Here is a 57,443-nt window from a genome sequence, read left to right on the forward strand (position 1 = left end):
GCCCGTCGCGGCGGCCGCAGGCGCTGGCGCGCTGCAGGCGCCGGCGCTCGCCGTGCCTGGCGCGGCGCAGCCGAGCGGCGGCGACGCCAGTGCCGCGAGTGCGGGCACGGCCGCCGCGGCTGCGGCTGCCGCGCCGCCGGTGCAAGCGGTTAGCGCGGCGAAGCATGCGCCGCTGGTGTGCGTCGACCCCGGACACCAGCGTAAGGCCAACAATGAGCATGAGCCTGATGGGCCTGGCTCGGAGGTGACCAAAGCGAAAGTGGCAGGGGGGACGGTCGGCGTCTCCACCAAGAAGCCGGAGTATAAGCTGACGCTCGAAGTATCCTTGAAGCTGCGTGACAAGCTGAAGGAAGCGGGTTATGGTGTCGTGATGGTCCGGGAAACCGACGACGTGGACATCAGCAACAAGGAGCGCTCGCTTCTGTGCAACGAAGCAGGGGCCGATATTTCCATCCGTATCCATGCCGATGGTTCTGACTTGGCCTACGTGAAGGGGATAACAGTTCTCTACCCATCCTCGGGTGATTTATTGGCGTCGAGTAAAAGCATGGCTGTGACGATGCTACGGGAACTGATCGCGGAGACTGGGGCCAAATCAAGAGGGATCGTGCCGCGCAACGACTTGTCGGGCTTCAATTGGTCGACGGTGCCATCACTTCTGGTGGAGATGGGATTCATGACCAATGCCGAAGAGGATAAGCTGCTGGCGACAGAAGAGTATCAGGATAAGCTGGTGGCGGGGATGGTAAGCTTCACGAAGAAGACGTTCCCCTTGTCCTAGTAGTGCGATGATCATAAGCTTTTTTGCGAATATTAAGTCCAGATTCGAATGCCGAATCTGGACTTTTTCACATTTTTAGAAAATATAAGTTTTCGGGGGGCCTCGGTTCCACCTCTTGGGGGCAGTCGCGATTCGGGAAACTCATTTCGCTCGAATCCTGCAATTGCGTTAGTACAGAATTTTGATCCGTTTGCATCCAAATGTTCCAGATTACTGCGAAAGTGCAACATTTTCGGCTGTGGTTCTTGCGAAATCGAGATCTTGTCGATACAATCCTGCACATTTGCAGGATTTCACTAGCCTTGGACAGGGTGTGGCGAAAAAAACTGCACTATTGCAGCATTTCGGAATTCGAAGACGCCACATAGAAGATCTAACTCTTTGAAGGAAAGAAGAACAAGGGAGAAACAAAACTCATCCACCAAGGACCGTCCGGTGATTAGACAAAGATAAGGACTTCCTCTATACCCTACTGGGAACTAACCTCAAAGTGAGGTATCACTGAACACGTAAACTCAGGCTTAACCCGAACGGACACAGAAGCTCTTATTTGTTGATTTTAGAGTCGAATCGCTTTCTATCGGACCCAGGATCCTTTATTTCCTGTAATTAAGCCCTGACGCATGGAATTGTGTGAAATAAGGGCTGCTGGGTCCGCAAGGATCATACACAAGAGGCGTAAACAGCTATTAAGGTCTCTGGTGTCCGTTCAATTGCCCTCACAGGAATCCTGCTGTGGTTTCATCCGAGCAGTTGCTCTCTTCGTACTCATGCGATGCGATAACCCGAATACGAGCAGCAGCACGATCATGACGAGGGCCGAGCAGCGATACATCAAGGCGTAGCTAGAGCTGGAGGCGATGAAGCCGAGCAGCATGGAGCCACAGGCGATACCGAGATCAGTTGCATTATAGTATAGGCTATTCGCCGTACCATGGCGCTCGGGCGGCAAGTCTCGCAGCATCCACGCCTGCAACGTAGGCTGCATCGCTCCGAAGCCAAGTCCATACAGCAGCGCGGCTACGATCAAGAGCGGCAAACTGCTGGCGAACGACAAGACGCTCAACCCGGCGAAGAGAACTACCGCACTTGGGATGATGACGGCCGCATGCCCCTTACGATCGAAGATTCGGCCAGAGATCGGACGAATGATCAGGATGCTGACCGCATTGAACAGGAAGAATAGTCCGATGTTCTCGATGTGCACTTCTTTGCCGAACAGCGCAAGGAAACTGAGCAGCCCGCCATACGTGATTCCGATGAACATGTTCATGAGCGCAGGGAGGACCAGCTTGGCGTTGCTGCTTTTGCCGAAAGATCTTCTATTGCGGTCGAAGTTGACACGGCTAGTGCCGCTAGCTTGTCCAACACTAGCAACCTGGGACTTTACCTGAACCGCGGGTTTAGGTGGAATAGAGCGAGTACCGAGCAGCAGCGGAACCATAAGTGCAATGACAACGGCCCCTACAATCGTAAGCGGGGTGAAGCCATATTCGTCCATCACCGACAAGCCGATAATCGGCCCGAACGACATGGCGAGACTTGTAGATAAGCCGAAGTAGCCGATTCCCTCACCAATTCTCGTACGAGGGATTATCTGCGACACAAGCGTAGGCATAATCGTGCTAGTCATCCCAAACCCTACACCGAATCCAACACGGATTAGCAAAAGGACATTTACCGAATGGGCAAATGGGTAAGCGAACGTAGCTACTGTTGCAATCAGAATGCCAACCATCAATAGGATGTTTCGGTGCACCTTCTTCATCAGAGCTGCCGTCATGAAGCGGGAAGCAATGGCTGCCAAGGCGAATAGGCTAGTGACCAATCCGACGGTTACGTCACCAGCCTGAAACTGATCTTTTACATAGCTTGGGAAAGGCGACAGCAGCATTTGCACACTAAGAAACAGCAAAAAATAACACAAAGTAAGGACTACAAACGTCTTAGTCCATAGTTTCGATGAGGGATGTTGCTCTAGTTGTTCAGACACCTCGTGGTTCATCTCCTTATTCTCTCTCGTTCAATCGGTCCGTATTCGCTCCGATTCGACGCAATAGCTCAAGCAGATGCTCGTATTCATCCTCCGAAATGCCAGCAGTAGCATCTTGAACTGCTTGGTGTTCAATTGTCTCTGTTTGAGCAGCCACGTCCCTGCCCTTATCGGTCAAATAGACTAGGAATGATCGGCGGTCTGCTTCGCCCGCTTTTTTATAAATCAGGCCTTTGGCCTCCAGAACATCCAGAATGCGAGTCGTTGTCGGCTTGTCTTTGCTGGCCAACTCCGCAATTTCCTTCTGAATCATCCCATCCTTCACACGGATACAATATAGAACAGTCCACTGTTCGGGTGTGATGTCATACGGCTTCAATCTGTTGGTGAATAGCTGCGACATTTTGCGGTAAGTCAAACCTAGATTGAACCCGGCGGAATGCTCGAACACATTCGATCTGTTCTCTTTCATAGACACGGCCAAACACTCCCTGAATAATAGTTAGTATGACAATTATATTTATAACAACTAATTTTGTCAAAGCACTTAACTGGGTACCCGCACATATGATAGAAAAATTAAATGAAGAAGAGGATGCTAGGATGATGAGATACTTGCCTTATTACGCCCCTTACCCACCGACTGTTTGTTACTCCCGTGGAGCCGTCTGCATTAGTCCCAAGCAACTGCAGCTGAGCAACACACTGCGCATGTTGTGGGAAGAACATGTCGCTTGGACGAGGATGACGATTATTAGTATTGCGGAGGGTTTACCCGACGAAGAAGTGGTGACGAAGCGACTGCTGCGCAATGCTACAGATATGGCTGCGGYCTTCAGGCCAATCTATGGAGATGCGATCGCTACTAAGCTCGGAGACTTGCTCACAGAGCATCTGATGCTTGCTTACCAATTGGTCAAAGCCGCCAAAGCGGGAGATTCTGCAACAGCAGCCAAGGTGGAGAAGCAATGGTACCGCAATGCCAATGACATCGCCGCCTTCCTGGCGAGCATCAACCCATACTGGTCGAAGGCCCAATGGGAAACTATGTTGCACGATCACTTGAAGCTGACTAAGCAGCAAGCCGTACTGAGGCTATCCAAGGATTATGTCGCCGATGTCGCCATATACGATCAGATTGAAAGGCAAGCACTTGAGATGGCCGATATGATGACGGCTGGGATTATTAAGCAGTTTCCGGCTATGTTTGCTTGAGCCCATCCGCGCCTGCTGCTTTACTAACAAACGGACTTCTTGGCTGCAGCCAAGAAGTCCGTTTGTTAATGGAAGAGAAAAGCTCTTTACGAGATCTTTACCCCCAGTTGATACAACTCTAATATTTACCATTTATAATAAACCCGGTGGGGCAACCCGCACATTCCAAATATGGAAAGGGTGGATGCATTGGAAACGGTTAATAAGAAGCTTCTGTTGCTGCAGAAAGCCGGCTCGGCCGTGCCTAGTCGAAGTCGCGCAGGAATCTTGCTGCGATGGAAGGAAGCGGGGTTAGGTCTGCTGTTCTTGTTCCCGTCGATTGCGATCTTCGCCATCTTCCTATTCTATCCGATGCTGCAGTCGATCAACCTCAGTGTTCACTCAACCGATCCGCGCGGGCGGATTGCCCATTATGTCGGACTAGACAATTTCACAGATCTGTTCCTGTCCGAACGATTCTATAACAGCCTGAAGGTGACGGGGTTGTTCACCTTGTACACCGTCCCAACAGGCATCCTACTTGCGTTGCTGTTAGCCGCCCTTACATATAGGCCTTTACCTGGCATTCGGCTGTTCCGCTTCGTCTTCTCCATGCCGATCGCTTTGTCTGTAGGAACTTCGGCTGTGATCTGGATGCTATTGTTTCACCCCACGGTAGGCATGCTTAATTACGTCCTTAGTTTGGTTGGTGTTGACCCTGTGTTCTGGCTATCCAATCCGAATTGGGCACTTATCTCTGTATCGCTCATGACGGTGTGGATGAACTTGGGCTTTACCTACATCATCCTGCTAAGCGGGCTGCAACAAATCTCGTCCGAAATCCATGACAGCGCGAAGATCGATGGAGCGGGGCTTATCCGGACATTCTGGAGCATCATGGTGCCGCTTGTATCGCCAACATTGTTCTTCGCTGTGATTGTCTCGATCATTAGTGCCCTGCAATCGTTCGGCCAGATCCACATCTTGACCAAGGGCGGTCCGATGAACACGACGGATGTTGTGGTGTACTCGATCTATCAGGAGGCGTTCGTCAATTTCCGCTTCGGGTCAGGTAGCGCCCAAGCGCTTGTGCTGTTCGTTCTGATCTTGCTGCTTACGTGGGTTCAATTCCGCGTGTTCGAGAGGAAGGTGCACTACCAGTGAAGTTGGCCTCGTTGAATCGACGTATCCCGCTCTATATGGTGCTGATCGTCCTGTCTGTCCTAATTGTGTATCCGTTATATTTTACGTTCGCCTCTGTCTTTATGACCGAGCAGGAGACAAGTGTATTTCCACCACCTTGGATTCCAAGCCAACTGTACATGGGCAATGTTGTAAAAGTGCTGGAGCTTGTCCCGATCGTCGCTTTTCTCCGCAACAGCTTGGTCGTCTCCGCCCTCATCATGCTAGGTCAGCTTGTCACAGCCAGCATGGCGGCGTATGCTTTCGCTTTTCTGCGCTTCAAGGGCAAGGCGTTCCTATTCTCCTTGTTCATGGCTACAATGATGATCCCTTGGGAAGTGACGATTATTCCCAACTACTTGACCATGAAGCGCTGGGGCTGGCTCGATACATATGAAGGCTTGACCGTCCCCTTTCTCGCGACCGCGTTCGGCACGTTTCTGCTTCGTCAGTTTTTCCTGCAGCTTCCTAAGGAGCTGTTCGAGGCGGCGCGTATTGATGGCTGCGGCCATCTGAGGAGCTTCGCCCTGCTTGTATTGCCGCTGTCGCGCCCAGCGCTCTCGACGCTTGCCGTCTATTCATTCCTCTCGGCCTGGAACATGTACCTGTGGCCGCTCCTGATGACGAACAGCGAGAAGATGCGCACCGTCCAGATTGGCATCTCGATGTTGCAATTCGAGGAGATGACGTCCTGGAATCTAGTATTGACTGGGGTAACGTTAGTGCTGCTGCCTTCACTCTTGCTCTTGGCGTTAGGATTGAAGCAACTCGTGTCCGGCTTAACGGCTGGAGCTGTAAAAGGCTGATTGGCATGGTGTTCCGCGTCTGTGTGAACAGGCGCTCCAAATACACGTACCATATAAAAGGAGAGATACGAAGCTATGAATCCGTTCCGTACGAAATCGTTGGCTGCCCTGCTAGTCCTACTGATGGTATTCCTGACCGCATGTGCCGGAGGGGGCAAAGAACCTTCCAACGCTTCCACCCCTAGCAGCACACCATCGCCAAAAGTTTCGGCTGAGCCGAAAACCGTCAAAGTCGTCTGGTGGCACTCGATGAGCGGGGAATTGGGCAAGGCGGCGGACAAGCTTGTCGACAATTTCAACAAGAGCCGCAAGGATGTGCAAGTCGAAGCTGTTTTCCAAGGTACATACGATGAGAGCTTAAATAAAATGAAAGCTTCGATGGATTCCAAGAGCGGTCCATCGCTTATCCAAGTGTTCGAAATCGGTAGCCGATTCATGATCGACTCCAAGGCGATTACCCCGGTACAGAAGTTTATTGATGCCGACAAGTTCGACTTGTCCCAGCTCGAAGATAACATCGTGAACTATTACAAGATGGACGGCAAGCTGAACTCGATGCCATTCAATACGTCGAACCCGATCTTGTACTACAACAAAGACATGTTCAAAGCGGCCGGCCTAGATCCAAACGTATCACTCAAGACATACGACGATATTGCCAAGGCAGCCAAGGCGTTGACCAAGGATGGTAAAGCTGGAGCCTCCTTCGCGATCTATGGCTGGTTCATGGAGCAGTTCTTCGCCAATCAAGGTGCGGAATACCTCAATAATGGCAATGGTCGGAGCGGACTAGCAACGGAATCTCAGGTGAATTCCGAGGCAGGTGTGAAGACGTTAACGTGGTGGAAAGAGATGGTCGACAACAAAACCGCGACCAACCTGGGTCGCAAAACCGACGATACCAAAAAAGCGTTCGCCGCCGGACAAATCGCTATGACGCTCGATTCCACCGCATCGCTTCGCGGCATTGTGAGCACGGCTGAAGGAAAGTTCGAAGTCGGGACCGCCTTTCTGCCGAAGCCCGCAGATGGCAAAGATGGAGGAGTCGTCGTAGGAGGGGCGAGTCTGTATATATTGAACAACAAGCCGGAAGAGGAGCAGAAGGCGGCTTGGGAGTTTATCAAATATTTGGCCAGCCCCGAAGTGCAGGCACAATGGCATATCGATACCGGCTATTTCCCAATTACGAAGAAAGCGTACGATCAGCAGATCGTTAAGGATAACATGACGAAGTATCCACAGTTCAAGACCGCTGTCGACCAGCTTCATGCGACAAAGCCGAACACGGCTACGCAAGGCGCCGTGATGGGCGTATTCCCGGAAGCTCGTCAAATCGTCGAAGGGGCTATCGAGGAAGTGTTGAACACGAAGAAATCCCCGAAGGAAGCGCTGGACGCTGCCGCGAAGAGCATCAATGAGAAGCTGGTACAGTATAACAAGAGCGTGAAGTAATGGCGTAGAGAAGCAGCCCCCGGCATGGATGTGCCGGGGGCTGCTTTCGTGTAAGACAACAATCATTCGAACTCATGGGAAATCGGCATAACTCGGACGTAATCCTCTTACCGTACCGCCTTCTGCAATTAAGAGTGTATATTGCGAAGCACGTAGGGCAAACAGGGGTTCATTCCCGATGGTGTACAAATTGACTTGTTTGAAATCTTTTATTTCCTTTCTGGCGTTGAATGCTTGCATCAAACCGACTTGCGGAAGCTTGAGCACGTCGTTCATATTAAATCTCGCGTTTGGTCCGGAATCGAGTGCGTAGCGAATACCGAACTTTTTCTCTACCATAGCAAAATCCTGCTTGTTATAGAGATCAGCAAATTCCTGGCCGATCGTGTAGAGGTCGGATGGTAGTTCACTATATTTATAGTCCGTCCTTACATTATATATTTTGCCGATACGTCCCACTTTCCAATTGCCTTTTTCCTGGACAATATGAAGGTAGAGATAATTGTGCCCTATTTCATTACTATTATAATAGGCGGCATACACAATGGCTTCTTTCCCGTCTGCTCGAACGTCGACATTCCAAATCGAGAGTGGATATTTTGCATTTACCGTATTGTCTTTCAATCTGCTTACCACGTCAGCGCGAGTAGGGTGATCCGGGAAAACAATCCATGTATTTTCTTGAATGCTCCAGAATGGTTTATTCCCTGGTCCGACGATCCGACTGAGGTCTTTACTTACTTTTCCTTCATAGAAAGCTTTTGCGAAATAATCCGGTAACGCCTCATATTGCTTATTATTCACATTTTGCACAAAGCCAAGAGCGAACGTGCGAATGTTCTGTAATCGTTCAACTGGAGTTGCGCCTTTACTGAACACTTTGGAATTCGCTGGCTGCGAAGCACTTGTTGTGGTCGATTGGGGCGAACGTTCATCATTGTCCACTTTCGCGCGGCTATTCCATATCATAGCGCCTCCAACCACAAGGACTGCCGCTAATAATCCGACAACTAGCTTCCTGCGATTGCCGGGAAGTGCTGTGGTCGGTTGCTCAAATGAATGTCCACAATCGTTGCAAAACTTGGACCCCTCATCATTCTCGCGCTTACATGCTGTACAAATCATCGTGTCTACTCCTCTGCATCTATAAATCGTTCACCACATTGCTTGCAATAAAGGTTACGGATTTCATTCTTCGTCCCGCATTTCGTACAAAACTTGTGCGTTCGATTCGGATGCACGGTTGGCACGATTGCCCCGCTTGCACCTTGTTGCTCCTCTGCTTCGATTCGGAAAGTCTCACGTACGGCAGCTTGTTCAGACTGCGCTACCTGCGCCTGTTGCGGGAGATGAGTATGTAACGGCATGGCACCTATCGGCTTCCGCTTGATCCCCAGCATCACAATACCAGCAATCGCTGCGATCGAACCGAATACGATATAAGTAACGCCCGGATTCCCCGCATCCTTCTTTGTAAACTGTGAAATCATGTTTTTGATCTGCTGTTCGTCCGTGTTCATCTGCACGATCCCATAAACCACAAGCAGGATACCGCCAACAAGGAGGATGCCGCCGATAATGTAACGAATGGAGTCGTTCGTTTGGAATGATCCGGCTGTCGATGGTTTCGCTGCTCCGGCTCCTGACCACGGTGTTGCTGCAGACACAGTAGATCTTGTCCCCGACTGAATACCCGATTTGTTTCTCTCGCGAATCCATAGAACAAGTGCGACAACCGCAAGCACAACTAATACGATCAGAATGGCTAAGCGGAATACACTGAATGATGTTTTGGCCAGGATGACATATAGACCGACAAGTATGTATGGTGAAAATTTCACAGAGTTTTCAAGCTTCAGCCATAAGTACATAAGAACCAGCGATACAGCGTAATATAGCGCTAAGAATATCACTACTGGACTAGAATCAGATACATATAGCTGAGTATAGTACGCAACATCCCCTATCATTCGGGTGGAGAGACCCATCACATCGTAGATGAAGCCAATCAGTAACAATATCCACATCGCATTTTTAATAGAAGCCGACGATCGGATGATGTTGTTCTGTTCCAGCAGTTGTTTTACGAATACCGACGCACATCCAATTATCAATAGCAGCCACCATGAAAAGCTAATCATTCTCTCTTATCCTCCTTCTTGATGTCACAACCTACGCAATTGATGCACAGCAAAAAAACGAAGTTGTATAAAGCAACCCGGCTGTCATCGCTTCTGAAGGGAAGCATTAGACCCGTGGCTTTGCGTCTCCGCCTTTCGTACGGATTTGCCTTTGGTTCATTCGACTTCGTTATCGGCTCACTGGTTCTTAATAACCATAATATGCATCTTGCTGCTCATTAAATTCGACATACGATAGGAAAATCCTGCAATTAATGTCGAATAAATGAGTAGACTTAAAAACGTAACAAAACACAACCGAGCGAAAGTTAGGACATAGAGCAGCGGGTCTGGAAGGTGTACGATTAAGATTAGAAAACAATTACATCTGACTTGGTGACGGAATAGCGGGAGGGATCGCATGAAAGCGGTGTTGGTTGGCTTGGGCGGATTCGGATCAGGGTGGTACCGGAGACTACGGAACCTGCACAGCGACATCCAATTGATCGTGGTGGATGTCGACCCTGGCAAGAATGAGGAAGTGAACGTGGACCGTGTGCCCTTCTATACATCAGTGGGGGAAGCGATCGAACGAGAAAAGCCGGATATGCTGGTGAATGTGACGCCAAGGCAGGCGCATACCGCGATTAACCATTTGGCCTTCGACCACAAGCTTCCGGTGTTCTGCGAGAAGCCGATTGCCGATAATTATAAGGATGCTATCGCGGTCGTGGAAAGGGCGGAGCGAGAAGGCATTCCGTTCATGATCGCTGAGAATTATCGCGCTTTCCCAATTGTTCGCAAGTTGAAGCAGTTGCTGCATGACCGGTCCATTGGTGATGTCCGGACGATTCATTGCGATTTTTATCGCCTTAGGGAGAAGGTCACGGTGGAGCCGACCGAGGTGCTGGAGGAATTGTACGTGCATCATTTCGACTTGCTTCGCTATTTGACGGGTCGCGAGGTCGGGAGCATCATGGCCGTACAGCGTCATGAGTTGCATCTTGTAATGGACATGCAGGCAGGTATTCAAGCAACGTTTCGCGGCTCCACGATAACGAGAGGTAAGCAGACAGAGTGGTCCGGCGATTGGCGAATCGAAGGGACAGCAGGCAGCTTGGTCCTGGAGGATAAACATATAGAGCTCACCACAGCAGAAGGAACTGTACGTTTCGATGATTTCAGCGATGTGGATGCTTCAGGCCCGTTCAGCGAATTCCTGGCATCCCTTCGGGAGAATAGGGAAGCCGAAACGAGTGGGAAGAGTTACTTGAAGAACCAGGCGTTGGCGCATTATGCCAAGGTATCGTTGGGAACGAACCGGATGGTGGACACTTCCAGCAGTTGGGGATACGGGCCTATGGTTATTCGCAACTTCCTTGAAGCGGATCTGAAGGAAACGGTGAGTCATCGTGGAAAAGGGACGATCCAGGGAATCCGATTGTACGGCGATAACGATTTCGATACACCGGTCAAGTTTCTGGGATACAGCGTTATCCCGCCGGGTAATTCGATTGGCTATCATGGTCACCGAGACGATGAGGAAATGTATATCATCCTGGAGGGGACCGGTGTTATGACAGTCAACGGGGAAGCAAGACCGGTCAAGGCTGGTGATGTGGTGCTGAATAAACCTTGGTGGAAGCACGGATTGGAAAATGACGGAAGCCAGCCGCTGAAGCTCATTATCTTTGAAGTGGGGCGATCATGCGCTCCTTCTTGGACAAACAACAGGACTGATTAATCATCTGGTCAACGTGTTGCCAACCGGCGTGCAATTGGCAGTCATTGCGGTGTCGGTGCTCCCGATCATGCTCATTGCGTCATTTCATTGCAAGCCGGGAATCCCTATAAGATCGAAAGGCAGGCGAGTATCGAATGGACCCATTAGCATGGCAATCTGTACCACCAGGCGTATGGACGATGACAGTAGGCAGCCCAGAGGGGCTGTCTCCACCGTCGTATATGGATCGGCAGCTGAGGAAGGTAGCAATGTCTCGGCTGCCGAATGCTCCTTTTCCGTTCGAGTCGGTGGAGATGACTGAGGAGCCTTTGACAGGCGGAGGAAGCCTGCTCTCTAGCGATCCGAAGCAGGATACCGGGGAAACGCATGCGCCCGTTCCGCTGGTGATCAGCGATCGGGGATACGGGATAGCGGCTGGACGAACAGGGTGGCGATTCGGACAGAAGAAGCTTCCTATATAAGTGCGTGACATATATCTGAAGTGGGGGAACGAAGTTCTAATAAGATGGGAGCGAATATAGATGAAAGACGAACGAATGGGAGGGCAAGTCGAATTGCTTTGGGATGTCGAGCGGCTCGGGAATCCCCCCCAACCATTATTATGCGCAGGGGTTTGAAACCGACGGCTTGCAGGCTGTCTATTACGAGGCGATGCCGTATCAAGGGAAAGCAACGCGTGTGTTTGCGTACTATGGTTTTCCGAAGGAAGCAGTAGGGGAGCGGGTGCCAGCGGTCGTTCTAGTCCACGGCGGCGGCGGTACGGCTTTCGCCGAATGGGTGCGGATCTGGAACGAGCGGGGCTACGCCGCCATCGCCATGGATCTGGAGGGGCATACGCCCGCCGACAAAGGCGAAGACGGGACCCGCCCGCAGCATGCCTGGAGCGGGCCATCGCGGCAAGGTGAATTCAGCGATTACCAACTGCCGCTGATCGACCAATGGATGTACCATGCGGTGGCTGACGTCCTGTTGGCGCATTCGCTCATCCTTTCGTTCCCGCAAGTGGACCCGAATCGAATTGGCGTAACCGGTATCTCGTGGGGCGGAATCTTGACAAGTCTTGTTGCCGGATTGGACGACCGATTCAAGTTCGCCATTCCCGTATACGGCTGCGGGTATTTGTTCGAGGCGGGCAACCAATATGAGCGAGCATTCGCCTCGATGGGAGAGGAAGAGCAGCGGGTTAGAGCTTATGGGATCCTTCTGCATACTTGCCTCAGGCGAGATTACCTATGTTGTGGGTGAACGGAACGAACGACTCCCATTTCCCGCTCACTATATTCGGCAAGTCGTACGAAACAGCGAAACGCAATCAGCCGCTCACGACGTTGTCCGTCATCCAAGGGATGAGGCATGGGCATATAGCGGGCTGGGAGCGGGAGGAAATATATGCTTTCGCCGCCTCCATTGTGAAGAGCGCGCCGGCTCTTGCGCGGTTCGAGAGTCAAGCTCGCGTAGGCCGATCCGCCTCAGCTGAATTGATGGACGCTGAGCATGGAGATCAGGTACGGCTCATGTACGCGGAGGAAGCGAAGAATTGGCCAAGCGTGATGTGGGCGGAGGCTCCGGCGATCTATGACGCTGCCTCGGGCCGGGTTACCGCTGAACTTCCCGAATCTGCACAAGCTTATTTCTTTCAAGCTGAGCAGCGTAATGGCATGATTGTGTGTACGGCGATTCAAATCTTGGGGTGAGAGTTATATCCTATTGTAAACAGCCCCTCATTGACCCTCCATACGATTGGTGCTAATGTTGATCTGATGCGAATCTCAAGAATGCTGGGAGTTTGAATGATGAGTCGTGAACAACAATTAATTGAAATCACGGAAATGCTGCGCCTGATGTCGAAGAAGTGGATGCTGGAGTGGAACAAAACCAAGTTAAGCGGCATTTCACCTACGCATGCGGCCATATTGAGAATCTTAGAGACGAAAGGCCCGCAGAAACCGACCAGTCTGGCAGCTGAGCTGTTTGTGACGACTGGAGGGATCACGGGTTTGACGGATAAATTGGTTGAAGCAGGATATGTTCAGAGAAGCAGAGACGAGGAAGATCGCCGCTTGGTGTTCCTCGAAATTACCGAGCAAGGCAAGGAGCTCTTGCAGGAAGTCATTAAGCTGAAGCGGGAGCAGGAGAATCGGATCTTCTCGGTGTTGAGCGACGAAGAGATTGACACGCTGCATGGTCTATACCGCAGGCTGGCGGATGGCGATATGGGTAGCAGGTAATGCACTGGAGAGCAGAATGAAGGAGTCAGAATCATGTTGAAGAAGTGGAGTCTGCTGACCCGGTTGTTTGCGATTTATTCGCTGATTGTGTTTCTGGTCATTCCGCTCTCGTATATAGGCTTTTATAAATACTACCAGTCTCTGGCCAATCGAACGCTGTCCGAGTCGTTCCGGTGGGAGGTAACGACCTTAGCCGAGCAGCTTGACAACGCTATCGTGTCGGCAGACAGATTGGCCGTGAACACGCTTACAAACCCTTCGATTGAGAACTGGATGAAGGAGACGCCCGACGCAAATTCCAATAATAAAGTAATCAATGTGTTTAATAAGATGCGGATGGACTTGGACATTGAGCCGGATAGCTTCAATCGTATCTCGATTATTAAGGACAACGGCACCTTCCTCTCATTCGGGTCGACATACAATAGAGAACAGGCACGGAAAAATATTGCCAGCTTGTCCTGGTTCAGCGAGCTTCAGACGAAGCCCTTGCTTGTACTTCCTCCGCATCGGGACGACTGGGACTCCAAGGGGAAAATGGTCGTTTCCGTCATTCGTAGCGCTGTGCCCGGAACGGTTATTGAAGTCCAGATTCCATCCTCCTATCTCGAAGCCATGTTATCCCAAGGAAAGCCTGCGACCAATGGCAAACAAGTCATCCTCTATGACAACAACAATCAGATCTTGTATCCGGCTACTCCGTCGCAGCTGTCCGCAACCGAAGCAGTCACCGCCGAGCATAAGCTATCCCGCTCCGGTTGGCGGCTGGTCGTATCCCAGCCTATGGACCTGTTGCTCAAGTCTGTGCGCAATACCGGCTATTGGATGGCTGTGATTGCCGGGGGGGTGTCGCTAGTTTCGCTAGTCTTGTTCTTCTTCTTCACATCCAGAACGACCCGGCCGCTTGTTCAGCTCAGCCATGCGATGGCCCAGGTTCCCGGTGATGCCCGGACGAAGGAGCAATTGGAACGGCTGTTCGCCGGAATGGATGCCAAAGGAACCCATAATGAAATCGTTCATCTTTATCATGCCTTTACCAGTATGCTGCAACGAATGGAGGAATCCAAGCAGCATGCCGTTGAAGCGCATTCCCGCGAGCTTCAAGCACAGTTTATTGCCTTGCAGGCCCGAATGAATCCCCACTTTCTATACAATACGCTGACCTTGATCGGCATGCTGGGGATGGAGGACGGTAACGAAGAGATTCCCAAGATTACTAGCGAGCTGGTTCGGATGCTTCGTTACATTACTTATGACAGTAGGGAGCTCGTATCTCTGCAGGAAGAAGTCGACCATACGCTTCATTATCTCGATATTATGAAGACCCGTTACCGGGAACATCTGGTCGTAGATGTGGAGTTGGAAGGGGATCTGGCCTTGGTCCGCGTACCCAAGCTTTCTGTGCAGCCCTTTGTGGAGAATTGCATGAAGCACGGCTTTGTCGGGAAAAAGTACCCTTGGCGCATTGAACTTCGCGTATCGGTCTCGAGATCAAGCTGGAACGTACAAATTCATGATGACGGAGACGGATTCCGAACCGATTATTTGGAGCAATTCGCAAGCAAACAGGGACAGGGACAGCCCGGACGGTTCGGCCTTCAAGCAGATGAAGGGGGGCTCGGGATGTTGAATACGTACAATCGGCTGTTTCATACGTTTGGTCATTCGCTGCGATTTGAACTTTCCAACAACAAGACGGGCGGCGCCTCTGTAACATTAGGGTGTGAACTAGGAGAACAGACGGATGTTAAAAATATTATTGGTTGATGACGAAGTGGCGATATGCCGTGGGATGAAAGCACTTATTATGAGAGATGAACCCGAAGGTGTCATTGTGGCGGAGGCCTATGACGGGGTTGAGGCTCTGGACATGATGGGAGATTTCGATCCGGACGTACTTCTTACCGATATAAGGATGCCGAGAATGGACGGGCTGCAGCTGCTTCGTGAAGCAAAGAAGAGAAAGCCCGAGCTTCTAACGGCTGTAATAAGCGCCTATTCGGATTATGGATATGTTCGGGAAGCCATCCTGACACATGCATCAGATGATTATTTGCTCAAGCCTGCGACGGCTCAAGAAATTCAGGAACTGCTGCGGAAGCTGAAGCTGAAACGCCAGCAGCTTAAGATAAGTCAGGAGCAGGAGGCATTGGGATTGCTACTGCAAGGCATGAATTTAGACCATTGTCCTCCCACACTTCAATATTCTCAATATGCACTGATTCTCGTGTGCGCAGGGCCTTATTGCAACGGAGTGATGGACTTGCACCCTGGAGAGGCATGGTGGCCATCTTCGCTGCTTGCTGAGTACTTGAAGCGCTGCGAGGAGCTTGGCCTTCGACATTGGTTATTGAACGGCGAGAGACCGAATGAGCGGCTGCTTCTACTGGCTTCCCACGCATACGATGATGAAGACCGTATTCGGGCCAGCCTTGACCCTGTGCTATTAAGCTTGCTGAATCAACCGATGCCGGTTGCGTGGATCATGGAATCGGACTTGTCGCTTCACCAACTGCACGCGACGAGCAAGCAGCTCCGGAGAGAACTTGTACACTCGCATGTTTTTGCGAAGTCGCACGTGCGGATTCTAAGAGACCCCGGCATTAAGGAGACAGATACGGATCGTAAGTTCATAGTAGAGACGGCTAAGGTAATCGAGGCGGTTGGACGGAAACGGGAAAAGCCATTCACAGAGGCGCTGCATGCCTTAATAGCGAGCTGGGAAAGTAGCGATGCCACCCAGTACAGTATGCTACAGACTCTCTTTCGCATCTTGACCGAGTTTGGAGATCTTGGTCTCGAGCGGCAATTCGACTTGGAAGTGGCGGTCTCCCATTCGCTCACCTATGTGGAGCTAGAACAACATGTAACGGCCTTGTTTCATAATTTGTTCGAATCGATGCCTCATTCGGCTGATCAAGCGGCCCCGTTCCATACGATCGTCAGCCAAGTCGAACAATACTTGAAGATGAACTTTCGTAAGACCGTTACACTGCAGAGTTTGTCCGAGGAGTTTAGGCTTGTCCCCAATTATTTGAGCGTTTTATTTAAAAGGGAAATCGGGATAACGCCTATCGAATATTTGATGGATTATCGGATCAAGGAGGCTAAGCGCATCATGGATGAACGGCCCCACTTGCTGCTGAAGCAGGTAGCAAGTGAGGTAGGGTACGCGGATCAGCTTTATTTCAGCCGTGTATTCAAGAAGCTGACGGGCCAATCTCCTTCCGAGTACGTTCATTCTCGGCAGTGATTAGGGAATCCATCTATTCGTCCATAAACAACTGCGATTCGTGCATTTGCCCCAAGTCTTTCGCTGGGTATAATGGTTGAAACATTATCACAGCGTATGCAACCGGGGTGTAAGCATGTATCGATTTTATGAACCGTTCAAACGTTCTGTTATCCAACTACTCCGCAAATGCAAAGAATGGGACCTTCTTTTTATCATTCCGTTTGTCCTGCTATCGCTGAAGGTGAGATTGCAGTATTTCTTCTTTCTGAAATCGCCCGGACAAAGCTTTCCTAAGTCTGCCGACTCTGAGTGGTATCTGGGCTATGCCTATTCGTTGTTGGCCAACAAGCGAATCGGGTTGCATATGGACGATATCCTATATATGGGATACAACCTCCTTCTAACCTCGCTGATCGCGGTATTGAAGGACCCGGTTGCCATTCTATTCGTACAATCGGTGACTGCAGGACTCGCCGTCATCCTTGTCTATAAAATCGCCCGCATGCTGTTTAACCGAACAACTGCTATCATAGCTTCCTATTTGTATTGCTTTCATACATGGCCCATTACGCTATGGTCCGTGTATATTCTGTCCGACAGTTTCTTTATCAGCCTGCTGCTTCTATGCGTCTACTTTCTTCTCAAGGCCATGGACTCTGGCAGACGTATATACCAGATTTTATTCACCTGTTCTGCCTTCTATTTGATGATATTCAGACCGACCGGCATCATAGTGCTAAGTTTCATCCTGGTATTTATCGTAATGAATGTTCATAGAAAAACGTTCGTTCGTTTTTTTCTTCAACATAGGTTGGCCCTTGGAGGCGTTCTGGCAACAGCAGTGCTAGTCTTGATTTATCTCCTGACGAGCGGCAAGCTGGATCTATTGGTGACTTCCATTCAGTTCAACGCCAAGATGGTTTTGTACAACATATACGCCAAGGGTTGGATCTACGACAGCCCAACGTCTGCGGACCATTTTTTCAAGCCGGATTATAACATCGATGTCATGAATAGTCTGATCATCAGCTTCCTAGTCAACAATTGGGATCATATCTCCATCCTATATGTCAAACGAATTGCGGCTTTTCTCGGCAAATGGGTCTGGGAAACGGATCTGACATCGAAAAGAGGCATTCTCAGATTTGCCGAGCATATACTCCCTACATTCCTGTTTCTGCTAGGGACTGTTGCAACCCTATGGAACGGTCTGTTTAGAAGAGCCTCTATCGTGTGGTTGATCGTTCTCTCCATTTATATGTTTTGTATCATTATCTTCATTGACGGAATGTACAGGTACAAGGCGCCAAGCATACCATTTATTCTCATTATGGTTGCATATGGGGCGGATAGAAGCATTCACCTCGTCCTTCTCTTTGTCAAAGCAGTAACGGGCATGTGGATTCAATTCTGGAAAAGAAAACGGACAACGTATAGTTCCGACATGTAAAGGAAAGCACAAACAACCCTCAGCTTCGGGCACTGATCCCGAACGGGGGTTGTTATTGTTGTTGTTGTTGTTGTTGCTGTTCCTCAACCCAACAGGTGCTTATAAGGGGTGTAATCGATTTGTTCTTTCTCCAGAAACCGCATGAGGCTCGGATAATCGCGCTTAGGTGTGGCGAGAATGTACCCCTCAATGCAGTGCTGCTGTGTCACTTCGGATGCGTTTTGTTCCAAGGCAACCTGACCGATTCGGGCTGCGATGGAGTGGCGGGCAATGTCGCGAAAAGGACCAGGTACCGGCGATACGAGTGTTTCCAGGAACGATTTGGAAGAATCAGTCCACAGGTGGCGGGACGTATCGACATAATGATTTTGCCAATCAAGTTTGGACATGCCGTCTGCCTTGGGCAGCACTTTCATAAATTTACGGAACATGAAGAATCCACCTACAGACATGAAGAACAACAATATACAGGCCCAGAATATGAGGGCGATCATGAACGTTTGGGAAGGCAATGCAATCACCTCGTGGCGTATTGTGTAAGAATGCTTCTTGTAGAATTATACCCCATTCCTAGATTTATTTATAGTTTCGTTTTACCCGATTACTTTGCGGGGGCCTCGGGACTTATTAAATCTTATATGTTAAAATAGGATAAAAGCTAAGTTAGAGGGAGTGAACGAAAAATGTTGAAAATCGGTTCTCATGTTTCTTTTTCGGATAAAGGGCTGTTGAACGCGGCCGAAGAAGCGGTTTCCTACGGCTCCAGTACATTCATGATATACACCGGCGCCCCGCAAAATACGCGGAGAAAGCCAATAGAGGAGCAATTTATCGACGAGGGCAGAGCAGTGATGGACAAGCATGGCATGGGTGAGATTGTCGTGCATGCCCCCTACATTATTAACCTCGGTTCTTATAAGGAAGACACGTTCGAATTAGCAGTCAGGTTCCTGCAAGAAGAGATTCGCCGGACGGATTATCTAGGCGTCCGCAATATCGTGCTGCATCCCGGCGCCTATACGGAGAAGGATGTTGAATACGGAATTGCTAGAATCGCAGAAGGCTTGAATGAAGTGTTGAAGGGGACGAAGGACACGCAAGTGAACGTCGCGCTCGAGACGATGGCAGGCAAGGGCACAGAGATTGGCCGAAGCTTCGAGGAGCTGGCCGCGATTATGGAGAAGGTCGAAGATAATGGTCGTCTTACGGTGTGTATGGATACATGCCATATTCACGACGCAGGTTATGATATAGTAGAAGACTTTGATGGCGTGTTGGAATCGTTCGACCGAATTGTCGGTTTGAACCGACTTGGTGTCATTCACTTGAACGACAGCAAGAACTTCCGTGGTGCAGGCAAAGACCGCCACTCTCCGGTAGGTTCCGGCTTGATCGGCTTCAAGGCGATGAATTATATTGTGCATCACCCTAGTCTGCAGCATTTGCCGATGATCTTGGAGACGCCATGGATTGGCAAGGACGATAAGACACAGCGCCCGATGTATGAAGCCGAGATCGCTCTGTTCCGCGGTGATGCGGCTACTCGATTCGGCGGCGAGTTCTTCGAGCAATTGGAGAAGCTGCACCACTACTTCGGCAAGGAATCGATCGATTCCCGCGAATATGTGCTGCAAGTGTGGGATGCCCTCAAGAATGATGCGAAGGCCAAGAAAGCGGACGCTCGCGAGCCGCTGGAGCGGCTGTATGATATGGTGTTCGAGAACCGACTATTCCCGGAACTGTCGGAAGAGCAGATCAATCAACGATTGACTGCCTGGCTGGCGGGTAAGGAAGTATTCCAGACTGCATAAGAAAAAGTAAGCGAGAATCAGAGGAGCTTAGAATAGCATGAGTGTAACCAATCGATCGTTGCCGGTCAGGTCCGAGCGTAATCGCGACCGTGCCCGGATGCTTATTTCCTGCCCCGACCGTCCGGGCATCGTAGCGGCGGTATCGGCTTTTCTGGCTAAGCACGAGGCCAATATCGTTCAGTCCGACCAATATACGATGCATCCTGCAGGCGGGCTATTCTTCATCCGCATTGAATTCGACTTGTATCAGCTTGAGAGCAAGCTGACCGAGTTGGAGCGGGACTTCGCGGCCGTAGCGGAACCATTCTCGATGACTTGGCGCATCACGGAAGCTAGCCTCCGCAAGCGACTGGCGATCTTCGTCTCCAAAGAAGATCATTGTCTGTTAGAGCTGCTATGGCAGTGGAGATCCGGCGACTTGGATGCGGATATCGAGCTTGTGGTAAGCAACCATCCGGATATGAGAGAGACCGTAGAGTCGTTCGGGATTCCGTACCACCATGTGCCGGTTACGGCCGATACGAAGTCCGAAGCCGAGCGCCGTCAGCTGGAGCTAGTGGACGGCAAGGTCGATGCAATCGTGCTGGCACGTTACATGCAGATCGTGTCCCCCTACTTCATCAAGCATTATGCGGACCGGATTATTAACATCCACCACTCGTTCCTTCCTGCCTTCGTGGGAGGCAAGCCATACGCCCAGGCGTATGACCGGGGCGTGAAGATCATCGGGGCCACAGCTCACTATGTGACTGCTGAGCTCGACGGCGGCCCGATTATCGAGCAGGACGTCCAACGCGTCAGCCACCGCCACAGCGTGGACGACCTGAAGCGAATCGGCCGCCATATCGAGCGGACGGTGCTGGCTCGTGCCGTCTCCTGGCACGTCGAAGACCGTGTACTCGTGCACGAGAACAAGACTGTGGTGTTTCATTCGTAAATGATCCCCACAAAGTGAAGTGAGCCTTCGAAGCTTAATCCTGTTACTTTGCGGGGACCAGGGACTTATACGATCTCGCGTGAAAGAAAGCCGCTCGTCCTCTTGAATCATGATGAGGATTAGCGGCTTTTTCGACGATTCAGAATGATCAACTTCGCTGATTGTTCATCGTCTCGGCAAACGCACGACGTCAAAGGACGTATCCTTAACATATAAGGAAGTTTAAGTTCTTCACCGTACTTAAAGCATTGATGCTCTAGGGAAGTCCGAAGCTATCCCCTTAATTGCTTGCCTTGAAGGATGCAGTAAAGCTCGAATGAGTCGAATAAATGGGGTTCAGTCGAGATTCGCGAATTTGGTACTATGCAGAAAGTGATTGTTGTGGAGCTCATTCGCAAGAATCCTGTAAAAAGTACAGGATTTTTGACCCGTTTGCATCCGAATGTTCCATATTGCTGCGAAAGTGCAGCATTTTAGCTGTAGTTCGGGCGAAATCGAGATCTTGCCGATATATCCGGAAAAACCGCTTTACAGCTCTTCGAGGGGAGCCTCCGGGCACGAGCATTGAGGAAGCCCGGCAGGAATCGAGTTGCAGAGCAATAAAGTTGCTCTGCATTGGACGCGTTCGCGTTGGAGACGGCGAACGCCCTCGTCGGCAACGCACCCGGCGCCGCCGCGCTGGAGATCACGCTCATCGGCCCGGAACTGGAGTTCCGGGCCGATGCGCTGATCTCCATCTGCGGCGCCGACCWGTCGCCCAGCCTGAACGGCGAAGCCGTTCCGCCATGGCGCCCGGTCTTCGTGCGGAGCGGCAGCGCCTTGGCTGTCGGCGCGCCGGCCAGCGGCTGCCGCGCCTACCTTGCCGCCGCAGGCGGCATAGCGGTGCCAGCGGCGCTCGGCAGCCGCAGCACGCTCGCGCGCGCCGGGCTCGGCGGCTGCCGAGCGCGGCAGGCCCGTCCGCKCCGTTCGCAGCGGCGCGCTGGAGCGCGAGCGCACGAGCGCTGCCGCCGCACGCGACGCAACCGGCGGTGCGCGTCACACGCGGTGCGGAGCACGAGCGCTTCGACGCGGCGAGCCGGCTCACGCTGACGGCAGCACCGTACGTGCTGACGCCGCGCAGCGACCGCATGGGCGCCCGCCTGGCGGGGGCAACGCTGCGCTTGGCCGAGCCGGGCGCGGAGCTCGTCTCGGAGCCGGTGACGGCTGGCACGCTGCAGGTGCCGCCCGACGGATTGCCGATCCTGCTCATGGCGGACCGGCAGACGACCGGCGGCTATCCGCGCATCGCCCAGGTGGCCGCGGTCGATCTGCCTGTCGTCGCGCAAGTGCCGCCTGGCGGATTGCTGCACTTCGTCGAGATCGATCCGGAGGAAGCGGAGTGGCTGTACTTGGCTCAGCGTCTGGAGCTGGAGCGCCTGAAGGCAGGAATCCGGTAAAAATGAAAGGTTGATCAGGGAACGGAAGGCACGCTCTTGAATGTAAGTAACCGTTCCTCTTTAATTAATGTAACGTTGACGTTCGGTCACAGCCATCGCCTCTTATGGCATAGATTCGGAAAAAGCCTTGCAATGCCCGCCCCACCCGTCGCATCTCAATAATAAATGTCCTTCTGCCAAGCGCCGTCAATCGGGGCTTGCGGCAGAACGGGGAGCTTCAACTCCTGCGCAGCGATACGGAGGTATTTGGTATTATACCGGATCTCCAGCTTCGTCTTCGTGGGCACGACTTGGCCCAAGTAAGTGGAGGGGTCAAAATTGTTCAACAGCTTCATGTCATGCTGGTACAGAGCCGCATCCCATCGAATGTTCGAGATGGAGCGACGGATCACTTCCGTTGGAAATCCGGTTTCCTTGGCAAATACCTGCACAGCCCGATTTGGTTGCTCCCGGATCAGCCGGCTGGCGAGCAGATGCGCTTTTAAGTAGGCGACGGTCAGATCCTCATGGGCGAGTGCCCAACGTTCGTCGGCGGCCACGCCGGTCATGAAGCCTAGCCCCAACTCCTGATCGAAAACCGAATTTCCGATTCCCTGATGCAGGACAAGACTAAGAAACGGCTCCCACATGATCGATGCGCTCAGCCTGCCTTGGCGCAAGCTTTCCAAGCTGTCCTCGATGGAGCGGTGTACGATGTTCAGCTCAGGCAAGCTGTGCGACTCCAGCATCTTTCTTAATCGGTACTCCGCATTGGTACGGAATGTAGTCGCAATAGGCAGAGTGGCCAGCTCGGCAATATGGTGCAGCTTCAAGTCGGACGGAACGACCAGTCTGAACCCATTGCCGTCCGCCGACTTCCCTCCCGCAGCAAGCAGAACCGGACGGAAGTCGGGCAGTAGCATGCTCATCATATGGCTGACTGACAGGGCATAATCCCCAAAGGTAGCCATCTGAATATGGCCAGCGACCATCCCTTTAACCAACTCCATACCATTCTTCGCTTGGTGCCACTTGATTTCGATCCGGTCCTTGGGACGGATGCGCTTGAGTTCATCTTCGAGCAATCCGAATGCCTTCACGATTAACGGACTCCACATATGCGTCGACACGGTTGTATATCCGATGGTAAAGGTCTCGACGGCGGTGGAGCTTGAGGTTGAGATTGAGGCTGAGGACATGTGCCGCGATTGACCGAACGCCATGTACCAACGTATCACTTCATTTTTGTCAAAGTAAATTTCTTTGCCGATCTTCACGCTGGGCAGCTGCTTGTTCTTGCGCCAACGGTCAATCGTCGAGCGGCTGACATCCAGTTGATCCATGACTTCCCGGATATGAATTAAATTGAGTTGGTCTTTGAGCATGGGCGAGACCTCCGATCTGTAATAAAATGGGCATTTTCGTCAGTTTTGGTCATTGTTCATCTATCTTTAGCATTCGGTTGACAGAGTAAAGGGCACATGTTACTTTGAATTAATCCTAGTATAACGATATGAATACACGCATATCAATATCTTTTTGCAAAAGGAAGGGAGATGAACCGAATGTCGAACACGGTTAGCGCGGAATGGCTCCGAGAACGATTGAACCATCAAGAGATTGTGATTGCTGACTGTCGGTTTGTGCTCGGCCAACCATTAGCTGGAAAAGAGGCCTACGACACCGGCCATCTGCCGGGAGCTGTATACTTTGATCTCGAACGGGATTTATCCGACCCAATCGAGGAACACGGCGGAAGACATCCTCTGCCTGATGTCCATCAACTGGCGGCAAAGCTCGGAAATGCCGGGATCGACAAGAACCAAATCGTCGTCGCTTATGACGACCAGGGCGGTGCGATGGCATCTCGCCTGTGGTGGATTTTGAAGTATTACGGACATGACGGCGTTTATGTGCTGGATGGCGGATTTGCTCGATGGAAGAGTCTCGGTTACGAGGTTACGGCAGAGACTCCTGTTTCTATAGGACGCACATTTCACCCACATCTTCATGAAGGATGGCTGCTGAACGCGGAAGAGGTTAGGCAGAGGTTGGGCCAAGCGGATACGATACTCGTCGATTCGCGCGAAGAGAAAAGATACCTAGGTCTGGAGGAACCGATCGACAGGGTGGGCGGCCACATCCCTGGTGCGGTGAACTATGTTTGGAAAGGCGGTTTTACCGCGGATGGCCATTTAAAAACACCGGAGCAGTTGAAAGAAATATTCAAAGGGCTGGATACATCCAAGGAAATTGTCGTGTACTGCGGGTCGGGCGTTACCGCTTGTCCCAACATCCTTACCTTGACGGAAGCTGGGTTCCCTAACGTCAAACTATATGGCGGAAGCTGGAGCGACTGGATTTCTAACCCTTCTAACCCCATAGCGACAGGAGACGAAAAGAAACCGAAGTTCGTATAACCGTACATCGATTAAGAATACAGTGTGGCTCGAACCAAACACGTGCTCGTAACATTTTCCTGCACTCCACAAAGTACTTCAAGAGTTGTCCATGTGGGTAAACGGAAGCTGGAGCGACTGGATTACGTATCCAGACAATCCGATCGCCACAGGGCAAGGAATATCTGAATAATGAGCTGACCGGACAACCGGAGGCTAAGATTCTCACTTCGCGGATAAGCGGTGAAAGTCTTGGCCTCTTATTTTTTTAAGGGCAGGTGTTAAACGTGAATGTTAGAACAGGTCAAATGCATCTGACGGTGTCCGTGCAGGGTGCCGGCTATCATCCGGGGAGCTGGCGTCATCCCGAAGCCGAGCCGGGGAACTTACATGAGCTGGCCTATCACTACAAGCTGGCGCAAACCGCTGAGCGTGGAAAGTTCGATCTGCTAGTTCTGGACCATACTTCAATTGGCGAACATACCCGCGCAACAGGCCGGGAACCTGGGCTGCTCCTTGAACCGTTCACCTTACTTGGCACGCTGGCTTCGGTTACGAAGCGCATTGGACTTGGCGCTACGGTATCGACTTCCGTCAACGAGCCGTTCGCCGTCGCGCGGCAGTTGGCCGCGCTGGATCATCTCAGCGGTGGAAGGACAGCATGGCTGGCAAGCGAAGCAGACCACCTCGAGCCGAAGCGCCGTCTCGGCGGTCCATCCGAACTGTCCCGTTCGGAGCGGTTAGAGCGTCGGCAAGAGTTTGTCGAAGTAGCGGAGCGACTGTGGGACAGTTGGGAAGAGGGGGCAGTCATTATCGACAGGTCGCAGGGACGCTATATCGATGCTGACAAGGTGCATTTGATTCATCACACCGGGAAGCATTTCAAAGTGCGGGGCCCCTTAAGCATCCCTAGGCCCCCTCAGGGATATCCGGTTCGAATCGGCAAAAGCTCTACGCTGGACGATCGGAACGAGACGGATATCGATACAGCTGAGATCATATTCAGCTCGCGAGCGTCCATCGAGGCGGCAGTAGATTTCTATGCCAGCCTCCGGAACCGTAGCGTTTTGAAGGGACGTTCGCCAGATGGAGTGAAGGTGTTGACGACCTTGACACCGATTCTAGGGGCAACCGAAGTAGAAGCCCGGAACAAAGCCGCCGAGCTCCTGGAGCTAGTCGACCCGCAGGCAGGGCTCGCCTTATTGTCTGATCTATTGAATGTGGATTTGACCGGGTATCCACTCGACGGCCCACTTCCCGCTATTCCTGGCCTTAGTGAGGCCGTTAAGGAAGCGGGAATCGCAGGAATTACCCTGCGTGATCTCAGCCGCCGGACCTTGGAGCTAAATGGAACCCAAGTGTTCATAGGGACGCCGGAGCAGCTGGCCGACTGGATGGAAGCGTGGTATCGCGCTTACGGCAGCGACGGATTCCATCTTCTTCCTTCCGTGCTGCCGTGTGGACTAGATGCATTTGTCGAACAAGTTGTTCCCATCCTTCAGCGCAAAGGCCTTGTCCGTACCGAATACACAGGGACTACGCTACGAGACCATCTGGGACTCCCGATTCCAGCAGATGGGCGAATCTGGAAGGAGGGGTCACAATGAATAACGCCACAAAACAGCTGCATCTCGGTGTCTTTCTTTTAAATACCGGCCAGCATACAGGAGGGTGGCGGCATCCGGAAACCGAGGCCGATCGGCTGCTCGATCTTTCCTTCTACCAAGACTTTGCGAAGCTGTCGGAGAGAGGGAAGTTCGATACGATCCTGGTACTAGAGCAGATCGCCATCGGCGAACAGAACGGGAAAGTAGCGGAGGAACGGTCGATACCCACGCCGGATACACTTACCCTCTTGTCTGTAATGGCTTCTGTAACGGAGAAGATCGGCCTGACGGCTACGCTGTCTACAACGTACAACGATCCGTATCATGTTGCCGCAAGATTCGCAACCCTGGATCACTTGAGCGGAGGCCGGGCAGGCTGGAATATGGTGACGTCCCAGGATCCTCGCATCGCGTCCCAATACAGCAAGGAAGCCCATATGGACCACACCTTGCGGTATCATCGCGCGAATGAATTCGTCGAAGTCGCCATGAAGCTTTGGGACAGTTGGGAAGACAACGCTCTGCTCGCAAGGCGAAGCTCCGGTCAGTATATCGATCCGGACAAAGTGCACGATATCGATCATTCAGGCACCTATTTCTCGCTAAGCGGCTCCTCTTACATTCCCCGTCCGATTCAAGGACATCCCGTGCTTTTTCAGGCGGGGTCATCGGGAAGCGGCCTTCAGTTCGCGGCCCAGAAAGCCGAAGTCGTCTTCACCGCTCAAGACAACCTTCATTACGCCCAAGCCTACTATGCCAATCTGAAGGGGATGTTGAAGACATACGGACGCAGGCCGGAGCAGCTTCATATATTGCCCGGGCTCGCTCCCATTCTCGGATCTACGGAACGCGAGGCGAAACAGCGCGAGGAGATGTTCAATGAGCTGGTCTTGCCGGAGATCGCTGTGAAAACCTTGTCAGGCACAATCGATGTCGACTTGTCTTCGTATCCGCTGGACGGCCCGTTCCCGTACTGGGAAATCAATGCGGAAGCCAACAACAATAAGAAAAGCCGCCTGCAGCTGTTGAAGGATTTGGCGCAACGCGAGCACCTGACCGTTAGGCAAATGAGCAAGCACGTCGTAGCAGCAGGCGGTCATCATACGTTCGCGGGAACGCCGGAGCAGCTAGCGGATCTGATGGAACATTGGCTGGACCATGGAGCGTGTGACGGATTTAACATTATGCCCTCCCACTATCTTCGCGGCTTGGAGGAGTTTGTCGATCAAGTCGTGCCGATTTTGCAAAAAAGAGGCCGATATCGCACCGACTATGCCGGGAATACGCTGCGCGAGCATCTGGGGTTGGCCCGTCCGGCCAATCGCTGGTCGGGGTCAGCGCTCAGTAAGATGACATCCCTATAAAAATACAAGTTCAGGAGGAACAACAAAATGAAAACAGCTCGTCTTCACCTCATTGTTACCATGGTGCTTCTTACGATCCTAGCTGGATGCGGAAAAGCGGCCACCACTGCCTCGGGGAGTGGCTCAACCAATACGGCTGCGCCCAATACCGCATCGACCACCGCCAAACCGGCGCCTAAAGTCATGAAAGCGGCCTTAAACACCGTACCCGTGCCGTTGTTCAGTTTTCTCGATGAGAAGAATCAGCCGGCGGGCTTTATCATTGATTACTTGAAGGAGCTGGAGAAGAAGCTGCCGGAATATAAGTTCGAGTACGAGGCCGTCGACAACGAAGGCCAGTTGATAGGCACGGACTCCGGCAAGTATGCGTTCGCAGCCAACTTCTGGTTCAAAAATCCGGAGCGGGAGCAAAAATATTTGTACCCGCAGCAAGAGTTCGGTTATTCGATTACAGCTCTGGCCGTTAAGCCGGACCGGAACGATATCAAGACCTTGGATGACTTGGTAGGCAAGAAATTGGTGCCGATGACTCCGGTTTCCGGGTTCCGCTACATTCTGAAAGACTACAACCTCAAGCACCCGGGCAAGGAAATCAAGATCGAGGACGTGGAAAAAACGACACCCGTCGAAGATTTGAAGCTTGTCGAATCCGGCAAGTATGACGCCCATTTGCTCAATGTGAATCATTTTGAGGATGCCGTGAAGAAGTTGAACTTGAACTTGAAGGTTGGCGGAGTGATTTCGAAAGAACCGGTGTATTTGATCTTCAACAAAAATCAGAAGGAGCTTTCCCAGAAGATCGACTCGACTACAGTAGAGCTGATCAAGGACGGTACGCTGCCGAAACTTTCGGAGAAATGGTTCAAAGTGGATGTCTATAAGAGCCTGGAGTATGTGCAGCAGGGCTATAAATTCCGGAAAGACAACTAACGGCCATGAACGGCGCCGGAATCGAAACAACTCTGAAGCTGGTCCTGCGAATTGCCGAGAGATTGCCTGTTACATTGACGATTTTGAGCCTATCCCTTCTATTTGGTCTATTGTTGGGATTGGTCATCGCCCTTATTCGGATTCAAAAAAGAAAGATTCCTTACGCAATCGCCACGTTTTACTTATCTTTCATGCGGTGCACCCCGACCATCGTTCAGCTCTTCTTAATCTATTACGGGCTGCCGAAGTTGCTGATCTTGGTTGGGGTCGATGTGAACGACTGGGACAAAATCATTTTTGCCGTGATCACCTTCTCGCTGCACAGCGCGGCTTACTTCTCCGAAGTCATCCGATCCGCCTACTTGGCGGTAGGCAGCGGTCAGCAGGAGGCCGCATACAGCGTGGGAATGAGTTACGGTCAATCGCTCAAACGGATCATTCTACCCCAGGCTTTCGGCATCGCGATCCCTAATCTGGGCAACAATGTCCTCATTTTGTTGAAGGAAACGTCATTAGCCTTCTCAATCGGGATTACGGACATGATGGGTCAAGTGCAGATTATGCTGGGAAACAACTATGGCGCGAACATTTTTCAAGTGTATATCTTGGTTTCGCTGATTTATTGGGTACTGAGCATCGTCATTGAGAAGGGATTCGGTCGATTGGAGAAGATTACGAAAAAAGGCCATGTCGGCATTGCAAGATAAGGGATGAAGGGAGGAGAGCCGAATGGCTGATTTCAGCATAGCATTCGCGATTGAGAAATTCCCGGAGGTGCTGAAGGGCGTACCTTGGACACTGCTCGTGGCGGTCACCTCGATGCTTCTGGGTACGCTCCTAGGACTTATCATCGCCCTTTGCAGAATTTATAAAGTGCCGGTGTTGGATAAGCTGAGCGTGCTGTTCGTTTCCTTCATTCGGGGAACGCCCCTGTTGGTGCAGATCTATGTCGTGTTCTACGGTACTCCGCTCCTCATCGACATGCTGAACCGGGAATGGGGCTGGCATTTGCCGATTCAGGAAATGTCTCCTCTGGTCTTCGCCTTGCTCGCGTTTACGATCAACTCGGCGGCTTATCAGTCGGAGGTAATTCGCGGGGCGCTGAGCGCGACGGATTCCGGGCAGATGGAGGCGGGGCTTTCGGTCGGGATGACCACGTCGCAAGCCTTGTTCCGAATTATAGCTCCGCAGGCGTTTGTGGTTGCTCTCCCGAATTTGGGTAATATTTTTATCAATCTGATTAAAGGAACGTCGCTTGCCTTTGCAATCAAGGTTGTTGAGGTTATGGCCCATGCCAAAATTGTGGCAGGCGACGGCTATCGCTACTTGGAAATGTATTTTGACGCTTCTGTCGTCTACTGGGTCATTTGTTGGACCTGCGAGAGACTCTTCGCCTGGCTTGAGACCAGGTACAGCCGCCATGAAAGAAGGGTAATAGTGTGAATGGTGATTGGTGATTGGCAAGCGTGGCAAACTGATTCTACAACCGAGGTGGCACGGCATGATTACAATGACAAAGATAAAAAAATCGTTCGGCCGCAATCAAGTGCTGAAGGGCATCGATTTGACCGTGCGGAAAGGTGAGGTTGTCGCTATTCTTGGGCCTAGCGGTTCTGGTAAAACTACGCTGCTGCGCTGCTTGAACTACCTTGAAAAGCCGGACGAAGGCAGCATATCCATTGGGGATTTCTCCATCGACTGCAAGCGTGCGGGCAAGAAGGACATTCATCAGCTGCGACAGAAGTCGGCTATGGTGTTCCAGCAGTACAATCTGTTCAAGCATAAGACCGCGCTGGAGAATGTGATGGAAGGTCTCGTGGTCGTTAAGAAGGTTGCTAAGGAAGAGGCTAGGGAAAGGAGCGTCGGGCTGTTGAACAAGGTAGGGCTTGCGAACAAGCTTGACGCTTATCCGTCTCAATTATCCGGTGGCCAGCAGCAGCGGGTGGGCATCGCTCGGGCGCTGGCGCTGAATCCCGAAGTGATTTTGTTTGACGAGCCGACCTCTGCGCTGGACCCGGAGTTGGTGGGTGAGGTATTGTCGGTGATTCGTAAAATTGCCAAGGAAGGGATCACGATGATAATCGTTACCCATGAGATGGGGTTCGCACAGGATGTTGCAGGTCATGTCGTATTTATGGATGAAGGTGTAATCGTGGAGGAAGGCAAGCCGAACGAGCTGTTCGGTGATCCGAAAGAGGAGCGGACCAAGCAATTCCTCAAGCGGATTAGACCGGAGCTGAACTACTCCATCTAAAGCAGGGATGCTGGAAAAAGCCTCGTTATCGCGCCCCGTGCTCCGGCTGGTATCATAAACTCCAATATAGATCGTAAGGAGACCGCTTGTCCTCGATTGAATGGGTACCCATAGACTGAACACATTGAAACAAGGTGTTTAGGTTGTGGGTGCTTTTTGTATACTGGCGGGATGACAGGAGTAAGAAGTGATTTATCACAGAGAGCGGACCGCTGGGATTTAACGCAGGACGAAGGGATCGCCATGCAGGAAGCGAAGATTAAGCTCTTCGAGTATCATGTGACGTTCGTCATTGAGCGGCTGGGGACTCCGGTCTTGTCGTTCGCATCGGCCGACACATCGATCCGGCTGTTCCGCCCGAAGGACACTGATTCCGTCACTTTACTGCAGGCGGGCGACCGGGTGAGGTTGGCTGCGTTTGGAGTAGAAGAGAATGAGGGGTTATGGAGCTGGAATGGGAGTATAGTTGGTGCGTTGCTGTACATTTGGCGGAATCGGGTGGAAGTGTGTTTAATAGTAATTTGATTGGTTTAGTATGGCTTTTTATGGGGTAGTAACGGGGAACCAGCCTTGCATCTTTTCGGAATTAGAAGGTGCCACTTGGAATTCGAAAGAAGAACGAAAGAGGGTGTGGGAGGGGGTGGAGAAGCGGAGCGTCCGTCTTTGAAATGTTATTCCCACCGCTAATAAATACAATCATAGGAACAAAATTTCAACAAAGGTCGGAATCTCCTCCTATGCCCGCTCCACGCGCTAACTAAATGCAACCACCAAGGACCGTCCGGGAACCGGACGGTTTTTCTTACGTGGAGGTTGAGGTTCATGGTGCAACAGGCGGACTGTGCCGTGCTATAATATTTGTAATAGCTGAATCAGATAGGAGAATCTGGAATGTCGATCCCTTTATTGTTCGGGCCGTACGGAAGTGCGCAGCTTCCCATGCACGTGAAAGATTACGGAGTGAACGCTGTATGGTTTCACGGCTTTCATGAGCCTTCATTTGACGATTGTGCGACGCGTGACCTGGAAGCTTGCGTGGAGTTCAAGACGTTTCGCGCCGATTACCAGAAGCGTCCGGAGCTGATCCCGATTGGAGCAGACGGCAAGCCGATTCGTTATGGACGGTTGGTGCAGGGCATTTGCTTATCACGCAAAGACTACTTAATGGAAATCGAGGAGCAATTGCTCGCTGGTTTGAAGACGTATAAGCCCCGAGGGATTTGGCTCGATTATTTAACGTATGCCGGGTGGTTCGAGACGTCAGAGCCGGACCTGCAGGAAAGCTGCCTTTGCTCCGCATGTATCGAGAATTTTTGCCAGACAGCAGGCATAGATGCTGCAACTCCGGAAGACATATTGTCCAACTACTCCGAAGAGTGGAAGACGCACAAATGCAAGACAATAGCTGCCTACGCACGGCATTATGCCGATCTGATCAAGAGCAAGCTGCCTGACTGTGTGGTGGGGGCTTACATGTGCCCATGGACGCCTGAGCAATTCGAGGGGGCGCTGACCCGTATATTCGCGCAGGACTACTCCTTGCTGGCGGAATCGATCGATGTGTTCACCCCGCTAATCTATTGCGAGAAAAGTGGACAGAGTCCGCAATGGGGGCGGGAATGGCTGAATCGCTCGCCTGAATTTGTACCCGTCGACAGCAAAGTGCAGCTGATTCTGGACGCCTTGGATTTTCCGAATAGTCTACACCAAACTGCGACTCCAGGCGTTCCTTCATGGGGCATTCAATTGTTCGCCGGAGCTCCTCTGTTCCAGGATGCGGACAAGGCTCGCGCCTTTCATCATGCCGTTGAGGTCATCCGCAGCGTCTGCGCTGACAAGGGATGATTGGTAGCATCAAGGTTGGACATATCGAGGCTTAAGCCGAAAAAGGAAGCGGTTGTGCAAGAGATCTCTCACACAACTGCTTTTACTTCCACCTACCTATACGTCCAGCACGACCATCTGATGACACTCTAGTCGCGGCAATGTGTAGGCGGCTCGGCTTCCGTTCCAATCAAAGGCTAGCTCTTGCCCTTCAGGGGCCACATACACACGCTTCGGTGCAGAAGGAAGCTTCACACTCACCTCGATACCGAACAACGGCAAGATGTCTTCGATCACTTCGACACCATTCCCGCGTTTAACCGGTGAGGCGTAGAGCAGATGGTTCACATATCTACGCTCAGCCGGTTGCTCCATCAAGATCACGATCCCTTGCGCTGGCAGATTGGTACGAATGGTCTTGTCAGGCAGCAGCAGGTTGAGTGCATGGATGACGGTTTCTTTCAACGTTAGACTGCCTTTAACCGCATAGTCCTCGAAGACGTTCCAAGCGATGTAGATGCCATGGCGATGTTCGACCATTCCCGGTCCAACATTACGTGTATCATTCGGCGTATGCTGATGCGAGCTGAATGTGAACACATCGCGGTTGAAATACGGATTTTGTCGGATACCCAGCTCGGTGCCGCCTTCCGTTAACGCTACTTGCTGACCCTGCGAGTAGAAGATGAATGTACCGTTCCCGAGACTGGCCAGTGGGAAATGCGGCTGGAAGTAATCCGGCTTGTATGGGTTCTCTCCGATCCACTTCACACCCAGATCAATGGCGAACCCGCTGTTATCGGCACCGGCAGGGATGGACTCTTCTACATATAAGCCGGATTGCCCCGTTGCAAGCAGCTTGCCCCCATTCGCCAAGTAGCGGTTCAGCTTATCGGCCAATTCGGCGGTCAACGTAATCTGATCCGGCAAGATCAGTACCTTGTAGCGGTCGAAGTCACTCATCCAGTCGATCACATCGAACAGAAAGTTGCCTTCGAGTAGCATGCGTACAGCACCTGCGTCAGAATGTCCGACACGCGCGGTTTCTTGGTCGAGCGCGGATTTCAACGCTTCAACACCCAGTAGGCCAATATCCGCTACAGCAGTGACATCCGTGCACCACGGTTCCTTGCGCTCCACTTCTTCATAGGCCGCGCCGATCAGGCGGTAAGTCGTCTCGTCCATCAGACCGTTCGGATGCAACTGATCGCCGATGGAGCAGCGGGCGCCATTCGCGATGCTGAGGGCCGTCTCATACCGCAGCGCGTTCGGATGCTTGAAGCCGCCGAATTCACCCCAGGTGGTATGGAACTTACCGGTCATCCCAAGGAACGGCATTCCCAAGCCTTGTGCGTACCGCGCTGAGAGCGGGAAGTGATCGTAGCCCCAGCCGCCTGTAGGCAGAGATTCTAGCTCCAAGTGACTGTTCATAAACGCCAAATCACGTCTTCCGCTGCGAATATGGCCTGCGTTATGGAACACCGGCAAACCCGGCTTGATGCGGTCAATCGCTTCGCGAACGCGTTTCGTATAGTTAGCGTACGTGCGCTCCCACAGGTCGCGGGCTGCACTCTTATCGCGCGGATCGTGGCCTTCAGCCCGGAGAGCGGCTACGCATGTATGACAGTAACATTGCCGAACGTTCACGATGTCAAGGAAGATGCCGTCCGCGTCATACCGGCTCACCACTTCTTCAATCTGAGCGATCAGTATGTCCAGGTAAGGTGAATTCAGGCAAAATTCATGATAGCCGGGCTTCATGAAACTGTCGACCCAGCGGGTTCGATCGTTCTCATCACGAATGAGCCATTCCGGATGCCGGCGGGTTAGCTTCTCGTCCAGTCCAGCGGATATGTACACGGGCGTCTTGACGCCGATTTCGTGCGCCGCTTCAATCATCTCGCCCAGCAGATCGATCGTTAATCCAGGGTGAGTTTCGTTGGCTTCAGAGGGATGATACGCCCAGCCATGATGGCATTTGGAGAAGACCGTTATCGAATCGACGTGCCCCAGCTTAAGATTTGCTTGGAATTGCTGCTTGGAAAAATGTTGTCCGATCTGTGGAATCGCCTCAGAAGTATGAAAATCCAAATGAACTTGTCGAAATCGCATACAGAACAGCTCCTTTTTTCATTGTGGGGATGTATGGAGGGTACGAGTCTACCATATAACGGTTGAACGGTCTGTAATAGACAACCAACCGACTTTGAGTAGCACATTTTCGACTAAGGGGTCATCTATTTGTTGCGGGAACGTCTCGGAGGTTGTCCATACTGTTTCGTAAACGCCCGGGTAAAGGGGACCAGATCGAGATAGTCGACGGACAGCGCAATATCCGTTTCCGAGAACGATGTATGTTGCAGTAGCTGTATAGCCTTGTTCATGCGGACGTTCTGTAAATATTGCACAGGTGGAATGCCGATATGTTCGGTGAATGTCTTGGAGAAATGTGTTCGGTGAATGCCGACGTAACGGATATCCTCTCGGGGTAGCAGGTTTGGATGAAGTCCAGACTCTTGCGAAGCCAGGCATCGGGAGTAAGTGTGGTCGTCGCCGCATTCTGTGCTGGGAACAGCTTTACGAACATCCGGTACATGAGTCCGCTCCATTGAACAAGCTGCTTTTTGTCGAAGTCATTCGGGATCTGGGTCAATTGATGTAAGATCGATTCCATATCGAGGTCAAGCACTTTACGGCGATAAGTATTCTGGCGGGAAAAGCCGGCCATTGTCATCAATTCAGGCACTTGGCTTCCATTAAAGGCAACCCAGAACATTCTAAGCGGTGCTTCGCCAGGAGCAATTCGGTACGAATACAATTCGTCAGGGAACTTGCAGAACATATCTCCACGGCCCAGCACCACTTCATTATTCCCGTCATTGAATAGGACACGCCCTTCCCTTAAGAAATGTATAGTGTAATGTCCGGTATGGCGCAAGAAGGCAAACGGCGAAAGATCCAGACCCGTTCACACTCCAGTTGTCCCCACTCCTACATTGTCCAGAGTGGCCACTTACAAGCGGGAGAAAAGAGCGCTGTTTGGCAAAAAAATGGTAAAAGCTCAGCCGACTGCTTCGTTGGCTGAGCTTTTGTAGGTCCCCCAAAAGTGAAGATATCCTTTCGAAGCGAATTCCGAGTACTTTTGGGGGAGCCCCCAACAACTGTGAGTCCCCCAAAAGCGAGTTGCTTTCGAGCGTGTACGGCTTACTTTTTCGATGCTTTGAGAGTCTCTATATCTTTATCCGTTTCTTCTGTCGCTTTTCTCAGCAGTGTATTGACATCATCTTTTGATGTTCCTGTAATCATTTGGTTCATATTGCCAACCCACCTTACTTTTGCCTGAGTATCGTAGGTTGTCATCGCCATAGGCTCGGCCAGCTTCTCGGGAAGCCGCGCTTTAATATTTTTCCCTTTCAAATGCTCCACTTCTTGTCCGAAAGCATTGCGTACCGCTTGACTCTTAAGAACAGGTAAGTCTCCGCGCTTAGCCAGTTTCAACTGGAATTCTTCCGACGTTAGGTAAGCGATTGCTTCAAACGCATCGTCCTTATGCTTGCTCATCGTCGTGATGTCGAAATAGGTCGGATAAGGCTGCGAGCCGACGCCGGGAAGCTCGTTAAACTCCGGGAGCTTAACCATGTCCCAGTTTTTTATCGCGTCCGTTTTGTCGGGTATAAGAAGATGAGCCATCATCGCTACTGTCATATCTTTTCGGAAAGCGTCCACTTGCGCAAGTAAGACGCCTGTCTTGGAATCTACTTCATTGCCCGGAATTTTATAAAAACGGGCGAGATTATCTACTATTTTTTTCCAATTTGCATTGGTGTTGAACAAAGCCTTATCCGTTTTCGGATCGACATATCCTGCAGATAACTGGTTCGTCTGCGCGATATGATCGACCGAGGAGACGAATCCGCGATACTGCACGCCGCCTTCGAGCCTCGTCATCCTTTTGGCTAATTCATAGGTTTCGTCCCATGTCATTCCATCTTTCGGATAACTGACCCCGAATTTGTCGAACAAATCTTTATTATAGGACAGTACGCTTACTGCATTCGTAACCGGCAGTCCGTACATTCCGCCATTAGCGATTTTTTTCATGAGATCAACCGTTGAAGGCTCTAGTTTGCTTAAATCATAATTGTTCTTTTTGATCAGATCCGTCATATCGTACTGCAGGTTATTCGCTATCAGGTGCGCATGAATATGCCCGACTGACGAGAACAAAACGTCAATAGTCGTTCCGGTTGCAACCAAATCGGCCGTTTTCGCGCTCGGGATAAATTTTATATTCATGTGGGGGAATTTTGCTTTTATCGCGTCTCCATACTGTTCCATAAACATAGCTTCGGTCCAACCGCTTGAGGTTTGGTAGAAGACAAGATCGACCGGCTCTTTCGTTTTCACTTCCGGAGCTTTGCCGCTGTCACTTGTTCCGGCGGTCTTATTCCCCCCGGTGCTTGCGCCCGAGCATGCAGACGCTACAGCGGCGAGCAATCCGATTATTACGGCATTTTTGGCAAATTTAACCACTTTCGCTCCATAGCTGCTATTTTTTTCATTTTTTTTGCCGCGACTATCCGCATGTTCGATTTTAGTTCTGTTGTTAACCATTCTCGATGCCTCCCTTTTTAGTTGAGCGCATATGGAAGCGCTCTATCCATTATGCGATATTAGCCGTACAACCTGAGAATATCATAAATTCGGTATATGAAAGTTGCAATTTGTTATGGTAAAATGGTAATAAAATACGTCGAATGTTATCGGAGGAATTATGTTGATTTTCGAGCATTGCCCATTTCTGATTTACTCCCCGATTAAGCTCGATATGCTTTTTGACAATTCCCGGTATTTCAAGCGGCTAAATCATTTCCATCCCGGTATTGAAATGATTTTTGTACATGAAGGGTCAGGGCAGATCATACTGGAGCAGGGTATATATGAAGTGAAGCCTGGTACATTGATTTTCCTCAAGCCGTACCAATCGCATTATTTGCAAATGCAGATCAGTCCGGGAAAACCATATATCCGATCGTTGATGAAGTACGAGTACAGCTATTTCTCAGAACATTTGAAAGCGCTTCCGCAGCTGCAGCAATTTCACGACTACCTATGCAACGACGCATCGATCGCCCAAGTGCAGCATATTCCGGATTGGAAAAACTTCGAACAGTTTCTTCGAGACAATTACGAGCGGCTGAAGCGCTATCCTTTCCCTAGTCAGATGGAGGGCAATGCGCTGTTCCTCATAAACGTATTTCACTACTTGTATCCGATATGGAAAACGGGAATTGTATCGAAGCAGAAAAAACAGGACGCCGCACCGACTGTAGCGAAAATGATCCGGTGGATTAACGAAAATTATGAGCAGGATTTTCAGCTTGAAGCGTTAGCCCAGGCGGTGCATATATCTCCGAATTATGCGTCGTTTATATTTCGCCAAACGACCGGCAAGACGATTATGGAGTTTTTGACAGACCGGCGTATCAAGCAAGCGTGCATCCTGCTGAAAACGACGGCCGGATCGGTGCAGGAAATCGGCGAAAAATCGGGATGGCCGAACTTTAACTATTTTTGCAGAATATTCAAAAAACGAATGAGCATGACGCCGAAGCAATACCGTCATCATTAACTGATTTCGCATGCAGCTGCCTTTCGCGGGTCGTCGCTATATTCAGGTGCCGGGCGATTGGAGCGGCGCTTTGTCCGAAAGCGGACGTTCTTCGTCGTTCGGCTACGGAACGTACAGACTGCGTATCCTGGTCGATCAGCCCCTTGATCAGCCTTGTGGATTCTGGATTGAGGAAATTCAAGCCTCGTCGATTGTTGAAATCAACGGGTAAACTGCCAACGCATTCGGACAGCCAATTTCGATCAACCGCTGAATGGCGGAATCGTTAGAACGATCCACTTCGGCTCGCAGGCGGCCATCGACTCCGAGCGTTGGTACTCGATCGGGTTTCAGCTCGTTACCTTTGTCGTTCTGCTGCTGCATGGCTTGTACGCCATCATCCTGTACGCGTTCAGCACCCGGCAGAGGACGTTTCTCGTATTTCTTCTACTGTTTGTGGCCGTCGGCCTTTCGATTGTGTCCGATCATGATAAGCTGCTGTTGCTTTGGTTCCCCATTAATTACACATGGTCCTTGAAAATCAGGCTTCTCTCTTATATGTGGCTGTCTTTCTTCATGCTGCTTATGGGCAGAAGCTTTTCCGGAAGCACCAAACGCGGCAAGCTGTTTTATGGATATATAACCGTGCTTGGCCTTTATTCGGCATTTCTGCTTCTGGCGCCGGCGCACTATATTTATTATACGACTGAAGCTTTCCAAGGGACCACCAGAAAGATGTCTTGACCAAATCCTGGCCGGAAGAGGAAGCGTGGGCCTATCAGATTCGTAAGGCTACTGACGAAGGAGGCGCGCGGTTCACGCAAATGCACGGGCCTGGGATGGAGTGGTGGAAGCTATTCACCATTCGCTGAGAAGTAAGGTGTAATCGTGCTCTGGTTCCCCGCACTCAAATAGTACGCAGAGGCTGCTCTTAGTCCAGGTGGACTAAGAGCGGTCTTTCTGCACATCTATAATCATCTACAATAATTCGGTGGAACTTGGTACAATAGTAGACAAAGTGATCTTGGGTAGCACATTATCGACTAAGAGTGGAAATTGTTCAAATGTTTGAAAAGGAGGGGCACTCTTGCAGGTCTTAGAAATGAAGATTCCGCCGTTGCCCCAACTGTTAACAGTAGGGCATGCAGTGTGGAGACCCGGTGACCAGCATTTCAAACGTCGATTCGGGCTGTTCGATCTGCTTATCGTGGTTCGCGGTACACTTTATATGACAGAGGAAGGGCAGCCCTATGCGATCCAGCCTGGACAGCTTCTGATCTTGGAAGGCGGCTTGGAGCATTGGGGGCATCAGGGGTGCACGGACAATACGGAGGTATACTGGCTTCATCTGAAACAGGAAGCTGCATATCGCAATATTGCGCTGGAATCCGTCACCTGGTCGTCCATGTTGCCGCAAGGCACCGATCGAGACATCGTCCCGACAGAGCAGCATGTGTATTTACCCAAGTATGCGAATATCGATCTGGACGCAACCATTCCTCTATTGGAGGAGATGGTGGAGATTCATCGTACCTTATGCCGGGAGAACGCCATGCTGCTGCATGCGAAGCTCGCCGAGTTGCTTGTCCGGCTGCAAGAAGGGCTTCGGAATAAGCAGATGTCCCGTTCGATGAGGATGTGCGAGCAGTTGAAGCAGGTGCTGCATCAGCGGTTTCGAGAGCCGTTCGATGCTGAGGAGCTGGAGCGGTCGCTTCATTACAACTTCGATTACGCAGCTCGCTGCTTGAAGCGCCACACGGGCATGAGCCCGCTCAAGTATCAGCATTTTTTGCGAATTGAAGAGGCCAAGCGGCTGCTTCGTCATACTTCCTTGACTGTCGGCGAGATTGGCGCCCAAGTGGGGTATTCCGATGATAACTACTTCATTCGGATGTTTCGGACGAAGATGGGACTAAGTCCCGGGGCTTACCGACAAGCGGATGGAGAGCGGCATGGACTTGAAGTGCTGTGAGGCTGGACGGTACTTTACTACAAATTTCAAGCAAGTACAGTAGCAAAGCACGAAAGCAAATGATACAATAATGCAAGTACACAGACGGCTCATGGCCTCATAAGTGTAGGAGATTCAGCCTCAAGCTTTTACATAATAGAAATGAATATTAGGAGGAACACATTCATGTCACCACTCAATCCAACGATCGATCAACTGTCGATCAACACGATACGCACGCTTGCTATTGATGCGATCGAGAAAGCAAACTCCGGTCATCCCGGCATGGTCATGGGCGCAGCTCCAATGGCTTACGTGCTGTGGACGCAGCAAATGAACCACAATCCGTCGAATCCGAACTGGATCAACCGCGACCGCTTTGTGCTGTCTGCAGGACACGGTTCGATGCTGCTCTACAGTCTGCTGCACTTGTGCGGCTATGACGTTACGATCGACGATCTCAAGAGCTTCCGCCAATGGGGCAGCCGCACACCGGGTCATCCGGAGTTTGGCCACACGGCTGGTGTTGACGCAACAACGGGACCACTCGGACAAGGGATGGGTATGGCGGTTGGGATGGCGATGGCAGAGGCTCAATTGTCCGCGACATACAACCGTGACAAGTTCAATGTAATGGACCACTGCACATATGTAATTTGTGGTGACGGCGATATGATGGAAGGGGTTTCGTCGGAGGCCGTTTCCCTTGCGGGTCATTTGAAGCTCGGCAAATTGGTCGTGTTGTACGATTCCAACGATATCTCGCTCGATGGCGACTTGAACATGTCCTTCTCTGAAAATGTACAACAGCGCTTCGAAGCTTATGGCTGGCAAGTGCTTCGTGTCGAAGACCAGAACGATCTAGGCGCGATCGACCGTGCGCTGAGCGAAGCCAAAGCCGATACGACACGTCCTACGCTGATCGAAGTGAAGACGACGATTGGCTACGGCAGCCCTAACAAAGGCGGCAAGGGCGGACACGTAGGACCTCACGGTTCTCCGCTTGGCAAGGAAGAGACCAAATTAACGAAGCAGTTCTATGGTTGGCCGGAAGAGCCGGATTTCCTCGTGCCGGATGAAGTTCGTACCCAGTATGCGAAGGTGAAGGCTAATGGCGAGCAAGCAGAATCTGCTTGGAACGCTTTGTTCGCGGAGTATAGCCAAGCTTACCCAGAGCTGGCCAAGCAGTTCCAGGACGCTACAAGCGGCCGTCTTCCTGAAGGCTGGGATGCGGATCTGCCGAAGTATACGCCGGCGGACAAGCCGCTTGCTACCCGTGCGGCATCCGGCAATGCGCTGAATGCGATCGCAAAGCGAGTTCCTTATCTTGTCGGCGGCTCTGCCGACTTGGCGAGCTCGAACAATACGATGATCAAGGATGCTGGCAACTACAGCGCGGCGAACTATGGCGGCCGCAACTTCTGGTTCGGTGTCCGCGAATTCGCGATGGGCTGCGCCCTGAACGGCATGACGCTGCACGGCGGTTTGCGCCCATTCGGAGGTACATTCTTCGTGTTCTCCGACTACTTGCGCCCGGCTGTGCGGCTAGCTGCTCTGATGAAGCTGCCCGCGATCTTCGTGCTAACGCACGACTCCATTGGCGTCGGCGAAGACGGACCAACGCACGAGCCAATCGAACAGCTGCCTGCGCTGCGTGTGATCCCGGGCGTCACGGTACTGCGTCCGGCGGACGCCAACGAGACGTCGGCCGCGTGGCAGTATGCGCTGAGTCACAACGACACGCCGTTCGCACTCGTGCTGACGCGCCAGAACTTGCCAGTGCTGCCGGGAAGCGACGAGCTTGCGTTCGCGAACATCGGCCGCGGCGCTTACGTGCTTGCGGATGCCGAGAACGGCAAGCCACAAGCACAGATCCTGGCGACGGGCTCGGAGGTGCAACTCGCCGTTGCAGCCCAGAAACAGCTCGCGACGGAAGGCATCCAAGTCCGCGTCGTCAGCATGCCGAGCTGGGAGTTGTTCGAGAAGCAGCCGCAAGCGTACAAAGACTCCGTCATTCTGCCGGAGGTTAAGGCTCGCCTGGCGGTTGAGATGGCGTATCCACTCGGCTGGGAGCGCTATGTCGGCGACGGCGGCGCGATTCTCGGCATCAGCACGTTCGGTGCATCTGCGCCGGGGGACAAGATCATCGCCGAATACGGGTTCACCGTGGCGAACGTAGTAGCTAAAGTTAAAGCGCTGCTGTAGTAGCGCCTTTCAGGGCCGGCGGCCCGTATATGCGCCGGCCCTTCTTGCATTCATTCTTTGACTACTCATCTAATAAAGGAGCAACTAACCCATGTCCCAATTCGAGAATGTAACGGTTCTGCACAAATGTAACGTGTATTTCGAAGGAAAAGTAACAAGCCGCACATTGATCTTCCCTGACGGCACTAAGAAGACACTGGGCGTAATGCTGCCCGGTCAATTCCAGTTCAACACCGATACGAAGGAGATTATGGAATTCTACTCAGGCGAACTGCTGGTGCTGTTACCAGGTGAGACCGAATGGAAAGCGTTCGGCCCAGGCACACAGTTTGAAGTGGCGGCTAACACCACGTTCAAGTTGGATGTGAAGACGGTAACGGATTACTGCTGCTCGTTCGGTTAAGCTGCGGCTTTTTGCCGGGGACGCACGAAACCTTGGCGCTCTTCACACGCACCTAACTGAACGCCATGCACCAAAGCACCTGATCGGTGAACCGATCAGGTGCTTTTTCAACATATGCGCGCCTAGCCATGCTAGGCACAACTAGTCGGTGCGAGTCCGATCGAGGTAGGAGCCAAGTCGCCTCGTAGCAGACAGGCAACTGGTGGAGAGATCCTAAGGTTGAAGCCCTCTTTTTTACCATGAACAAGAACCACCTTTCCAGAAAAGTGGATAGGTGGTTTAAATGTGTTATTTAAGCAAGGGAACAGTAAACTTCAATTCTTCTATTGGTTCTCCACGGTAGTAAATTACAGAATTATCACGCCTTTCTTCAACAGCACGTTGCGGAATGATGACCAACTGTTTTGGAATTTCGTTAGGCGTTCGTAGAATCTCACTTGTAAAGTGGAGTATTTTCACTTGACTCTCTTTCTTTGTTTCCCCTGTAACATGGCCTTGTCCCATAATATTTCCTTTATCGTCTTCTACTACAATTTGGCTGATCGAAGAAGGATCGGTAAACGAGTAATTTTCGGGCACGGTAATTTCATAATCAATCGAGGTACTGAGTGGCGTCATCACCACTTTTGACACTGTTATCGTGATATCATTTACCTTGTTTGATACAACTGGTTCAAAAGTTCTGGTAGCCATTTCCGACAATTTACGGAATACCGGTAACTCAATAGTCCAATCACCCTGAATATTCTCTATTTTATCTACTTTAACAGTGAGATTAAATTCGTTTGGTAGAACCAACTTCTGCCCTCCCTCATAACCGTAATTACTTTGGAAATAAATTATCCCCCCATAACTACCATCCTTAAGGGCTTGAAATTCCCCACCTGAGTGAAAAGCGAGCTTTCTACCGTTAATAAAGAGTTGAACATCATTTGAATTTAAAACTGGTTTGTTAGCCAGATCCTCTGAAAAAGATTGAACCATATCGAACACAAGTTCACCTTGGTCAACATACAAATTTTCCATACTTAATGTAATACCTTCCTTCGATGCCGCTTTCCCCAGATAAGTGCTTACTCCTTTTTCTACTACTTGCTGAAAGTGACTATTCAATTGTAATAAATTAACCACATAAGCTAAGACTTGAGGGGATAATGAAATCGTGACAATAGTGAACAAGAGTAACAAGGATAAACACAATGCTGCAAAACGTTTGTTTTTTCGTCTATACACTGGTTCTCTCTCAAGCAACCGTGTTTCCAGAGTTAGTTGCTTCTGATTCACCATGTGTGCGCTACGTTTTAGTAGCTCATCCACTTTATTCATCTATACCATCTCCTTTAATCATTACCTTTAGTTGTTCCTTTGCCCTTCTGAGCCGAGTCTTAGCGGCCTCACTACTGATTTTTAAAACTGAGGAGATTTCCTGCAGGGTCATTTCCTGATAATAACGTAGAACAATAACTTCACGGTACTTAATGGAGAGTTTCATAACTTCCTCAAATACACCTGTTTCGTCCAAACCCGAATAATAGTCTGTATTGGAAGACGATACTGCAGTAATTTAATCATTATCCAAAAAAATGAATCTCCTCCAGAAAGATGATCGAATCATACTTTTGCAGCGGTTTATCGTGCACATCTTTAACCATTTTCGAATTGCAGTTCTTTCTTTTTCAGGATCAACTTTATGAAACGCTGTAATAAATATTTCCTGTATGCAATCCTGCGCTAACTGATAGTCATTCAAATAAGACATCGCCAGGTGAAGTAGTTCACTTTGATAATCCGAGATTAACCCTTCAATAAAACTTGATGTCACGTCCTCCTGTCGTGTTGTCCTCGGTTTTATTCTACTTTCATCAGCCAATATGTATTTGATCATGGTAACTCTCACCTCCCTAACTAATACGTTTCAGACGTAACGAGAAGGGTCATTTTTTTCAGCTTATAATGAATCCATAGCTCTGTCATTGGTTTGAAACCCTTACCATACACAGCATGTATGTCAACGAGATATGTTAAACAAATCTCCCGTTAGCGGAACGAGTTGCCGACCAGGCATTAGTTTATTCATATATCGTACCAGGCTAATCTGCCTGATAGATGAACGAGGCTGCCGATTGAGAAATGTAAAGTATATTCTGCCCGTTCAAGGAAACAGCAGCCGATTCGTGTGTCGGCTGCCGTTATGATTGAACTATCGTGCCCGTTAGCATCCGAAAGCTCGATATTGTTGCGAAAGTGCAGCATTTTAGCCGTAGTTCGAGCGAAATCGAGATATTGTCGATAAAATCCTGCACATTTGCAGCATTCCGGAATGAGTAGATGCCATTTGGAAAACGATACTCCTAAAACGAAAGAAGAACGAGAGAGGGCAGGCAGATGGAGTGGAGAAGCGTCAGCGTCCGCCTTTGAAAAAGGATTCCAACCTGGCCACTCTACAATCCAAGGAATCCGATTTCAACAGCGGTCGGAACCCATCTGCCTGCCCACCCGCGCGCTAACTGAACTCATCCGACGAAGGACCTGACCGATGCTCTTCCGGTCAGGTTTTTCTTAACATATGCGCGCCTAGCCAAGCTAGGCACAACTAGTCGGTGCGAGTCCGATCGAGGTAGGAGCCAAGTCGCCTCGTAGCAGACAGGCAACTGGTGGAGAGATCCTAAGGTTGAAGCCCTGTGACAAAGTACCTCCTGTGGAGGTGCGAGCAAATCAGCAGGCCGTAACACGAAGTGAATCCTGCCGCACCGTCAAAAAAGACCCGAAAGGGACAAGAGAGAGCCGAGCCCCGATATGTTGGGCGAAGGCCATGGAACGTGTGAAGCCCTTGGAAGTGCAACACGGAAGAACTCTCCGGTGTATGGGGATCGGCATGTTGAGAAAGTTGTGCCTGGAACTAGGTCATTGATCGTCTCCTTAAGGACACATGTGAAGTGAGCTTTCCTTCACCAAGAACAATACCGTGCCGTAAGGCTCCTTGCTGTTCATCGGGATCGGCACCTTTTGGTAATGATCCGCTTCTGGGTGGAATTCCCCATCTTGACATTTTCGGCCGCCCGCAGCTACGTGCTTTCGGATGAGATGAAATATGCCTCGAATATAGAGCAGCACTTCTTTGAGGAATTCGTTGGCTACCCGGTAGCGAAGCAAAGGCTTGATTTACATCGTATAGTACATCCAATCCAGGTTGGTCGATACTTCCGCTGCAAATCCGATTCAACTCGATCAGCCTCGTGTCGATCGATTCTTGGATTTTCCTGGATATGCCATTTGTCTCTTTTCTCAGAGCAGCGATACAGGACTTCATGGATATGAATGTATAATTTTGCCGATTTTAACCGATTTGAACAAAATAATGTCATAATATCGCACCTGTATCAATAAATAATTGATTATGTTCCGATATCGTCAATTATCTCTATTTATATAAGTTTTTCGAATTCCGATTATACGGCAGTATATGGGCGGATATGGGAGGAACTTTTTAGAAATGTCCGCTGAGCACCCCTTAGAGGAGGAGAGGGGGACTCATGGACGCTCAGCAAGGATTATGGAGGGTGAGCGGCACTGCGTATCGTGTTACCCTTATATGGGGCCCCAAAATAAATGAAAAAGGGAGTTATCGAATGAAGAAGTTGTTTTCGTACGCGCTATGTCTCCTTCTGGCGATTTCGCTGGTCGGCTGCGCAACCTCAAGCGCAGATAAGCAAACAGTGGCAAACGGTGAAAAGCCAACCAATCAGGAGAACACACTAGAGAAGGCTAAGCAGCAAGGATTCGTAACGGTAGGATTCGCTAATGAGAATCCGTATGCTTATGCCACGCCGGATGGGAAATTGACAGGGGAGGCCGTCGAAGTCGCCAGAGTAATCCTGAAGAACTTAGGGATTGGAGAGATGAACGGCGTCTTAACGGAGTTTGGTTCATTGATCCCGGGGCTGAAAGCCAAGCGCTTCGATATCATCACAGCGGGCATGTTCATCAATCCGCAGAGAAGCAAGGAAGTGGCATTCGCCAATCCGGAATACAGCATCGGCGAAGCGATTGCCGTAGAGAAGGGAAATCCGCAACAGTTACATAGCTACAAAGACATTGCAGACAACAAAGCTGTGAAGATTGCGGTTATGGTCGGCGCGATAGAGAATGAATATTTGACCAAAGTTGGCGTACCACAGGCGCAAATTGTAACGGTCCCCGACCAACCTTCCGCCGTGTCTGCTCTTCAAGCAGGGCGTGTGCAGGCGGTCACCATGACAGGACCCTCGCTTCAAGCCATGCTCGATTCGGCCAAAGATGACAAGCTTGAACGGGTCATGGACTTCAAGCAGCCGGAAATGAATGGAAAAAGCGTAAGAGGTTATGGGGCGGCTGCCTTCCGAATTGCAGACACAGCCTTCAGAGAAGCATTCAATGCCGAACTGGAAAAGCTGAAGAAATCCGGAGAACTGCTGAAAATATTGAAACCATTCGGCTTTACGGACCAGGAGCTTCCAGGTGACGTGACAGCTGAACAGTTGGCGCAAGGATAGCCCGATGATGTCCATCGCCTCTATTGTGGAATTTCTCCCTACTTTGCTGAGGGGAGCTTGGGTTACGCTCGAAATTACTTTACTCGCTATTATATTGTCCGCCATACTCTCGTTCGCGGTCGGGCTTATGCGTATTTCCAAGTATCGCACATTCCGTGCGCTGGCCGCCGTGTATGTGGAAGTGCTTAGAGGAACATCGCTGCTTGTGCAATTATTCTGGCTCTACTTCGCGCTGCCCATGCTGCTGAACATTCAAATCCCGGCGTTGGCTGCAGCCGTTCTGGCGCTCGGGTTGAACTATGGCGCATACGGCTCCGAGGTGGTGCGCAGTGCAATTCTATCCGTGCCCAAGGGGCAATACGAGGCGGCCACAGCTCTGAACATGAGCGGGTGGCTCCGCATGCGGCGCATCATTCTTCCCCAGGCGCTGCCGCTTATGCTCCCGGCCTTCGGCAATTTACAGATTGAATTGCTGAAGGGTACGTCGCTTGTGTATTTGATTACCCTGACGGATCTCACATACCAAGGCATGGTACTGCGCTCCTACGACAGCTCGAAGACAGCGGAGATATTCGCTATGATGCTCATTCTGTACTTTATCCTGTCTTATGCTTTGACCCTTATCCTTCGCTTCGTGGAGCGCAGGTCGGTTAGGGGGCGTGCATAAACGATGTGGGATTGGAATTATGCGTTGCATATATTGCCAGAGCTGCTTCGAGTGCTACCGATTACGATCGGCACTACTCTGCTGGGATTCGTAACGGCAGCCGCGCTCGGCTTGCCATTGGCCTTAGCACGGAGGTCTAAGTTCAAGCTGCTTGCCATTCCGGCTCATGCCTGGATGGAGTTTATCCGCAGCACGCCGCTGCTTGTGCAGTTGTTCGTGCTCTTCTATGCCCTGCCGCTCTACGGCATCACCATGTCGCCCTTACTGACAGGCATTGTTGGGCTGGGCGTGCATTACAGCACGTACTTGTCCGAGGTATACCGATCCGGTATTGATTCCGTGACACGCGGTCAGTGGGAGGCATCGAAGGCGCTTAACTTCAGTCGAAGGCATACGTGGACTAAGATTATTTTGCCGCAAGCTTTGCCTCCGGTCATACCAGTTATGGGCAATTACCTGATTACGATGTTCAAAGAAACACCGGTTTTGTCGGCAATAACGTTGGTAGAGCTGCTGCAAACGGCGAAGTCGATCGGCGCGGGGTCGTTTAAATATTTGGAAGCCTTCACGTTGGTCGGCCTTTTATTTCTGCTGCTTAGTTACCCTTCGTCTCTGATTGTCGGCAAGCTGGAGAGGAAGTTTCAACGAAAATAGGTAAGGGAGTTAGCCCAGATGGATGAAATGAAACCCATTGTGAAATATCGGCAAGTGAGTAAGTCGTACGGATCCGTTCAGGTGCTGAAAGACATTGATCTGGATATTTATCCGGGGGAAAAGGTAGCCGTCATTGGTCCGAGCGGCTCCGGCAAGACGACACTCGCCCGCATGCTGATGACACTGGAGAGTCCCACAACGGGTACGATTGAAGTGGACGGCCAGCTCCTCTGGCATCAGGAAGCGAAAGGGAAGCTCGTTCCGGCGGACGAGAAGCATTTGAAGCAAGCGCGGAGTCGGATCGGTATGGTGTTCCAGCATTTCAATCTGTTCCCGCACATGAACATTCTAAGGAATGTCGCCGAGGCCCCGATCCACGTATTGGGTATGAATCGGGCCGATGCGGAACAACTTGCCGTCGAGATGCTCCGCAAAGTAGGCTTATCGGATAAAGTGGATGAATACCCTTCACGGTTATCCGGCGGGCAGAAGCAGCGCGTCGCCATCGCCAGGGCGGTGGTCATGCACCCGAAGGTCATGCTGTTCGATGAGGCTACCTCTGCGCTGGACCCCGAGCTGGTCGGCGAGGTGTTGGCTGTCATCAAAGACCTTGCCTCGGAAGGGGAGATGGCGATGATGCTGATTACGCATGAAATGGATTTTGCCCACGATATCGCAGATCGGATCCTCTTCACTGACGGGGGATCGATAATCGAGCAGGGCACGCCGGAGCAACTATTCGAGAATCCGCAAAGTTCGCGGCTGCAAGCTTTTCTAAGCCGATTCCGACAAACGTGGTATATGGGGGGCATCCAGCAAGAAGCCTCGATTTCTGCAGAGTAGGGGGAACTTAATTGAACGCAACTACAGTAGAACAGGTTTTGATTCGTAAATCTCGACCCCAGGATGGCAAATTCATGTGGAAGCTGGTCGTGGATAGTGGAAAGCTGGATATGAATTCGGCATATTGCTACATCATGCTCTGTGAATATTTCGGAGATACCTGCTTCGTGGCCGAAGTGGACGGTGAGATAGTGGGCTTCGTCTCTGCCTTCTCTCGTCCGAATGATCCAGAGGTGCTGTTCGTCTGGCAAATTGCCGTATCGATTGCTTACAGGGGCAAGGGAATCGCGGATTCCCTTCTCCGTGAGTTGATAACGAGTCATTCCTGCCAAAGTGCCAGGTATATAGAAACGACGATTACCCCAGACAATCAACCGTCACAGCGATTATTCGCCAAGTTGTCGAAGAGATTGCAAGCCGAGAAGGCTGTGTTGGAGGGCTTCGCTCCGCATCTATTCCCGGATAAGGAGCATGCGCCTGAAGCATTAATCCGAATTGGCCCGCTGCCGATCCGCTAGTCCATTAACAGGAGGGATACACGCAATGAAAGTATTAGATCCAGGAGCGCCGTCGATGCATGTGTTCGAATTGCTGGAGTCCGAGGTTCGAAGCTATTGCCGATCTTTTCCAACCATTTTCACAAAAGCAAAGGGCTATAAGCTGTGGGATGCAGCAGGCCGTGAGTATATCGATTTCTTCGCCGGGGCCGGTGCGCTGAACTATGGCCACAATAACCCGGCGATGAAGCAAAAGCTGCTGGAGTATGTACAGGAGGACGGCGTTACGCACAGTCTGGATATGGCGACCGAAGCGAAGGAACGGTTTCTGGAGCGGTTTCAGAACGTTATATTGCAGCCGAGAGGGCTGTCTTACAAGGTGCAGTTTCCGGGTCCGACAGGCACCAATTCAGTAGAAAGTGCATTGAAGCTTGTACGGAAGGTAACATGCCGTTCAACAGTGATGTGCTTCACCAATGCTTTTCACGGGATGACGTTAGGCGCCTTGTCCGTGACGGGCAATAAATTCAAACGCAGCGGAGCCGGAGTTCCGCTTCATCATTCCGTTTCTATGCCCTATGACGGCTACCTGGGTGCGGGCATGGATACGCTCGATTACGTGGAGAGCTATGTTCAAGATAGCGGAAGCGGCATATCGCTGCCTGCCGCGATGATCGTCGAGACGATCCAAGGCGAGGGCGGCATTAATGTGGCCAGCGTCCAATGGCTCCAGCGCTTGGAGAGGTTATGCCGGGCGAACGGGATTCTGTTGATTGTCGATGATGTGCAGATGGGATGCGGGAGAACTGGAACCTTCTTCAGCTTTGAGCATGCGGGGATTCAGCCGGATATCGTCTGTTTATCCAAATCGATTGGGGGCTATGGTCTGCCAATGGCGCTTACGCTCATTCGTCCGGAGTTGGATGTCTGGGAGCCGGGTGAGCACAATGGCACATTCAGAGGCAATAATCTGGCTTTTATTACCGCTGCCGAGGCGCTTCGCTACTGGGAATCCGAGCAGTTCTCCAAAGAGATAATAGGCAAGGGCAGCATTCTGAGTGAACGTTTGCGGGCTATGACGGCTGAATTTCCACAGCTGCAGGGCGATGTCCGAGGACGGGGATTGATGCAGGGGATTGCTTTTGCGCAGAAGGGATTGGCTGAGGCCATCTGTGGGCGAGCGTTCGCGAACGGGCTGATTATGGAAACGTCCGGAACCGACAGCGAGGTCGCCAAGATCATGCCTCCCCTTACGATAAGTGAGGATGGTCTTCGGCTAGGCTTGGATATTCTGCATCAAAGTATTAGGGAGATCACTCTAGCTTAAGCTAAACAAGGAGGCTTCTATGATCGTTAGAACACTTACAGAGATAATAGGCACCGACCACGATGTGCATGCCGCTACTTGGAGCAGCAGAAGATTGCTGCTTAAGCAGGATGGCGTGGGATTCTCGCTTCACGATACTTTGATTCATGCCGGCACGGAAACGGAGATTTGGTACAAAAATCACATTGAAGCGGTCTACTGTATAGAGGGCGAAGGCGAGATTGAAGTATTGGAGAGCGGGACCGTCTACCCGATTCATCCCGGCACGTTGTATGTGCTGAATGGTCATGAGAAGCATTTGCTGCGCGGCAAAAGTCAGATGCGTATGATTTGCGTCTTCAACCCTCCCTGTACGGGAAAAGAGGTTCACGACGCAGAAGGCACGTATCCGTTAGACTAAACGAGCATGGAGAGGAGAGTTTTTCCCAATGATGACATCCAAAGGGTATATTACGATGGTTACATCCAGCGAGCACGATGCTTATCCTTCGAGGATTTATGAAGAGCCTAGGCTGCTGGATCGGCAAGATCCCGTCGTGTATAACAGCCGACTCAATCATTCTGAAATCAGCCAGGAACAGCTGGAATTGTATGAGGCACAAGGGTACTTATTCCTGGACTCCTTCTTCGAAGAGGAGCAGGTGCAGTACTGGAAGCAGGAGCTGACTAGTCTTTGGGAGCACAGCAGAAGCGCGGATAAACCTGAGGTGGTCCGCGAACCGGGCAGCGAGGAGGTACGTTCGATCTTTGCGGTGCATCGCGATAATTACGTATTCGGACAGCTTGCTCAGCATGAACGGCTCCAGAGCATCGTTAAGCAGATACTAGGCAGTGAGGTATATGTGCATCAATCGCGGATTAACTTCAAGCAGGGCTTTACGGGCAAAGAGTTTTATTGGCACTCGGATTTCGAAACGTGGCATGTGGAGGATGGAATGCCTCGGATGAGGGCGTTAAGCTGCTCCATCGCGTTGGAAGACAACAATGCGAATAACGGACCGCTGATGGTTGTGCCGGGCTCGCATCGCAAGTTTGTTTCCTGCGTGGGAGAAGCCCCGGATGAGCATTATAAGTCATCGCTCCGACGTCAAGAATATGGCGTTCCGGATCAGGATAGCCTGAAAGTGCTCGTCGAGCAGGGCGGGATCGTTGCGCCGACGGGGAAAGCGGGCTCGATCCTCCTGTTCGACTGCAATACGATGCATGGCTCCAACAGCAACATCACGCCTTACCCGAGAAGCAACGTGTTTATCGTCTATAACAGCGTGGACAATAAGCTGGGCGCCCCGACATCGGGCAAACAGCCTAGGCCGGACTATATCGCGACGCGTTGAGGGAAGATGGATGTTGGATGATATATCGAACGGAAAGGCCCGCCACTCGGCGGGTCTTTGGGTTGCCTTGTTGTGGGTCTCTTTCTTTGCTAAACTGTCATGCAAAATAGTGGTAACGTATCGTCAACGGTCCCTACGGCGGACATTGCTGCGAATCCTTTTATGAATCGTATTCCCTTATTCTCGTACATCACTGCACTAGAGAGGAGCAATGCACATGATAAAGGTTACCGAAAAGCGAATCACTGTCTCCTTGGAGCCTCCGATCGAATCGCAATATATTCAGCTCATGAACGAATATTTTGCCGCCTCCGAGCGAAACGCCCGATCCTCCTCCATTCACGAAAAAAAGCAAATTATGGCCATAAAAGAAAACATGGCGATCTTGTGCAACAAGAATCCGCAAAAGCTGCAAGCCTTGAAGACCATCATAAAGGAGGTTGATCATGCCAGGGAGAAGCTGCTTGTTCTCTCTAAATCAAACGCGGTCGTGGCTGAATTAAATGAGGAGCTTGCTGCAGACGAGGAAATACGAGGGGTCCAGCTGATGACAACCGAACTGTCCATCCATGAGATCAACCAGAAGCTCGATCGGTTCAACAAAAGCTCGGGCTCCACGGTTCTGCTTGTGGCCGACTCGGTCAATACAGGACTAGACTTCACGGCAGCCAACCATATCGTGCATTATGATTATCCGGCCAGATACTCGGACATGCTTCAGCGCCACCTCCGGATCACGAAACAAACTTCGTACCATAGCCATGCAACCGTGTACTATCTCATAACGAAGGATAGGATCGACGAGTTTGACTACCAGGAATGCATAAATGAATATTCTACAACTTGAAGGATCAATAAAACACCAAAGAGTTAATGATTGGGCGAATGAAGGTCATGTTACCGAGAAAGTGGATGATACGAGGGTACAGACTCCGGCCTTGCGGAGATGTAACCCCTCTACCTACCCGCCCTACGAGCTAACTGAACTCATCCACCAAGGACCGTCCGGTCATCTACCATCTACCAGACGGTTTTCTGTGAGAACATATCGCGTAGGCATAATAGCGTAGCATGGTGATGGTGTACGTTCCGCTCAGTCCAGCAAGTCGTTGAATTTGAGCTTAATTTAGCTCATCGAGATCAGCCGAGCAGATCTGCTAGACTTCCTCTTCAGGTTCCTCTTCAGGCGCATGCTGAAGTTGGCTGTGGATGTATTCCTCCAGCTTGATACGGGTAGATGGTGGCAGTCCGGATAGCAGGCAGCCGTAGCGGAACATATCCTCCGCCGCGTAAATGCGGATAATCCGGCCGGTTATAGGCGGCAAGTCCGCTTCCTGAGGGAAATGGATGACTACGAACATATCTTGGGCAAGTGGGAACTTGCTAGCGATTTGCAACCCGCTATCAGAGAGATCGAACAGTGTTCCCTCGATATTTTGCCCCGAGAACGCACCTTCCTGCTCCCATTGATACACAGACAGAAGCAGCGGGATATCCATGGGCAGCCGGACGCTCTTGCGGCGTTCGATGAACGGTTTCTCCGCTTGCAGAATCGCTTCTGCCGGGGGAGCATCATTCTGCTTGATCGTCGTGCCCATCCACTCCTCATAGACCTGCACGATGGAGCACAAGTCCTGATCGCCGAGCCCTTTGCTGAGGCCCATCTCGAATACATTCTTGGCCATGCCGAGCATAGGCGTAGTAAGCTGTAATTGGTCGGTTAGTTGTGAAGCGATCCGCAAATCCTTGTGCATCAGCTGCATGGAGAATTGCACGTCGAAGTCGCGGCTTAGAATCTTAGGCCCTTTAGCCTGGGCTTGCCAGCTCGACGCAGCTCCTGCCAACACGATGTCCATGAATTTATCAAGGTGGATGTTCGCTTTGGCTGCAAGTGCCAATCCTTCGATAAACCCAATTGCGTTAATGCCGACGATGGTATTGTGCGCGAGCTTGGCATAAGACCCGGAACCGGACGCGCCCATATAAATAATTTTGTTGCCCATCGCCTCGAACACATCGTTCTGCTCGATCAGCACCTCCTCGTCGCCGCCGACCATAAACAAGAGGGTACCATCCACAGCAGCCGGCTTGCTGCCTGTCACAGGAGCGTCCAGAAACCGGACCCCATTCTCGGCCAACTCAGCGTAAAGGGTCTTGCTCGTATGAGGGGAGATCGTGCTGCAATCAATGACGGTCATGCCGGACCGGAGCCCCTCCAGTACGCCGTAGGTATCGTAAAATATTTGCCGAATCGCCGTATCATTGCTCAGCATGGTGATCAACACATCTGCGCTTCGAGCCGCGTCGGCAGGTGTTGCCGCCACAGAAGCACCGAGGCCGACCAAGTCTTCTGCCTTTTCTAATGTTCGGTTGTATACCGTTACGGAGTACCCCTTTTTCACCAAATTTGCGGCCATGTAAGTGCCCATAGTACCAAGTCCAATAAAGCCGATCTTCTTCATTCGGTCACCTCTAACCATTCTCGTGAAGCGTTTGAACTAGTTCAAATTGCTCTGTCAGTCACCATTGTAGCACTTCCAGTACTTAGAGTGAAGGATTAGGACTCTGCGACAATGGCCAACTGGCTTCGACGGTAGCTTTTTGAGTCCCGGGGTCCCCGCAAAGGGGCTTCGCCGTGGAATAAGCTTCGAAGGTCCCTCGTCACTTTGTGGGGTTAATTCACTTGTTTTGGTCCGGTAATTCAAGTATGCTAGGTTTAAAAAATTGGAAGGGGAATTTTTCTAGATGACACAGAACCAGAAATTACAATTTGACTATAGCAAGGCGCTGACTTTCGTTCAGCAGCATGAGATTGATTACTTCGCCGAGCCTGTAAGACTCGCGCATGAACAGTTACATAAAGGCACAGGAGCCGGGTCTGACTATCTAGGCTGGATTGACCTGCCTACTGCATATGATAAGGAAGAATTCGAAAGAATCAACCAAGCGGCGAAGCGCATTCAGTCCAACTCGGAAGCGTTGATCGTGATCGGGATCGGAGGTTCCTATCTGGGGGCGAGAGCAGCAGTTGAGATGTTGTCTCATTCTTTCTATAATATGCTTTCTCCTGAGAAAAGGACTACCCCGGCGGTATATTTTGTAGGCAACAACATCAGTTCTACATACGTGACACACCTGCTGCAATTGCTTGAGGGCAAAGATTTCTCCGTAAATGTGATTTCCAAATCAGGGACGACAACGGAGCCAGCGATCGCATTCCGGATATTCCGTGAGCTGCTGGAGAAGAAGTACGGCAAGGAAGGCGCACGTGAGCGAATTTATGCGACGACGGACCAAGCCAAGGGTGCTCTGAAGAAGCTGGCTGACGCCGAAGGGTATGAAACGTTCGTTATTCCGGACGATGTAGGTGGGCGGTATTCCGTGCTAACCGCAGTGGGACTGTTGCCTATCGCCACGGCCGGCATTGATATCGGGGCTATGATGAACGGGGCAGCCGCAGCGGCAGCCGCATATGCAGAGCCGGATCTAAGCCGCAACGAATGTTACCAGTACGCCGCTGTCCGCAACGCGCTGCTCCGCAAAGGCAAGGCGATTGAGATTCTCGTCAACTACGAGCCATCGCTGCATTATGTGTCGGAATGGTGGAAGCAATTGTACGGGGAGAGCGAAGGCAAGGATGGCAAGGGTCTATTCCCGGCAGCCGTGGATTTCTCCGCCGACCTGCATTCCATGGGGCAATTCGTGCAAGAAGGGTCCCGCAATCTATTCGAGACGATCATTCAAGTGGCGGAAGTATCCGAGCAGATCGAGATCGGAACCGATGCGGACAACCTGGACGGGCTGAATTTCCTGTCAGGCAGAACGATGGATTTTGTTAACAAAAAAGCGTTCCAAGGCACGATGCTGGCCCATACAGACGGCGGTGTACCGAACTTGATCGTGACCATTCCCGATATTTCAGCGTATTCGTTTGGATATATGGTGTACTTTTTCGAAAAAGCATGCGGGATCAGCGGCTACCTATTGGGCGTGAATCCGTTCGATCAACCGGGTGTAGAAGCGTATAAGAAGAACATGTTTGCCTTGCTGGGCAAACCGGGCTTCGAGAAGGAAAAGGCGGAGCTGGAAGCGCGTCTAGGCGAATAACGGATGTAAAGCTTGGGGAGAGGCGGTGCGTGTCTTTCGATGTTGGAACTGTATCGAACGGTTCGCCGCCACAACTCGGCGGAAATCGTCATTAAGAAATCGCGGTTTATCGGGCACGTCATGCCGGTACAATCGGAAGATGAAGCGATCGCATTCATCGAGCGGATCAAGAAAGAGCATTGGTCAGCTTCTCATAACTGTTCCGCTTATGTAATCGGCGAGAAGGATCAGTTCCAGAAGGCATCGGATGATGGGGAGCCAAGCGGGACGGCCGGTAAGCCCATTCTGGAAGTGATCAAGCATCAGCAGTTGAAAGATGTGGTCGTCGTGGTTACTCGCTACTTCGGCGGCATTATGTTAGGTGCTGGCGGCCTGATTCGGGCTTATACGGATGCGACTGTGGAGGGACTTGCCTCGGCAGAGCAAGTGTACCGGGCGCTGCACCAGGAGGTGCTTGTTGCGATCGATTACACTTGGCTCGGCAAGGTGGAGAACGAGCTGCGCAACCGGAACATGCTGATGGGCGATACGCAGTTCACGGACAAGGTGACACTTGTCTGCCTGCCGCTCTATGCAGAGCGGGAAC

The 57,443-nt window shown here is 51.2% G+C and carries 56 protein-coding genes, 1 pseudogene and 1 riboswitch (1 of these 58 running past the window's edge); of the genes and pseudogenes, 42 read left to right on the forward strand and 15 right to left on the reverse strand.

The window, feature by feature from the left end; all coding sequences use genetic code 11:
* Positions 1–52 precede the first annotated feature (52 nt).
* A complete protein-coding gene (locus AC1DWB_RS06850; RefSeq protein WP_477540296.1) occupies positions 53–781 on the forward strand; it encodes an N-acetylmuramoyl-L-alanine amidase in 729 nt (242 codons plus the stop codon).
* A 709-nt stretch (positions 782–1,490) separates the two neighbouring features.
* On the opposite strand, the gene AC1DWB_RS06855 is transcribed toward AC1DWB_RS06850, so the two are convergent.
* Both AC1DWB_RS06855 and AC1DWB_RS06860 read right to left on the reverse strand, forming a co-directional pair.
* Positions 1,491–2,786 carry an MFS transporter gene (locus AC1DWB_RS06855; RefSeq protein ID WP_477540297.1) on the reverse strand — a complete coding sequence of 432 codons (1,296 nt, stop codon included), beginning with the start codon at positions 2,784–2,786 and terminating at the stop codon, positions 1,491–1,493.
* Positions 2,787–2,790: 4 nt separating this feature from the next.
* A complete protein-coding gene (locus tag AC1DWB_RS06860; RefSeq protein ID WP_477540389.1) occupies positions 2,791–3,246 on the reverse strand; it encodes a MarR family winged helix-turn-helix transcriptional regulator in 456 nt (151 codons plus the stop codon).
* A gap of 131 nt (positions 3,247–3,377) precedes the next feature.
* On the opposite strand from AC1DWB_RS06860, the gene AC1DWB_RS06865 reads away from it, so the two are divergent.
* The 4 genes from AC1DWB_RS06865 (at position 3,378) to AC1DWB_RS06880 (ending at position 7,408) form a co-directional block, all read left to right on the forward strand.
* Positions 3,378–3,989, forward strand: a complete 612-nt coding sequence (locus tag AC1DWB_RS06865; RefSeq protein WP_477540298.1) for an acetylglutamate kinase — start codon at positions 3,378–3,380, stop codon at positions 3,987–3,989.
* Positions 3,990–4,178: 189 nt separating this feature from the next.
* Positions 4,179–5,132 carry a carbohydrate ABC transporter permease gene (locus AC1DWB_RS06870; protein ID WP_477540299.1) on the forward strand — a complete coding sequence of 318 codons (954 nt, stop codon included), beginning with the start codon at positions 4,179–4,181 and terminating at the stop codon, positions 5,130–5,132.
* A gap of 35 nt (positions 5,133–5,167) precedes the next feature.
* Positions 5,168–5,956: a carbohydrate ABC transporter permease gene (locus tag AC1DWB_RS06875; RefSeq protein WP_477540390.1), complete on the forward strand. Its 789-nt coding sequence runs from the start codon at positions 5,168–5,170 to the stop codon at positions 5,954–5,956.
* Between the two features lie 75 nt (positions 5,957–6,031).
* Entirely contained in the window at positions 6,032–7,408 is a 1,377-nt protein-coding gene (locus AC1DWB_RS06880) for an ABC transporter substrate-binding protein (RefSeq protein ID WP_477540300.1), read from the forward strand.
* A gap of 72 nt (positions 7,409–7,480) precedes the next feature.
* On the opposite strand, the gene AC1DWB_RS06885 is transcribed toward AC1DWB_RS06880, so the two are convergent.
* Together AC1DWB_RS06885 and AC1DWB_RS06890 are read right to left on the reverse strand one after the other, a co-directional pair.
* A complete protein-coding gene (locus AC1DWB_RS06885) occupies positions 7,481–8,353 on the reverse strand; it encodes a hypothetical protein (protein WP_477540301.1) in 873 nt (290 codons plus the stop codon).
* Between the two features lie 185 nt (positions 8,354–8,538).
* On the reverse strand, positions 8,539–9,549 hold the full coding sequence (locus AC1DWB_RS06890) for a DUF3185 family protein (RefSeq protein WP_477540302.1): 1,011 nt from the start codon (positions 9,547–9,549) through the stop codon (positions 8,539–8,541).
* A gap of 68 nt (positions 9,550–9,617) precedes the next feature.
* Positions 9,618–9,709: riboswitch (cyclic di-GMP riboswitch) on the reverse strand.
* Between the two features lie 240 nt (positions 9,710–9,949).
* Between AC1DWB_RS06890 and AC1DWB_RS06895 the strand changes: the two genes are divergently transcribed.
* The 8 genes from AC1DWB_RS06895 to AC1DWB_RS06930 all read left to right on the forward strand — a co-directional run bounded on the left by AC1DWB_RS06895 (position 9,950) and on the right by AC1DWB_RS06930 (position 18,185).
* A complete protein-coding gene (locus AC1DWB_RS06895) occupies positions 9,950–11,272 on the forward strand; it encodes a cupin domain-containing protein (RefSeq protein ID WP_477540303.1) in 1,323 nt (440 codons plus the stop codon).
* Between the two features lie 134 nt (positions 11,273–11,406).
* Positions 11,407–11,733 (forward strand): hypothetical protein, encoded by a 327-nt coding sequence (locus tag AC1DWB_RS06900; RefSeq protein WP_477540304.1) that lies wholly within the window; start codon positions 11,407–11,409, stop codon positions 11,731–11,733.
* A gap of 103 nt (positions 11,734–11,836) precedes the next feature.
* A complete protein-coding gene (locus AC1DWB_RS06905) occupies positions 11,837–12,517 on the forward strand; it encodes an alpha/beta fold hydrolase (protein WP_477540305.1) in 681 nt (226 codons plus the stop codon).
* Positions 12,505–12,966 (forward strand): hypothetical protein, encoded by a 462-nt coding sequence (locus tag AC1DWB_RS06910; protein WP_477540306.1) that lies wholly within the window; start codon positions 12,505–12,507, stop codon positions 12,964–12,966. Before AC1DWB_RS06905 ends, AC1DWB_RS06910 begins: the two co-directional genes overlap by 13 nt.
* Before the next feature lie 96 nt (positions 12,967–13,062).
* Positions 13,063–13,500: a MarR family winged helix-turn-helix transcriptional regulator gene (locus AC1DWB_RS06915; RefSeq protein WP_477540307.1), complete on the forward strand. Its 438-nt coding sequence runs from the start codon at positions 13,063–13,065 to the stop codon at positions 13,498–13,500.
* Positions 13,501–13,533: 33 nt separating this feature from the next.
* On the forward strand, positions 13,534–15,267 hold the full coding sequence (locus AC1DWB_RS06920) for a sensor histidine kinase (RefSeq protein ID WP_477540308.1): 1,734 nt from the start codon (positions 13,534–13,536) through the stop codon (positions 15,265–15,267).
* Entirely contained in the window at positions 15,245–16,753 is a 1,509-nt protein-coding gene (locus AC1DWB_RS06925; RefSeq protein WP_477540309.1) for a response regulator transcription factor, read from the forward strand. Before AC1DWB_RS06920 ends, AC1DWB_RS06925 begins: the two co-directional genes overlap by 23 nt.
* 115 nt (positions 16,754–16,868) lie before the next feature.
* Entirely contained in the window at positions 16,869–18,185 is a 1,317-nt protein-coding gene (locus AC1DWB_RS06930) for a glycosyltransferase family 39 protein (RefSeq protein ID WP_477540310.1), read from the forward strand.
* Between the two features lie 83 nt (positions 18,186–18,268).
* Here the strand turns inward: AC1DWB_RS06930 and AC1DWB_RS06935 are convergent, their stop codons facing one another.
* A complete protein-coding gene (locus AC1DWB_RS06935; RefSeq protein WP_477540391.1) occupies positions 18,269–18,679 on the reverse strand; it encodes a DUF2621 family protein in 411 nt (136 codons plus the stop codon).
* Between the two features lie 189 nt (positions 18,680–18,868).
* On the opposite strand from AC1DWB_RS06935, the gene AC1DWB_RS06940 reads away from it, so the two are divergent.
* From AC1DWB_RS06940 to AC1DWB_RS06950, 3 genes and pseudogenes are all read left to right on the forward strand, one after another.
* On the forward strand, positions 18,869–19,996 hold the full coding sequence (locus AC1DWB_RS06940) for a deoxyribonuclease IV (RefSeq protein WP_477540311.1): 1,128 nt from the start codon (positions 18,869–18,871) through the stop codon (positions 19,994–19,996).
* Positions 19,997–20,033: 37 nt separating this feature from the next.
* Positions 20,034–20,933, forward strand: a complete 900-nt coding sequence (purU, locus tag AC1DWB_RS06945; RefSeq protein ID WP_477540312.1) for a formyltetrahydrofolate deformylase — start codon at positions 20,034–20,036, stop codon at positions 20,931–20,933.
* A 630-nt stretch (positions 20,934–21,563) separates the two neighbouring features.
* Positions 21,564–22,369: pseudogene (locus tag AC1DWB_RS06950) on the forward strand (5-oxoprolinase subunit C family protein).
* Positions 22,370–22,524: 155 nt separating this feature from the next.
* Here AC1DWB_RS06950 and AC1DWB_RS06955 read toward each other — a convergent pair.
* Positions 22,525–23,733, reverse strand: coding sequence for a helix-turn-helix domain-containing protein (locus AC1DWB_RS06955; RefSeq protein ID WP_477540313.1), 1,209 nt, complete (start codon positions 23,731–23,733; stop codon positions 22,525–22,527).
* 180 nt (positions 23,734–23,913) lie between these two features.
* Between AC1DWB_RS06955 and AC1DWB_RS06960 the strand changes: the two genes are divergently transcribed.
* From AC1DWB_RS06960 to AC1DWB_RS07000, 9 genes are all read left to right on the forward strand, one after another.
* Positions 23,914–24,768: a sulfurtransferase gene (locus tag AC1DWB_RS06960; RefSeq protein ID WP_477540314.1), complete on the forward strand. Its 855-nt coding sequence runs from the start codon at positions 23,914–23,916 to the stop codon at positions 24,766–24,768.
* A 266-nt stretch (positions 24,769–25,034) separates the two neighbouring features.
* Positions 25,035–26,354, forward strand: coding sequence for an NtaA/DmoA family FMN-dependent monooxygenase (locus AC1DWB_RS06965; protein ID WP_477540315.1), 1,320 nt, complete (start codon positions 25,035–25,037; stop codon positions 26,352–26,354).
* Entirely contained in the window at positions 26,351–27,718 is a 1,368-nt protein-coding gene (locus tag AC1DWB_RS06970) for an LLM class flavin-dependent oxidoreductase (protein WP_477540316.1), read from the forward strand. The genes AC1DWB_RS06965 and AC1DWB_RS06970 overlap by 4 nt, the downstream gene beginning before the upstream one ends.
* A 27-nt stretch (positions 27,719–27,745) precedes the next feature.
* Entirely contained in the window at positions 27,746–28,648 is a 903-nt protein-coding gene (locus AC1DWB_RS06975; RefSeq protein ID WP_477540317.1) for a transporter substrate-binding domain-containing protein, read from the forward strand.
* Between the two features lie 5 nt (positions 28,649–28,653).
* On the forward strand, positions 28,654–29,355 hold the full coding sequence (locus AC1DWB_RS06980; RefSeq protein WP_477540318.1) for an amino acid ABC transporter permease: 702 nt from the start codon (positions 28,654–28,656) through the stop codon (positions 29,353–29,355).
* Between the two features lie 22 nt (positions 29,356–29,377).
* Positions 29,378–30,091, forward strand: a complete 714-nt coding sequence (locus AC1DWB_RS06985) for an amino acid ABC transporter permease (RefSeq protein ID WP_477540319.1) — start codon at positions 29,378–29,380, stop codon at positions 30,089–30,091.
* 58 nt (positions 30,092–30,149) lie between these two features.
* Entirely contained in the window at positions 30,150–30,902 is a 753-nt protein-coding gene (locus tag AC1DWB_RS06990) for an amino acid ABC transporter ATP-binding protein (protein WP_477540320.1), read from the forward strand.
* Positions 30,903–31,073: 171 nt separating this feature from the next.
* Positions 31,074–31,427, forward strand: a complete 354-nt coding sequence (locus AC1DWB_RS06995) for a hypothetical protein (protein ID WP_477540321.1) — start codon at positions 31,074–31,076, stop codon at positions 31,425–31,427.
* A 366-nt stretch (positions 31,428–31,793) separates the two neighbouring features.
* Entirely contained in the window at positions 31,794–32,747 is a 954-nt protein-coding gene (locus tag AC1DWB_RS07000; protein ID WP_477540322.1) for a hypothetical protein, read from the forward strand.
* Positions 32,748–32,843: 96 nt separating this feature from the next.
* Here AC1DWB_RS07000 and AC1DWB_RS07005 read toward each other — a convergent pair whose 3' ends face one another.
* From AC1DWB_RS07005 to AC1DWB_RS07020, 4 genes are all read right to left on the reverse strand, one after another.
* Positions 32,844–34,838 (reverse strand): beta-galactosidase trimerization domain-containing protein, encoded by a 1,995-nt coding sequence (locus AC1DWB_RS07005; protein WP_477540323.1) that lies wholly within the window; start codon positions 34,836–34,838, stop codon positions 32,844–32,846.
* A gap of 125 nt (positions 34,839–34,963) precedes the next feature.
* Positions 34,964–35,221, reverse strand: coding sequence for a helix-turn-helix transcriptional regulator (locus AC1DWB_RS07010; protein ID WP_477540392.1), 258 nt, complete (start codon positions 35,219–35,221; stop codon positions 34,964–34,966).
* Entirely contained in the window at positions 35,107–35,664 is a 558-nt protein-coding gene (locus AC1DWB_RS07015; RefSeq protein WP_477540324.1) for an AraC family ligand binding domain-containing protein, read from the reverse strand. The genes AC1DWB_RS07010 and AC1DWB_RS07015 overlap by 115 nt, the downstream gene beginning before the upstream one ends.
* A 266-nt stretch (positions 35,665–35,930) precedes the next feature.
* Positions 35,931–37,340 (reverse strand): ABC transporter substrate-binding protein, encoded by a 1,410-nt coding sequence (locus AC1DWB_RS07020; protein ID WP_477540325.1) that lies wholly within the window; start codon positions 37,338–37,340, stop codon positions 35,931–35,933.
* A gap of 160 nt (positions 37,341–37,500) precedes the next feature.
* Here AC1DWB_RS07020 and AC1DWB_RS07025 point away from each other — a divergent pair, with 160 nt between their 5' ends.
* Positions 37,501–38,358, forward strand: coding sequence for an AraC family transcriptional regulator (locus tag AC1DWB_RS07025; RefSeq protein ID WP_477540326.1), 858 nt, complete (start codon positions 37,501–37,503; stop codon positions 38,356–38,358).
* 177 nt (positions 38,359–38,535) lie between these two features.
* Here the strand turns inward: AC1DWB_RS07025 and AC1DWB_RS07030 are convergent, their stop codons facing one another.
* Positions 38,536–38,721 (reverse strand): hypothetical protein, encoded by a 186-nt coding sequence (locus AC1DWB_RS07030; protein WP_477540327.1) that lies wholly within the window; start codon positions 38,719–38,721, stop codon positions 38,536–38,538.
* Positions 38,722–38,724: 3 nt separating this feature from the next.
* On the opposite strand from AC1DWB_RS07030, the gene AC1DWB_RS07035 reads away from it, so the two are divergent.
* The 5 genes from AC1DWB_RS07035 (at position 38,725) to ppnP (ending at position 42,896) form a co-directional block, all read left to right on the forward strand.
* The gene (locus AC1DWB_RS07035) at positions 38,725–39,081 is read left to right on the forward strand and encodes a 7TM diverse intracellular signaling domain-containing protein (protein WP_477540328.1); all 357 of its coding nucleotides are present in this window, start codon (positions 38,725–38,727) and stop codon (positions 39,079–39,081) included.
* Positions 39,078–39,209, forward strand: coding sequence for a hypothetical protein (locus tag AC1DWB_RS07040; protein WP_477540329.1), 132 nt, complete (start codon positions 39,078–39,080; stop codon positions 39,207–39,209). Before AC1DWB_RS07035 ends, AC1DWB_RS07040 begins: the two co-directional genes overlap by 4 nt.
* Positions 39,210–39,424: 215 nt before the next feature.
* Entirely contained in the window at positions 39,425–40,309 is an 885-nt protein-coding gene (locus AC1DWB_RS07045) for a helix-turn-helix domain-containing protein (RefSeq protein WP_477540330.1), read from the forward strand.
* Positions 40,310–40,474: 165 nt separating this feature from the next.
* Positions 40,475–42,493, forward strand: coding sequence for a transketolase (tkt, locus tag AC1DWB_RS07050; protein WP_477540331.1), 2,019 nt, complete (start codon positions 40,475–40,477; stop codon positions 42,491–42,493).
* 91 nt (positions 42,494–42,584) lie between these two features.
* On the forward strand, positions 42,585–42,896 hold the full coding sequence (gene ppnP / locus AC1DWB_RS07055; RefSeq protein WP_477540332.1) for a pyrimidine/purine nucleoside phosphorylase: 312 nt from the start codon (positions 42,585–42,587) through the stop codon (positions 42,894–42,896).
* A gap of 288 nt (positions 42,897–43,184) precedes the next feature.
* On the opposite strand, the gene AC1DWB_RS07060 is transcribed toward ppnP, so the two are convergent.
* From AC1DWB_RS07060 to AC1DWB_RS07070, 3 genes are all read right to left on the reverse strand, one after another.
* Positions 43,185–44,222 (reverse strand): DUF5643 domain-containing protein, encoded by a 1,038-nt coding sequence (locus AC1DWB_RS07060; RefSeq protein WP_477540333.1) that lies wholly within the window; start codon positions 44,220–44,222, stop codon positions 43,185–43,187.
* The gene (locus AC1DWB_RS07065; protein ID WP_477540334.1) at positions 44,215–44,388 is read right to left on the reverse strand and encodes a sigma factor-like helix-turn-helix DNA-binding protein; all 174 of its coding nucleotides are present in this window, start codon (positions 44,386–44,388) and stop codon (positions 44,215–44,217) included. Before AC1DWB_RS07065 ends, AC1DWB_RS07060 begins: the two co-directional genes overlap by 8 nt.
* A gap of 72 nt (positions 44,389–44,460) precedes the next feature.
* Positions 44,461–44,781 carry a sigma factor gene (locus AC1DWB_RS07070; protein ID WP_477540335.1) on the reverse strand — a complete coding sequence of 107 codons (321 nt, stop codon included), beginning with the start codon at positions 44,779–44,781 and terminating at the stop codon, positions 44,461–44,463.
* A 1,744-nt stretch (positions 44,782–46,525) separates the two neighbouring features.
* Between AC1DWB_RS07070 and ehuB the strand changes: the two genes are divergently transcribed.
* From ehuB to AC1DWB_RS07115, 9 genes are all read left to right on the forward strand, one after another.
* Positions 46,526–47,428 carry an ectoine/hydroxyectoine ABC transporter substrate-binding protein EhuB gene (gene ehuB, locus AC1DWB_RS07075; protein WP_477540336.1) on the forward strand — a complete coding sequence of 301 codons (903 nt, stop codon included), beginning with the start codon at positions 46,526–46,528 and terminating at the stop codon, positions 47,426–47,428.
* Between the two features lie 7 nt (positions 47,429–47,435).
* A complete protein-coding gene (ehuC, locus tag AC1DWB_RS07080) occupies positions 47,436–48,095 on the forward strand; it encodes an ectoine/hydroxyectoine ABC transporter permease subunit EhuC (protein WP_477540393.1) in 660 nt (219 codons plus the stop codon).
* Between the two features lie 3 nt (positions 48,096–48,098).
* Positions 48,099–48,749 (forward strand): ectoine/hydroxyectoine ABC transporter permease subunit EhuD, encoded by a 651-nt coding sequence (gene ehuD, locus AC1DWB_RS07085; protein ID WP_477540337.1) that lies wholly within the window; start codon positions 48,099–48,101, stop codon positions 48,747–48,749.
* 18 nt (positions 48,750–48,767) lie between these two features.
* Positions 48,768–49,592, forward strand: coding sequence for an ectoine/hydroxyectoine ABC transporter ATP-binding protein EhuA (ehuA, locus tag AC1DWB_RS07090; protein WP_477540338.1), 825 nt, complete (start codon positions 48,768–48,770; stop codon positions 49,590–49,592).
* Between the two features lie 11 nt (positions 49,593–49,603).
* Complete coding sequence (ectA, locus tag AC1DWB_RS07095) at positions 49,604–50,110, forward strand: diaminobutyrate acetyltransferase (RefSeq protein WP_477540339.1); 507 nt, start codon at positions 49,604–49,606, stop codon at positions 50,108–50,110.
* Positions 50,111–50,135: 25 nt separating this feature from the next.
* Positions 50,136–51,416: a diaminobutyrate--2-oxoglutarate transaminase gene (ectB, locus tag AC1DWB_RS07100; RefSeq protein ID WP_477540340.1), complete on the forward strand. Its 1,281-nt coding sequence runs from the start codon at positions 50,136–50,138 to the stop codon at positions 51,414–51,416.
* A 19-nt stretch (positions 51,417–51,435) separates the two neighbouring features.
* Positions 51,436–51,816, forward strand: coding sequence for an ectoine synthase (locus tag AC1DWB_RS07105; protein ID WP_477540341.1), 381 nt, complete (start codon positions 51,436–51,438; stop codon positions 51,814–51,816).
* Between the two features lie 28 nt (positions 51,817–51,844).
* The gene (thpD, locus tag AC1DWB_RS07110) at positions 51,845–52,750 is read left to right on the forward strand and encodes an ectoine hydroxylase (RefSeq protein WP_477540342.1); all 906 of its coding nucleotides are present in this window, start codon (positions 51,845–51,847) and stop codon (positions 52,748–52,750) included.
* Positions 52,751–52,967: 217 nt separating this feature from the next.
* On the forward strand, positions 52,968–53,597 hold the full coding sequence (locus AC1DWB_RS07115; RefSeq protein WP_477540343.1) for a helicase-related protein: 630 nt from the start codon (positions 52,968–52,970) through the stop codon (positions 53,595–53,597).
* Between the two features lie 310 nt (positions 53,598–53,907).
* Here the strand turns inward: AC1DWB_RS07115 and AC1DWB_RS07120 are convergent, their stop codons facing one another.
* Positions 53,908–55,212, reverse strand: a complete 1,305-nt coding sequence (locus tag AC1DWB_RS07120) for an NAD(P)-binding domain-containing protein (protein ID WP_477540344.1) — start codon at positions 55,210–55,212, stop codon at positions 53,908–53,910.
* 283 nt (positions 55,213–55,495) lie between these two features.
* Here AC1DWB_RS07120 and AC1DWB_RS07125 point away from each other — a divergent pair, with 283 nt between their 5' ends.
* Together AC1DWB_RS07125 and AC1DWB_RS07130 are read left to right on the forward strand one after the other, a co-directional pair.
* Positions 55,496–56,857: a glucose-6-phosphate isomerase gene (locus tag AC1DWB_RS07125; protein ID WP_477540345.1), complete on the forward strand. Its 1,362-nt coding sequence runs from the start codon at positions 55,496–55,498 to the stop codon at positions 56,855–56,857.
* Positions 56,858–56,896: 39 nt separating this feature from the next.
* Positions 56,897–57,443: the 5' portion of a YigZ family protein gene (locus AC1DWB_RS07130; RefSeq protein WP_477540346.1), read on the forward strand. It continues 104 nt past the right edge of the window; only the first 547 of its 651 coding nucleotides appear in the window; its start codon is at positions 56,897–56,899; the stop codon falls past the right edge of the window.

The organism is Paenibacillus sp. P4_E11 (assembly GCF_056401635.1).

What these genes read in the sequence shown, in the direction of transcription:
- AC1DWB_RS06855 (WP_477540297.1), bottom strand. Translation starts at nt 2,786, where the DNA reads ATGAACCACGAGGTGTCTGAACAACTAGAGCAACATCCCTCATCGAAA.
- AC1DWB_RS06860 (WP_477540389.1), bottom strand. Translation starts at nt 3,246, where the DNA reads ATGAAAGAGAACAGATCGAATGTGTTCGAGCATTCCGCCGGGTTCAAT.
- AC1DWB_RS06875 (WP_477540390.1), top strand. Translation starts at nt 5,168, where the DNA reads ATGGTGCTGATCGTCCTGTCTGTCCTAATTGTGTATCCGTTATATTTT.
- AC1DWB_RS06880 (WP_477540300.1), top strand. Translation starts at nt 6,032, where the DNA reads ATGAATCCGTTCCGTACGAAATCGTTGGCTGCCCTGCTAGTCCTACTG.
- AC1DWB_RS06890 (WP_477540302.1), bottom strand. Translation starts at nt 9,549, where the DNA reads ATGATTAGCTTTTCATGGTGGCTGCTATTGATAATTGGATGTGCGTCG.
- AC1DWB_RS06895 (WP_477540303.1), top strand. Translation starts at nt 9,950, where the DNA reads ATGAAAGCGGTGTTGGTTGGCTTGGGCGGATTCGGATCAGGGTGGTAC.
- AC1DWB_RS06900 (WP_477540304.1), top strand. Translation starts at nt 11,407, where the DNA reads ATGGACCCATTAGCATGGCAATCTGTACCACCAGGCGTATGGACGATG.
- AC1DWB_RS06905 (WP_477540305.1), top strand. Translation starts at nt 11,837, where the DNA reads ATGTCGAGCGGCTCGGGAATCCCCCCCAACCATTATTATGCGCAGGGG.
- AC1DWB_RS06910 (WP_477540306.1), top strand. Translation starts at nt 12,505, where the DNA reads ATGTTGTGGGTGAACGGAACGAACGACTCCCATTTCCCGCTCACTATA.
- AC1DWB_RS06915 (WP_477540307.1), top strand. Translation starts at nt 13,063, where the DNA reads ATGATGAGTCGTGAACAACAATTAATTGAAATCACGGAAATGCTGCGC.
- AC1DWB_RS06920 (WP_477540308.1), top strand. Translation starts at nt 13,534, where the DNA reads ATGTTGAAGAAGTGGAGTCTGCTGACCCGGTTGTTTGCGATTTATTCG.
- AC1DWB_RS06925 (WP_477540309.1), top strand. Translation starts at nt 15,245, where the DNA reads ATGTTAAAAATATTATTGGTTGATGACGAAGTGGCGATATGCCGTGGG.
- AC1DWB_RS06930 (WP_477540310.1), top strand. Translation starts at nt 16,869, where the DNA reads ATGTATCGATTTTATGAACCGTTCAAACGTTCTGTTATCCAACTACTC.
- AC1DWB_RS06935 (WP_477540391.1), bottom strand. Translation starts at nt 18,679, where the DNA reads ATGATCGCCCTCATATTCTGGGCCTGTATATTGTTGTTCTTCATGTCT.
- AC1DWB_RS06940 (WP_477540311.1), top strand. Translation starts at nt 18,869, where the DNA reads ATGTTGAAAATCGGTTCTCATGTTTCTTTTTCGGATAAAGGGCTGTTG.
- purU (WP_477540312.1), top strand. Translation starts at nt 20,034, where the DNA reads ATGAGTGTAACCAATCGATCGTTGCCGGTCAGGTCCGAGCGTAATCGC.
- AC1DWB_RS06955 (WP_477540313.1), bottom strand. Translation starts at nt 23,733, where the DNA reads ATGCTCAAAGACCAACTCAATTTAATTCATATCCGGGAAGTCATGGAT.
- AC1DWB_RS06960 (WP_477540314.1), top strand. Translation starts at nt 23,914, where the DNA reads ATGTCGAACACGGTTAGCGCGGAATGGCTCCGAGAACGATTGAACCAT.
- AC1DWB_RS06970 (WP_477540316.1), top strand. Translation starts at nt 26,351, where the DNA reads ATGAATAACGCCACAAAACAGCTGCATCTCGGTGTCTTTCTTTTAAAT.
- AC1DWB_RS06975 (WP_477540317.1), top strand. Translation starts at nt 27,746, where the DNA reads ATGAAAACAGCTCGTCTTCACCTCATTGTTACCATGGTGCTTCTTACG.
- AC1DWB_RS06980 (WP_477540318.1), top strand. Translation starts at nt 28,654, where the DNA reads ATGAACGGCGCCGGAATCGAAACAACTCTGAAGCTGGTCCTGCGAATT.
- AC1DWB_RS06985 (WP_477540319.1), top strand. Translation starts at nt 29,378, where the DNA reads ATGGCTGATTTCAGCATAGCATTCGCGATTGAGAAATTCCCGGAGGTG.
- AC1DWB_RS06990 (WP_477540320.1), top strand. Translation starts at nt 30,150, where the DNA reads ATGATTACAATGACAAAGATAAAAAAATCGTTCGGCCGCAATCAAGTG.
- AC1DWB_RS06995 (WP_477540321.1), top strand. Translation starts at nt 31,074, where the DNA reads ATGACAGGAGTAAGAAGTGATTTATCACAGAGAGCGGACCGCTGGGAT.
- AC1DWB_RS07000 (WP_477540322.1), top strand. Translation starts at nt 31,794, where the DNA reads ATGTCGATCCCTTTATTGTTCGGGCCGTACGGAAGTGCGCAGCTTCCC.
- AC1DWB_RS07005 (WP_477540323.1), bottom strand. Translation starts at nt 34,838, where the DNA reads ATGCGATTTCGACAAGTTCATTTGGATTTTCATACTTCTGAGGCGATT.
- AC1DWB_RS07020 (WP_477540325.1), bottom strand. Translation starts at nt 37,340, where the DNA reads ATGGTTAACAACAGAACTAAAATCGAACATGCGGATAGTCGCGGCAAA.
- AC1DWB_RS07025 (WP_477540326.1), top strand. Translation starts at nt 37,501, where the DNA reads ATGTTGATTTTCGAGCATTGCCCATTTCTGATTTACTCCCCGATTAAG.
- AC1DWB_RS07030 (WP_477540327.1), bottom strand. Translation starts at nt 38,721, where the DNA reads ATGCAGCAGCAGAACGACAAAGGTAACGAGCTGAAACCCGATCGAGTA.
- tkt (WP_477540331.1), top strand. Translation starts at nt 40,475, where the DNA reads ATGTCACCACTCAATCCAACGATCGATCAACTGTCGATCAACACGATA.
- ppnP (WP_477540332.1), top strand. Translation starts at nt 42,585, where the DNA reads ATGTCCCAATTCGAGAATGTAACGGTTCTGCACAAATGTAACGTGTAT.
- AC1DWB_RS07060 (WP_477540333.1), bottom strand. Translation starts at nt 44,222, where the DNA reads ATGAATAAAGTGGATGAGCTACTAAAACGTAGCGCACACATGGTGAAT.
- AC1DWB_RS07065 (WP_477540334.1), bottom strand. Translation starts at nt 44,388, where the DNA reads ATGAAACTCTCCATTAAGTACCGTGAAGTTATTGTTCTACGTTATTAT.
- AC1DWB_RS07070 (WP_477540335.1), bottom strand. Translation starts at nt 44,781, where the DNA reads ATGATCAAATACATATTGGCTGATGAAAGTAGAATAAAACCGAGGACA.
- ehuB (WP_477540336.1), top strand. Translation starts at nt 46,526, where the DNA reads ATGAAGAAGTTGTTTTCGTACGCGCTATGTCTCCTTCTGGCGATTTCG.
- ehuC (WP_477540393.1), top strand. Translation starts at nt 47,436, where the DNA reads ATGTCCATCGCCTCTATTGTGGAATTTCTCCCTACTTTGCTGAGGGGA.
- ehuD (WP_477540337.1), top strand. Translation starts at nt 48,099, where the DNA reads ATGTGGGATTGGAATTATGCGTTGCATATATTGCCAGAGCTGCTTCGA.
- ehuA (WP_477540338.1), top strand. Translation starts at nt 48,768, where the DNA reads ATGGATGAAATGAAACCCATTGTGAAATATCGGCAAGTGAGTAAGTCG.
- ectB (WP_477540340.1), top strand. Translation starts at nt 50,136, where the DNA reads ATGAAAGTATTAGATCCAGGAGCGCCGTCGATGCATGTGTTCGAATTG.
- AC1DWB_RS07105 (WP_477540341.1), top strand. Translation starts at nt 51,436, where the DNA reads ATGATCGTTAGAACACTTACAGAGATAATAGGCACCGACCACGATGTG.
- thpD (WP_477540342.1), top strand. Translation starts at nt 51,845, where the DNA reads ATGATGACATCCAAAGGGTATATTACGATGGTTACATCCAGCGAGCAC.
- AC1DWB_RS07115 (WP_477540343.1), top strand. Translation starts at nt 52,968, where the DNA reads ATGATAAAGGTTACCGAAAAGCGAATCACTGTCTCCTTGGAGCCTCCG.
- AC1DWB_RS07120 (WP_477540344.1), bottom strand. Translation starts at nt 55,212, where the DNA reads ATGAAGAAGATCGGCTTTATTGGACTTGGTACTATGGGCACTTACATG.
- AC1DWB_RS07125 (WP_477540345.1), top strand. Translation starts at nt 55,496, where the DNA reads ATGACACAGAACCAGAAATTACAATTTGACTATAGCAAGGCGCTGACT.